This is a genomic window from Salinimicrobium sp. WS361 (assembly GCF_050750585.1).
Lineage (GTDB): Bacteria > Bacteroidota > Bacteroidia > Flavobacteriales > Flavobacteriaceae > Salinimicrobium.
The window spans coordinates 1-47412 of record NZ_JBOJLM010000022.1 but is presented as its reverse complement, the minus strand read 5'-3'; the positions used below and the strand labels follow the sequence as shown (position 1 = coordinate 47412).

Sequence of the window (47412 nt, the reverse complement as noted above, 5' to 3'; positions counted from 1 at the left end):
CTGTTTAAGATGAGACTGTCGCCCACAGCCAGGTTCCATTGGTCTGAAAGCCCTGCGTTGACTTCCAGAACGTATTGAGCCGGCTTTTCTGAAGGGATTGTCTCCAGGCTCTTTGGGTGGGCATTCTTCTGAATGCTTACAATCTTATTATTTGAACCAAGAAAGATGAGATCGAGGGGAATATTCGTGTTTTTCATGTAAAACCCACGTGGGGCTTCATCTTCAAAGATAAAGATCATTCCCTGATTATCTTCCATAGAGGAGCGGTACATGAGACCAGTTTCTCGCTGGTAATCGTCATCGGCGATTTCCAATTGCAGGTGCTGGATGGTGTCACCTGTTTCTTTTGTGAGATAAGCTTCGGCTTCTTTCGTAAAAGTAATAGGTTCAGCGATATCCTGCTGTACAGGTTCTTTGTTGTCCTTGCAGCTCAGCAGCACGCTTGCAGCCAGAAAAATGCTGTAAAAAGTGCTTTTCCTTATCATTTTACGCGACTTTTAGTCGAGGGCCTATACATGAAGTAGAAACCGGCAATTATAAACGGAACGCTCAGCCATTGACCTGTGTTTAATACCCAGTTGACCCTTTCGCCTACTTGTGGTTCTTTTACAAATTCTACAAAGAATCGTACAGACCATAGTAGTACTAAGAAAAGTCCAAAAATATAACCCAGTTTTTCCCTTTTTAAAGTTTTCCAGTAAGTGTACCAAAGAATGATAAACACCACGAGATAACATGCAGATTCATACAATTGAGCCGGGTGCCGGGCAAAATCCTCACCCAGTTTAGTGAAAACCACTCCAAAATCGCTGTTGGTAGGTTTTCCTATAATTTCAGAATTCATGAAGTTGCCAATCCGTACAAAAATACCTCCACAAGCTACGGGAATAACAATCCTGTCAAGGATCCAAAGAACCGGCTTATGCAGTATATTGCGGCAGTACAGGTACATGGCGGTGATAATACCTATTGCCGCCCCGTGACTTGCGAGACCTCTAAAACCGGTGAATTCAAACTCAGGTTCAAATCTTACGGGTAGGAATATTTCAAGAAGGTGGTTTTGAAAATAGTCCCAGTCATAGAAAATAACGTGTCCCAGCCTGGCGCCAATCAGCGTAGCAAGTACGGTGTAAATAAAAAGTGAATCCAGTTTTTCAATAGCAATTCCTTCTCTTTCGTAAATGCTCTTCATGAGGTACCAGCCTATGGTGAAGGCAACCACGAACATTAAACTGTAGTAGTGAATGACGAAAAATCCCAGATCAATTCCTTCGGAAGGATTCCAGTAGATTTTATTGAAAAGCATGAAATTGTTTTATTGTTGGAAGGTAAAGATACATATTTGGCGCCTTTCCTGATTATTTTTCCTCCTGAAGTTTCTTTGGAACAGGATCATATCCTTGTCCTCCCCACGGATTGCAACTGGCAATTCGTTTTATGGAGAGCCAGCTTCCCTTTAAAGCACCGTGCTGTTGCAGGGCTTCAACAGTGTACTGGGAACAGGTAGGTGTGTAGCGGCAACTTGCAGGCGTGAATGGCGAGATAAACCTTTGGTAGATCCTCACCAAGCCTATAAGCGGATATGTAAGCCACTTTTTCACAAGAAGGTTTTATTATTCTATGGCAAAGCTGGTGCCGTCTTTGCCATCCTTCAGCTGAATCCCAATCTCCAGGAGTTCATCCCTTATCTTATCGCTGGTAGCAAAATCTTTGTTAGCTCTGGCTTCTGCTCTTAATTTGATGAGCAGTTCTACCGTGCCCGAAAGTTTATTTCCGAAGTCATTATCGGCAGCTTCAGCAGTATCTATGAGTCCGAGAACGTCAAAAATGAAGTCGGATATTGTCTTTTTTAGCACCTCGAGGTCTTCAGCTGTAATCTTAGCTTTTCCGTCTTTAATGATATTGATCTGCTTTACAGCTTCAAAAAGTTGTGCGATGAGAATGGGGCTATTAAAATCGTCATTCATAGCGTCATAACACTTCTGTCTCCATTCAGCTACATCAAAATCGGAAGTTGCTGCGGTTTCAAGATGATCAAGTGCATGATACGCATCCATCAATCGCTGAAAACCTTTTTCGCTGGCCACAAGAGCTTCGTTTGAGAAATCGAGTATGCTGCGGTAGTTCGCCTGCAACATAAAGAACCGTGCTACTGTAGGTGCAAATCCTTTTTCGAGATTTGGATTGTCTCCTGTAAAGATCTCATTGGGAAGGATGTTATTACCGGTGCTTTTAGCCATTTTCTTCCCGTTAAGGGTAAGCATGTTGGCATGCATCCAGTAATTTACCGGAGTTTTTCCTGTAGCGGCTTCTCCCTGTGCAATTTCACATTCGTGATGCGGAAATTTTAGGTCCATTCCGCCGCCGTGAATGTCAAACTCCTCTCCCAGGTATTTTGAGCTCATCACGGTACATTCCAGGTGCCATCCTGGAAAACCATCGCTCCATGGCGAAGGCCAGCGCATAATGTGTTGAGGTTCGGCTTTTTTCCAGAGCGCAAAATCCTGCGGATTCCTTTTATCGCTTTGTGCAGCCAGCTCCCGGGTATTGGGAATCATGTCTTCCAGCTTTCTTCCGCTTAATTTGCCATAGTCATGAGATTCGTTGAATTTGATGACATCAAAGTAAACAGAACCGTTAGCTTCGTATGCATAGCCTTTTTCAAGGATCTCCTTGATAATCTCTATCTGCTCAACAATATGGCCGGTTGCGGTAGGCTCAATGCTGGGTGGGAGGTTGTTGAACTTCTGCAGAATATTGTGAAAATCTACAGTGTACCGCTGCACAACTTCCATAGGCTCAATTTGCTCAAGGCGTGCTTTTTTAGCGATCCTGTCTTCCCCTGAGTCGGCGTCATTTTCTAAATGCCCGGCATCGGTAATATTTCGTACATACCGCACTTTGTAACCCAGGTGTTTTAGGTATCTAAAAACAAGATCAAAGGAGATAAATGTGCGGCAATTGCCAAGGTGCACATTGCTGTAAACCGTAGGGCCGCAAACATACATGCCCACGGTACCTTCATTGATAGGTTTAAAAACTTCTTTTTCTCCCGATATTGAGTTGTAGATCTTTAATTCCTGCTGCTGGTAGAGTGCCATAAAAAATGTACAGATTTAGAATTCGGTTTCCAGATTGATGTAGTCTAAAAAGTCGCGTCTTGCTTCGGGATCTTTGAATCTTCCGCCGTATTCGCTGGTAACGGTACTGCTTTCGATATCCCTAATTCCGCGGCTGTTTACACAAAGGTGCTTGGCATCAATCACGCAGGCAACATCTTCGGTGCCCAATACTTCCTGGAGCTCCTTTACAATTTGCATGGTCAATCTCTCCTGTACCTGTGGGCGCTTGGCGTAATAATCTACAATGCGGTTCATTTTTGAAAGCCCTACAACGGTACCGTTGGAAATATATCCTACGTGTGCTCGTCCTACTATTGGCAGCAGGTGGTGCTCACAGGTAGAGTAGAGGGTGATGTTCTTTTCTACCAACATCTCCCCGTATTTATACTTGTTTTGAAAGGTTGAAGCCTTTGGTTTCAATTGAGGGTGCAACCCGCCAAATACTTCTTTAACAAACATCTTGGCTACCCTTTTTGGAGTTCCTTTAAGGCTATCATCGGTAAGATCAAGGCCCAGGGTGTCCAGGATGCTCTGTACGTCTTTTTGGATGCGTTCAATCTTTTCCTCATCACTTATTTCAAAGGCATCTTTACGCATAGGAGTGTCTGTATTGGGGCTTACAAAAGCATCTCCCATTTCATCAATAGCCTCGTCTATATTGTCTTTTTTCATAATTCTATATAAAGTAGCGTCTAAAACACTTGGTAAGTAAGCTTGCAAAGATACATATTTAAACCCTTTTTTGGAAGTCTGTTGCAGCAAGTTCAATGGCTGAAATAGGAGAAAAAATAAAAACAGCCCGAAGGCTGTTTTCTATATTAAAAAACTATGTGCTACAAGCCAAAACCTATGGTGAGCACATAATTTGAATTGTCTCTTGAAATTCCCATTCTGTCTGTTAATCCCGCCTGATATAATTGTGGGTTTGTTTCGCGTGAAGAATGATCGTAAGCAAAGTCAATTTTGATATTTCCAAAGCTGTATCCAATCCCGGCCGAATAACCTTCAAGGTCTCCCATGGGTAGTTCATTTGCATAAGGAGTTTCCTCAAACCTGTATCCACCTCTAAGGCTCCAATTCTGAATTCTGTACTCACCTCCAAGTCTAAATTTTGAAGCCCCTCCCAATTCATTGGAGATGATATTGTTTTGTTCCATAAAAGCAGGATCATCTGTAGGTTTGAATTTTGTAGTGGAGTAGTCTTTATAGGTGTAATCAAAACTAATAAGTGCCGATGCACCAAAGAGATATGCCAAACTTCCCGTGTAGCTGGCAGGAGTTTGCAGCTTATAATCGGGGTAAATGTTTACGATATTAGGTTCTACATAGTCAATGTCGGTCTCGATATACTGGCTTGTTTCTTCAGAAATTGTGTACCAGGTAGGAGATTCATAGGCTAATCCTGCTCTTAAATTTTGACCTACTTTGGCGATGGCCCCTAGTTGCAGGCTTAATCCAGATCCTAAAGTATTTAATTGATCTTCGAAATATACATACTCATCGGGTGCCTGTAGATTTTCCTCATCAATAGAAGTCATTCTTTCATAGTTGATGAAGTGTGAATTCAGGTTAATTCCCAGGTACAGGAAATCCTGGTATTGAGAAGCGAAATTGAAACTCAGTTTTCCATTTAGTCCCGTTGCGGTATAAGTGTAAATTTGATCGTATGTTCCCGGTGATAAGATACTGCTGTAAGAGTCAAGTTCCAGAAAACCAGGATCTGATTCTGGAAGGTTATTCGGGTTATCTACGCCAATCACTCCGCCCCAAAGGCCCAAATAAGCCTGTTGAGCTCCAAACCCCAAAGTCTCTCCCAGCCTGGCATAAGCCTCGCCGTCAGATTCATTTCTATAAGGGATAAGATATTCAACGGGAGTACCATTGGCATAAGCGAGAAAGTACTGGTCTATTGAATTGGGATTATTTCCCCTGGCCGAATAGGTGTTATTAAAACTTGAGGATTTATTGAAATTAAAACCGAGGGAAAACTTTTTCCAGTTTGCGTTCTCATTTCTATTGTTAAAGATAAAAACGGCTCCGGCCTGCCCAAGATCAACATTAGAGTCGGAACTGGAATTATAGCCGTTCATGAAGTTCAAGTCGTTGTTACTGTTCTCCACGTTGAGACTAAGCGAGGCGAAACTTGAAAGAAATACTGCTGAACCGGCAGGATTCACATTAAGTGAGGAAAGATCGCCTCCCAGGGCGCCAAAAGCACCACTCATAGCGCGATATCGTGCTGTTCCATTAAGATCTGTTGTCGAATATCTTACAGCATCTGTTATATTTTGAGCCTCCACAGTCATGGAGATCATGGCTGTGAAGGCAAAAATTAATCTTTTCATTTATGAAGTTGTTTTAGGGGGAATTTATCTACCGCCGCCACGTGACCTGGTTGATGATGAACTGGTTCGTGGTGCCGAAGAAGATCTTACTGTTGAAGAGGACCTTACTGATGGCGTAGAAGACCGGTAAGAACTGTTATTGCTTCTTGAAGAACGACTTGTTCTCACTGCAGGTCTTGAATCTGTTGAAGTGCTACTTCTTACGGCAGGTGTAGACCTACTACGTGAGGTTGTGCTTCTACTTCTATAAGTTTCATAAGAATCACTGCTACGACTTACTGTAGATCTTGTCCTGGTAGAACGGGTTTGATAGGTTCTGTCATTATTAGATCTTGTTGCGGCAGCTCTCACGTTACGGGTGTTAGAATATCCCTGTACTCTGGAAACACGGCTTTCTGAAGCTTCGGTATTCCGGTAGCGATTAGAATAGCTGTCTCTGCGTCCTGCATTATAAGCCACTTCACGTGTATTATAAGAACGGTAGTTGTTGTAGTATCCATAAGGGTTATAGGGGGAGTACCTGTGGCCGTAACCATAATATCCGCCCCAGCCATATCCCCAACCAATATTCCATCTCCAGGAAGGGTACGCATAGGTATGTCCGAAGTAAAAAGGATCGTAAAATCCGTAGCGATAATAATTTGCCCCCCAATACGGTCCATAAGCACCGGCATAGTAAGGGTTGCCAAATCCATACCCATAGTGGTATGGGCTGTAAAACGGATAGTTGTTATAAATATTTACTGCAATCTCATCGGGATCAGTTCCCCATGCGGCACGGCCGGGTTCATATTCCAAACCTTCGGCTCCAAACATATTTTCATCATATTGGCCAGATGAGTATGTTTCTACATCAGTAAATATGGCTCCATCTTCAGGAACAGCATCAAACTGTGCGGCTTTTTCTCCAAAGAGATTTTTATAATAAAGGGCGTCTTCATAAGATTCCTCGTAATCATTAGCAGTATACGCCTCTTCATTTTCTGAGGAGTTGTAAATACCGTCGTTGTCATAGCCGGCATACTGGTAAGAACTACAGGAAGCTAATAAAAACAGAGAGCTTAGTGCTGTAACCAGGCTTCTCACGTTTAAAAGCTTGTAGTATCGATTCATGACGTTGAATTATTTATTGAACAAAGATAAAAATAGTTAGTTTTGCGCTAACTTTATTTCACTAACAAGGTACAACATTTGTGCCAAAAGACTGGAGATGGCAAAGAACCTAACTACCCGAAAAGAAGATTACTCAAAATGGTATAACGAACTGGTTGTGAAGGCCGACCTGGCAGAAAATTCTGCTGTGAGAGGCTGTATGGTTATTAAACCTTACGGTTATGCAATTTGGGAAAAAATGCAGGCACAACTTGATAAAATGTTTAAAGAAACAGGACATCAAAATGCTTATTTCCCGCTCTTTGTTCCTAAAAGCCTGTTTGAAGCTGAAGAAAAGAATGCTGAAGGTTTTGCTAAAGAATGTGCTATAGTTACTCATTATCGATTGAAGAACGATCCCGATAATGCCGGAAAATTAATAGTAGATCCTGATGCAAAGCTGGAAGAAGAACTGGTGGTAAGGCCAACATCTGAAGCTATAATCTGGAATACTTATAAAGGCTGGATACAGTCGTACCGCGATTTGCCCATCCTGGTAAACCAATGGGCCAATGTAGTGCGCTGGGAGATGCGTACCAGGCTTTTTCTGCGCACAGCCGAATTTTTATGGCAGGAAGGTCACACCGCACACGCCACTAAGGCTGAGGCATTGGCCGAGACAGAACAAATGAATAATATCTATGCAGAATTTGCCGAAAATTTCATGGCAATGCCTGTAATAAAGGGAAGAAAAACAGAGAGTGAGCGTTTTGCCGGGGCTGTAGAAACTTACTGTATAGAAGCAATGATGCAGGATGGAAAAGCCTTACAAGCCGGGACTTCTCACTTCTTAGGGCAGAATTTCGCAAAAGCATTTGATGTGAAATTTGCTACAAAAGAAGGAGGACTGGAGCATGTTTGGGCTACTTCATGGGGAGTGTCTACAAGATTGATGGGGGCGTTGATTATGACGCATAGTGATGACAATGGGTTAGTGCTGCCTCCAAATCTGGCGCCAATACAGGTTGTAATTGTGCCAATCTACAAAGGACAGGAGCAATTAGATCAAATTTCGGAAGTTGCCAATAAGCTTACTGCCGATCTTCGGGCGCAGGGAATCTCGGTAAAATACGATGATCGCGATACTCAAAAGCCAGGTTGGAAATTTGCACAGTATGAACTGCAGGGAGTTCCTGTAAGAATAGCTATTGGTCCTAAAGATCTTGAAAAGGGTTCTGTGGAGTTAGCGAGAAGAGATACCCTGAGCAAAGAGTTTGTTCAGCAAAACGAGGTTGTGGAGCAGGTAAAAGGGCTTATGACCGAGATTCAGGAGAATCTTCACAATAAAGCGAAGGCTTTTCGTAACGAACATATTACGGAGGTTAACGATTTTGAAGAGTTCAAGAAAGTGCTTAAAGGAAAAGGAGGCTTTATTTCAGCACATTGGGATGGGACTGCAGAGACAGAAAATAGGATCAAAGAGCTTACAAAGGCTACTATCCGTTTAATCCCTTTTGATAATGAAAAAGAGGAAGGCGTTTGTGTTTTCACCGGGAAACCATCGGTGGGGAGGGTGCTATTTGCAAAGGCTTATTAATTTTTTTAAAAAAAATTCCTCAACATTTGCGGCATTCAAAAATAGTTGTATTTTTGCATCCGCATTTGAAAATAAATGGTCCGTTCGTCTAGGGGTTAGGACGCCAGGTTTTCATCCTGGTAACAGGGGTTCGATTCCCCTACGGACTACAAAGGTTTACAAGTCGTGTAAGCCATCTTTGAAATAGTAAATTGGTCCGTTCGTCTAGGGGTTAGGACGCCAGGTTTTCATCCTGGTAACAGGGGTTCGATTCCCCTACGGACTACAGAAAAAGAATTAATTTAATAAGAGTATAATGGCAAATCATAAGTCATCGTTAAAGAGGATCCGTAGCAACGAGACAAAACGTCTTAGAAACCGCTACCAGCATAAAACTACCAGGAATGCCATCAAAAAGTTACGTGAGGCAGGAAAAGAGGAAGCAGAGACTTTGTACCCTACTGTAGCTTCTATGATTGACAAATTAGCGAAGAAAAACATTATTCATGATAATAAAGCCTCTAATCTTAAATCAAGATTAGCTAAGCACGTAGCTGCGCTTTAATTAAGATAGTGTTCAATTTATATAGGAATGCCTTTCGTGTAAAACGAGAGGCATTTTTTATTCATAGGAGGGTAAATACCCCGAGGCTTGCCTCGTTAGTAAATGTTGTAAAGTTTGAAAACGTGTTCCACTAAAATGCTCCGTGGGCTTGCCCCGGAGAAATTTACTTTTAAAATTGAGAAAGACCCTGCAGGTGAAAACCTGTGGGGTTTCGTATGTTTAACCACCTCGTCCGCTACCGCGAACACCCCTCCTTAAAACAAGGAGGATGCTTTTTGAAGGTTGCCATCTTTCAGGTGGACGTACCCTGGTGGACAGTTCTTTCTTTCGTTTTTCTTCTTTTGAAATTTTAAATAGGTCCCCTCCTCCCTGAGGAGGGGTGTCCGCAGGACGGGGAGGTGCTCGACTCCCAAATCACTTTCAGGAACCACAAACAGCTCTCCTTTTCCCCGAGGAGGGGGCGCAGGACGAAGAGGTATAAAAAATCCGGAGCATCAAAAGATGTCCGGATTTTGTCATTTTAGGAAGGTATGATCCTTAGCCGTTCATGGAGATTAAAAACTCCTCGTTGTTCTTTGTCTGTGTAATACGGCCATTGATAAATTCCATGGCTTCCACTGGGTTCATGTCGGCCAGGTACTTACGCATTACCCACATTCTTTGAAGTGTGTTTTCGTCAAGCAGGATGTCATCTCTCCTTGTGCTGGAAGAGGTAAGGTCAATGGCTGGGAAAATTCTTCTATTGGCAATTTTCCTGTCTAATTGAAGTTCCATGTTACCGGTACCTTTAAATTCTTCAAAGATCACCTCGTCCATTTTAGAACCTGTTTCGGTAAGTGCTGTGGCAATTATTGAAAGAGATCCGCCTCCTTCAATATTTCGTGCTGCCCCAAAGAATCTCTTAGGCTTGTGAAGCGCATTTGCATCAACACCTCCAGAAAGGACTTTTCCGCTGGCAGGTTGTACTGTATTATATGCTCTGGCTAAACGGGTGATGGAATCCAGAAGGATCACTACATCATGACCACATTCTACCATTCTCTTGGCTTTTTCAAGCACAATGTTCGCAACACGTACGTGTTCGTGAGCTTCTTTGTCAAAAGTTGAAGCGATTACTTCTCCTTTTACATTACGCTGCATATCGGTTACCTCTTCAGGGCGTTCATCAATAAGCAGGATAATTTGATATACTTCAGGATGATTTGCAGCAATTGCATTTGCAATATCCTTTAGGAGCATAGTTTTACCTGTTTTTGGTTGGGAAACGATCATTCCTCTTTGTCCTTTTCCTATAGGAGAGAACATGTCAATAACCCTGGTAGAAACTGTGCTTTGTCTTTCGGCAATGTTGAATTTTTCCTGAGGGAAAAGTGGAGTAAGGTGTTCAAAAGAAACCCTGTCTCTCACTACTTGTGGATCAAGACCATTGATCTTGCTGATCTTGATAAGCGGAAAATATTTCTCTCCCTCTTTTGGAGGTCTTACCTGGCCAAGAACGGTATCACCGGTCTTAAGTCCAAATAGTCTTATCTGGGATTGAGATACGTAAATATCATCTGGAGAAGAAAGGTACATGTAGTCTGATGACCTAAGGAAGCCATATCCGTCCTGCATGATATCAAGTACTCCTTCACTTTCTATAATTGCATCAAATTCGTAATCGGGTTCTTTATAACGATTTCTGTTATCGCGGTTTCCAGTATCTCTGTTCCCGCTGTCGCGGTTGCCTGAGTTGTCTCTGTTCCCGTTGTTGTCGCGGTTATTATTGTCGCGGGAACTGTCACGATTCTGGTTGCGGTTATCCCGTGCATCTTTCTGCCTGGGATCTTTGCGGTCTTTTTGTTGGTTTCGCGAAGAAGAATCTTTAGAAGTTTGCGGGCGGGAAGAATCTTCTTTCTTTCCTTTCTGCTCATTCCTGTTGTCAGAAGAAGGTTTTGCTTCCTGTGACTTTTCTTTTTGTTCTCCTTTGTGATCTGCTTTTTTCTCAGAGACCGGTCGTTGGTCTGCAGGATTTTTTGCAGTACTGGATTTTTCTTTTCTGGGGCGGGTTTTTCGCTGTTTCCTGGCAGTATTTTGGTCTTCCTGGGATTGAGGTTTTCCCTCTTCATCTGTCAGTACCTCCTGAACTTTTTGCGGATTGGCCGCCTGATAATCAAGGATTTTGTATACCAGGTCAAGCTTTTTCTGCGTACGGTATTTTGGTACCTGTAGCGTTTTGGCTATTTCCTGAAGTTCAGGCAGCTTCTTAGCCTTTAATTCTGAAATTTCAAACATGAATGTTCTTAAATAAAATTGGTCTTTGGTTTAATTAACCTTCTCGAGGAAGAATCGAAAAAATTTTTGGAGTCTAAGTAACCTTTATTGAATTGGTTACGAATTGATACTGCAATTATACGATATTATTTTCAGATTATAAATATGGTTTCTAAAAAGAATCTTTTATTTTTGTGCCTCTATTGAAGATAAATGTTACAAAGAATTCAGACAGTTTATTTATTAATTGCCGCCCTTTTCAATGCAGGTTTTATTTTTATATTTGAACTGTGGAATGATTTGGCTGGAAATCCGGTATACATCGAGGATGTTTATTCGGCTTTAGGGTTAACACTCTTTTCGGCTTTACTTTCAATAATTACGATCTTTTTGTTTAGGAATAGAAAGCTTCAGTTTGTGCTGGGGCGTGTCAATATCTTATTAAACTTAATTTTACTAGGATTATTTGTCTATTGGTCTCTAACTGTATCTGGAGAAACTTCGGTTTCAGAGAAAGGTATTGGGATGCTGACTCCTGTATTTTCTATCGTTTTTTTAGTGCTGGCCAATAAGGCTATAAAAAAGGATGAAGATCTTGTAAAATCTGTAGACCGACTGCGATAAACCTTTCATCTTAGTAGTATTAGTGCGTAAAAACCCGGAGTGAAAGCTCCGGGTTTTTTGGTTTCTGGATTAAAGGATAAGGTTCCAAAAATGGCATTTTTGGGAGGTATTTCTGAAGCAGTATTTTCAATTAACAGAACTATCAACTACTGATCAATAGCTATTAGCTACTGATCACTGACTACTGATCACTGATCACTATTTTCCCAATCACTACTTTTTCCCCAGTTCAATCACCTCAAGATCTTTGATGTCCTTCCCGTCAATCTTGAATCTTAACATTGTTCTTACCTGGTGAAAACCCTGTTTTCCTGCTGCGCCGGGGTTCATGTGAAGTAAACCGAGCTTCTTGTCGTTCATCACTTTTAGAATATGGGAATGCCCGCTTATAAAGATCCGGGGTGGGTTGGTTTTGATCTCCTCTTTTACGGCAGGGGAGTAACGGCCGGGGTAGCCCCCAATATGTGTAATCCACACATCTACTTCTTCACACATAAACCGGTTGTTTAGGGGAAATTCCTTTCTTATGCCCCCGCCATCTATATTCCCGTATACGGCTTTTAATGGTTTTACTTCTTTTAGAGAATCGCTTACCTGCAGTGTGCCAATATCTCCTGCATGCCACAACTCATCAGCTTCAGCAGCATATTTCAGGATGCGGTCATCAAGATAACCATGGGTGTCACTTAGTAGTAAGATCTTTTTCATAGGGAATAATTATAACAAGATTAATAATCTACCGCCGGGAAGAATGAGCAGTTGCCTTTAATGGCTTATCTTTGTTTCTTTAATTTGCAAAAGTAAAAATTTAGGTTGAGATATTTTTTGGAGCTGGAATTCTTCGGAAAAGCCTACCACGGCTGGCAACGACAGCCTACGGCGATAACCGTGCAGGAGGTAATCGAAAATTCCTTAAGCACCTTGCTTCAGGAAAATATTGAAGTGCTGGGTGCCGGAAGAACAGATGCAGGAGTACATGCAAAGCAAATCTTTGCACATTTTGATACTGAAACTATCCTGGGGCAGGAATTCATCTTCAGGATAAATTCGCTGTTGCCAAACGATATTGCGGTTAGAGATCTCGTTGCTGTACGTCCCGATGCTCATGCGCGCTTTGATGCTGTAGCCCGTTCTTATGAATATCATGTTACAACCAAAAAGAATGTGTTTGAAAGAGAGACAGCGTATTTTTTACAGAAAGAACTTAATGTGGAAAATATGAATGCAGCTGCGCAGATATTATTGGAGTACACAAATTTCAAGTGTTTTTCCAGGTCCAGGACCGATGTCTTTACCTACAACTGCACAATAACAAGAGCAGAGTGGGAACAACGGGATAACCTGTTGATATTTCATATTACGGCAGATCGTTTTCTTCGGAATATGGTGAGGGCTATTGTAGGTACTCTGGTGGAGATAGGATTGGCCAAACGCGAAATAGAAGATATGCATCAGGTAATTAAAAGTGAAAACAGAAGTAAGGCCGGAGCTTCGGTGCCTGCGCACGGATTATATTTAACCAGGATCGTGTATCCTGAAAGTATTTTGATTTAATGGCAGCAACAACAGGAAATGCTTTCGATTTTAGATTATTTAAGCGATTGCTTAATTATGCCTTTGCTTACAAAGGCGCCTTCTATTTTGTAGCTATAGCCGCTATTTTGCTCTCCTTCCTGGGGGTGATGCGGCCTTATTTATTGCAACTTACTATAGATAATTCTATAGTGCCACAAGATAATGATCAGCTTTTCTTTTATATAAGTCTCATGCTGGGAGTGTTGGTGCTCGAGGTGCTTTTCCAGTTTTGTTTTATTTATTTCGCCAACTGGCTGGGGCAGGAGGTAATTCGCGATCTAAGGGTGAACCTCTTTAAACACATGCTTCAGTTTAAGATGAAGTATTTTGATAACTCTGCTGTGGGGCGCCTTGTAACCAGGGCGGTGAGCGATATCGAGACTATTGCAAGCATCTTCAGTGAAGGGCTTTTCATGATTATTAGTGACCTCTTAAAAATGACAGTTATCCTGGCTTTTATGTTCTATCAAAGCTGGAGGCTCACACTTTTGGTACTTGTGGTACTGCCATTTATCCTCTATGCGACAAGGGTTTTTCAAAAGAAGATGAAGCTGGCTTTTGAAGAAGTGCGTACGCAGGTAGCAAACCTTAACACTTTTGTGCAGGAGCGAATTACAGGAATGAAGATCGTGCAGCTCTTTACCCGGGAGGAAAAAGAATACGAGAATTTTAAAGAGATCAACGATAAACACCGTAAAGGCTGGGTTAAAACTGTGTGGTATAACTCCATATTCTTTCCCATTGCCGAAATGGCCACTTCTATCACCATAGGTTTAATTGTGTGGTATGGAGGGCTAAGAGTTGTTGAAGGCAGTGAAGCGATTACCCTGGGGGTAATAGTGGCCTTCGTTGAGTTAAGCCAAATGCTTTTTAGGCCTTTGAGACAAATTGCCGATAAGTTCAATACCCTTCAAATGGGAATGGTAGCCGCAAACAGGGTTTTTGGCGTGCTCGATACTCAATCTTCTATTCCCGATAATGGTAAAATTGCTGTAGATCATTTAAAAGGAGAAATTGAATTTAAAGATGTGAGATTTAGCTACGTGGGTGATGAAGAGGTGCTAAAGGGAGTCTCTTTTAAGGCAGAAACCGGAGAAACAGTTGCAATTGTAGGAGCTACAGGGGCTGGAAAATCTACCATAATTAACCTGCTGAATCGTTCCTACGAAATTTCCAGCGGGCACATTCTTATTGATGGTATAGATGTTAAGGATATGACCCTTAAATCCCTTAGAGGGGAAATCGCGATTGTGCTGCAGGATGTTTTTCTTTTTGCCGATACCATCCTTAACAATATCACACTAAACGATCCCAGTATTACAAAGGAAACGGTAATACAGGCAGCCAAAGATATTGGTGTCGACAATTTTATTGCCAGTCTTCCGGGGGGGTATGATTATAATGTGAAGGAGCGCGGGGTAATGCTCTCTTCAGGTCAACGTCAATTAATCGCATTTTTGAGAGCCTACGTGAGCAATCCAAGTATTCTGGTGCTGGATGAGGCTACTTCTTCAGTCGATTCTTATAGCGAACAACTCATACAGGACGCTACGTTAAAGATCACCCAGGGCCGCACTTCCATCGTGATTGCCCACAGGCTGGCTACAGTGAAAAAAGCTGATAAGATCCTGGTAATGGATGCCGGGAAAATAGTGGAGATGGGAACACATGCTCAACTGCTAAAGAAAGAGAATGGGTACTACAAGAATTTGTATGAGGTGCAATTTATGCAGGAAGAACAAAGCCTTTAAACAAGATCTGCCTTTAATTTCTGGATGAGGTCTTCGCGATCTTCGTACATCACAAACTCACCATCTTTGATATAAGAGATTTGTCCTGTTTCTTCACTTACCACCAGGGCCAGGGCATCTGTTTTTTCAGTAATACCAACAGCTGCTCTATGTCTTAATCCGAATCGTAGCGGTATGGTGCGGTCATTTGAAACGGGTAGAATCACCCTTGTAGCGGTAATGTAATTGTCTTCAATGACCAAAGCCCCGTCATGCAGAATACTATTCTTGTAAAAAATAGATTCAATTATGGGTTGGTTGACCAGGATCTTCATGGGGTCCCCGCTTTGTTTTATAAAGTCCAGGCTGGTATTTCTCTGTATCACAATTAGGGCACCGGTGTTTGTTTTGCCCATGTTTTCACAGGCTTTTACAATTGCCTCAACATCATTGGGGGTTTCAAGATCGTCCTTGATCAGCTTTAAAGTTTGTAAAAAGCGCCTTCTTCTGGCAAAGTTTGTAGAGCCAATCATGAGCAGGAATTTTCTGATCTCCTGCTGAAAAACCACGATAAGAGCAAACATTCCCACGCCAATAAATTCCCCCAGTACACTGCTAAGCATTTCCATGCGCAGCAATTGGGTGAGTTTACCAACAAAGTAAATAATCACAATTCCAATAAAAATATTGACGGCTACCGTGCCCTTAACCAACTTGTAGATGTAGTACAGCAAGGCTGCAATAAAAATGATATCAACAATATCGAGAATACGTAGATCGAGAAAGTCCAAGTGGGCGTGCTTTTTGGTAAATGTAAAAAATTATAAACTAGTTTTTCAGCCGCTCAATTAATTTCACACATTCTACCGCTTCTTTTACGTCATGCACCCTAAGAATGTGGGCTCCTTTCATCAAAGATACTGTGTTGAGAACAGTAGTTCCGTTAAGGGCTTCTTGGGGTGTGGTATTAAAAGTTTTGTAGATAAGTGATTTCCGGGAGAGGCCAGATAAAATTGGTAAATTCAGGTTTTCGAATAACTCCAGGTGAGACAGTAATTCAAAATTCTGTATTACATTCTTAGAAAATCCGAATCCCGGATCTATAATTAGATCATTGATGCCCAGCTGTCTCGTCAGGTCAATTTTCTCAGAAAAATACTGGAGTACGTCCTGGGTAAGATCTTCGTACTGGTTGAGGTCTTTCATGGTTTTAGGATTACCTCTCATGTGCATCATGATATAAGGTACCTGTAGTTGCGCTACCGTTTCCATCATTTTATCGTCAAGGTTTCCTGCGGAAATATCGTTGATAATGGCTGCTCCAGCTTCAACACTTTGTCGTGCCACTTCACTTCGGAAGGTATCTATAGAAATAAGAATGTCTGGAAATTTCTCGACCAGGGCTTCTACTACCGGAAGTATTCGCTGAAGTTCTTCTTCTTCCGAAATATCTTTGGCACCGGGCCTGCTGCTATAAGAACCTATATCTATGAAATCGGCACCCTCAAGCAGCATTCTTTCAGCCTGTGCCAGGTGTTCCTCAAGGCTTGTGCGGCGTCCTCCATCATAGAACGAATCGGGCGTAATGTTGAGAATTCCCATAATTTTTGGAACAGAGAGATCTATAAGGCGTCCTTTACAGTTGATATACATCTTAAAAATTGCTGTTTTTTGGTTGGAAAAATTAACTTTGACGAATAGAATAAAATCAGCGAAATTTACACAAATTACCCGTTTCTATGAAGGATACTTCCGCCCAATATGATGCTGTGATCGCCGAATGCCGCAGTCTCTTCCTTAAAAAAATGAAAGATTATGGTTGTGCATGGCGTATTTTAAGGCTTCCTTCCCTTACAGATCAAATTTTTATAAAAGCACAGCGAATTCGGGGGCTTCAGGAAAATGAAGTGCGTAAAGTAGATGAAGGTGAGGTGCCAGAGTTTATTGGCATCATCAATTATTCGGTGATGGCTTTGATTCAGCTTGAAAAAGGAGTCGCCCTCCAGCCCGATCTCTCAAATGAGGAGGTCGAGGAGCTTTATGTGCGCACTACCGCCCGTACAAAGCAACTCATGGAAAATAAAAATCACGATTATGGCGAAGCCTGGCGCGATATGAGGGTAAGTTCTTTTACCGATCTTATTCTTCAAAAAGTGCTTCGCATTAAACAAATTGAAGATAATAAAGGCAAAACCCTGGTGAGCGAAGGCATAGCAGCAAATTATGAAGACATGATCAACTATGCGGTTTTTGCCCTTATACACATTCATGAAAAAAGCGAATTAAGCCAAACTTAAGCAATATACTATGAAAATTCTGGTAGAGGTTTCCCGTTGGATAGTCGGACTCTTGTTCATTTTTTCCGGATTTGTAAAGCTGAATGACCCTATAGGTTTTTCATTCAAACTGGAAGAGTATTTTAGCCCTTCGGTACTCGATCTTGAATTTTTAGCGCCCTTTGCACTTATCATCGCCATCCTGGTGGTGGTCTTTGAACTTGTACTGGGAATCATGCTGCTCATTGGCTACCTGCCAAAATTTACTACCTGGGCACTACTGCTTATGGTGATCTTCTTTGGCTTTCTCACTTTTTACTCCGCCTACTACAATAAGGTGACCGATTGTGGTTGCTTTGGCGATGCAATTCCTCTCACGCCCTGGCAGTCATTTTATAAGGATATGATACTACTGGTGCTCATTCTTATCCTGTTTTTCAACAGGAAGTACCTTACACACTATTTTGCCCGGGCATCTCATAGATGGATCGTGTTTTTGAGTTTTATGCTGTGTTTTATTTTTGCCTATTATGTTTTGATGCACCTGCCGGTCTTCGACTTCAGGGCTTATAAAGAAGGTACAAATATTGCCCAGGCCATGACCGTACCTCAGGGTGCGCCCCAGGCGGTATACGATTACAACTGGAAGTTCCGCGTAAACGGCGAAGAAAAAGTTTATACCACCCAGGGGTCTTACCCCAATGTTGACGGGGAGTTTATCGAGGTAGAAACCCAGCTCGTGCAAAAAGGTTATGAGCCGCCAATTCACGAGTTTTCTATTGAAAAAGACGGCGAAAACCAAATTTCTTCTCTTCTGGCTGAAGATAAACTGCTCATGGTTGTGGCTTACAGTCTTAGGCGCAGCGAAGCGCCCGGTTTACAGCAGCTCGATGCAGTAATAAAGCGTGCCCGCAGCAATGGTTATAGGGTGATTGGCCTTTCGGCTTCAGGGGAAGAGCTCAAGGAGCAAATAAATGAGAAATACAATCTTGATCTCGACTGGTATTTCAGCGATGAAACCGCACTTAAAACAATAATCCGGAGCAATCCCGGCCTGGTGAAGCTTCACAAAGGAACTATTATAGAAAAGCTGCACTGGAGTGATGCTGAAAAACTTCAGTTTTAGAGGGTTCCAAAAATGGCATTTTTGAAGGGTATTTTCTGAAGTATTTATTTTCCGAAGTTAGTTCATTCGAAATATTCCGAATTTCTTCCGAAGAAAAAAGGGTACTAAAAAAAGGCATTTTTGACACCTTATTTTTGTGCTTTTTCTCGTTTTTCCGCAGGTTCTTAGCCGTGGCAATGTTATATTTGTAGTTCAGGCCGGGCAATGAGAAAAATTTCGGCCAATCTATTAATTACAAATACTTATTTACCCCTAAAACAACCATTATGAGAGACAAAATAGTTGCCGGAAACTGGAAAATGAACAATGATTTGGCACAAACCGAAGATTTGCTTTCAAACATCAAAAAATCATATAAAAAAGATCAGGACGTGCGCGTTATCGTGGCGCCTTCTTTCACAAATCTACACCACGCATTTGAATCTTTAAGAGATTCGTCTATAGATGTTGCTGCACAAAACATGAATGAGAATAGTGATGGGGCTTATACCGGCGAGGTATCTGCGTCTATGCTTACCAGCATTGGTGTGAAAACCGTTATTCTTGGTCATAGCGAGCGCCGTGCAATTTATAAAGAAACAGATGCACTGCTTGCAAAGAAAGTTGATGCCGCTCTTGAAAATGATATGGAAGTGATCTTTTGCTGCGGAGAGGAACTGAATGAACGTAAAGCTGAAAAACATTTTGACGTTGTGAAAAGTCAGTTGGAAAAAGGCATTTTTCATGTTTCTGAAGGGCAGTGGAACAAGATAGTGATCGCCTACGAACCTGTTTGGGCAATTGGAACCGGAGAAACTGCTTCTCCAGAACAAGCGCAGGAAATGCATGGTTTTATCAGAAAAACCATTGCTGAAAAGTTTGGAAGTGAACTGGCTAATAATGTTGCAATTCTTTATGGAGGCAGCGTAAAACCCGGAAATGCGCAGGAGATATTTGCTAAAGAAGATGTGGATGGTGGCCTAATTGGAGGTGCGAGCCTTAAAGCCGAAGACTTCTTAGCGATTGTAGAGGCTTTTTAATTAGAGAATAGTATGAATTATCTGGAGTTTAAATTTTTAATTGAACCTCTACAACCGGCATCAGAGATCCTTATTGCCGAACTGGGCATGGCAGGCTTTGAAAGCTTTGTAGAGAATGAAGACGGAATTACTGCTTACATTCCCAAAGAGGAATATGATGCAGAGTCAATGGCGGGAATACACATACTCCAGTCTAATGAATTTGATATTTCCTTTACCCAGACAGAAATTGAACAGGTAAACTGGAATATTGAGTGGGAAAAGAATTTTCACCCCATTGTTGTTAATGATCAATGTGGGGTAAGAGCTCCGTTTCACCCCAAGCCAGATGTGAAGTATGACATCGTGATTGAGCCTAAAATGTCATTTGGTACCGGGCATCATGCTACTACTCACATGATGATTGAGTTTCTTCTAGAGCAGGACCTGCAGGGAAAAAAAGTTTTGGATATGGGTTGCGGCACCGGAGTATTGGCTATTGTAGCCGAAAAACGGGGTGCCTCTCAGCTTGATGCCATTGATATAGACAACTGGTGTTACCAAAATACGCTGGAGAATGTGGAGCGTAATGACTGCCACAAAATCGAAACTTTTGAAGGCGGGGCAGAGCTACTGCAGGGTCGTCACTATGACGTGATCATTGCCAATATTAACAGGAATATTTTGCTTGAGGATATGGGAACCTACAATAATAGCCTTAATGAGGGCGGGGAACTCTATCTCAGCGGATTCTATTCAAAAGATATTCCTGTGATCAAAAAGGAATGTGAAAAGTACGGGATAGAATACAATGATTATAAAGAACGGGAAGACTGGGTCGCTTTAAAATTTACAAAGCATAAAAACTGAGAAGAAATTCTTATCTTTGATCCTGTTTTTTCAAATGAAAATGTCTGACTATGAGTACACAAGAAGAAGTTCTTGAAAAGAAGAAAGTTGAAACAAAAGAATCAAAACTTTATGAGATCGTCCTGTATAATGACGATTACAATACGTTTGATCATGTAATAGAAACGCTTATTGTTGTGTGCGAGCATACACCTGAGCAGGCCGAACAGTGTTCTCTCCTGGTGCATTACAAAGGTAAGTGTACTGTTAAAACCGGAACTTACAAAGATTTGGAGCCGCGCTGCGGAAAACTTCTAGAAGAAGGCCTGTCTGCAGAAATCGTATAGCAACTTCTTTTGAATTCAATAATAAAGGGTAAGATTTTTCAGAAATCTTACCCTTTATTATTTCTGGTAGTTCAAAAATAAGAGATTCTTTCTGCACCTTCCGAAACTTTCCAGTTCAACGGAAGCTGAGTTTAAGTGAATTTTTTAAATAGTAGGGTTAGGTCCTGGCTCAGAAATGCCTGCTCCAAAAACCATACTGCTGCTTTTTCTACAAGAGAAGTGAAGAATTATTTTTCCTCTTTAGACTCAGTTCTTTTTCGTGAGTCTCTTTGCATCATTCGGCGATATTGATCTGTATAGCCCCAGTCTCTTCTTCTTGATTCCTTAGTTGTCACTCCTGGTTTTTTTGGCAGGGTGGATGACTTCCCTGTTTCGAATTTTTTTTCTGTGTCCATGATCTTTATTTTAAAATTCTGCCCCTTGTTGAGTTTGGGCAGGAAGCTACATAACCCCCAGTAGCCGTAGCTTTAATTTAATAAACGTTTTGATTTAAAATCATAAATATCAGGTGTTTAACTTCTTCTTTAGAATGATTTATAGATGTCTGAATTTTTTGTGATTTCAGGTAAAAAAAGAGAAAGGTAAAGCTTGGTGCGGGAAAGTTTTTGAGAGGAGAAGCTAAATTGAAAACTTGTGTAAACTGTGGCAAATCAGATGAAATGGGTAAGATTGATATTCCAGTAGGATAAAGTTAATGGCCTGGTACAAATTTTCTTTTTTTAGAAAGTGTGATGAGGTTTTTCGGGTAAATCTTAAACTTCTGTTAATGCTTTTTACTATGTTTGTGTTATGAAAAAAGCGCAGATCTTCAGTCTCTTACTCATTCTTTGCTTCGCTGCCTTTAGTGGTTGTGGGGAGGAAGATAGGAAAGTGGAGGAGCCCGGGCCCGCACCGGGTAGCGCTGGCCATTTTTATCTAATGGGCCTGGATACTTCAGATCCTCATAAGAAGCTGGAATTCTACAATAAAGGCCTTGATGCCGTTACAGATAAAAAAGATACCTCACTGGTTGCGCTGCTGGATGGGAAGGTGTTTGCATTTCTTCGCCTTGGCGAAATGGATAGTGTCCCGCTATGGATAGATAGCCTTATCACAACGGCACGATTTCAGGGAGATTTGTTTTATGAAGCTAAAGGCTATTTCAGGAAATCCCAGATTTTCAGAAATAATAATCCTGAAGAACAATTCAGAAATGCCTTTTATTCCCGTAACCTGTACCTTAAATATGGCGATACAAGCATGGCAGGCAGGCGGTCTCTTGACATGGCTAATGCACAACTTGGTTTAGGAGATATTGTGGGAAGCCAGGAAACCGCTACCGAAGCTATAAAATATCTGGACCACACCAGGGATGCGAATTATGTGAGTTCTGCATATAATGTACTGGGGTTATCCTATGGTACTCAAAGGCTTTTTTCTGAAGCGCTTAAAGAATACAAACAGGCCTTAAGGTATGCTGTAGATAGGGAGGACAGTATCAGCTATCTTCACAATATTGCTCTCTTACATAAAGATCAACAAGACTATTCTGAAGCAATTGAGATTTTTGAAGAAATTCTAAAATCTGATGAGATTGACGAACTTTCCCGATTGAGATATCGTGAAAATCATGCGTATACAAAGTGGTTACAGGATTCTACCACCAACGCAGAGGCCGTTCTTACAGAGGTGATGCAGAAAAGGCTGGAAATAAATGACCATTCAGGTTTAATAGCAAGTTATTTTCACCTTTCAGATTACTTCAGGAATATTAACAGCGGCAAAGCAAAATATTATGCCGAAAAGTATTACGATAAGGCCATTCAGCTTTCGTATCCCACAGCGCAGGTTGATGCTCTAAAAAGGCTCATTCCGCTAACTGAAGGGAAAACCAGAGAAGCATATATTGACAGGTTCCTTTTTCTTAATGACAGTCTTGAAGAAGCTGATACCAGGTTGAGGTTCCAATTTGCAAAAATAAGATTTGACGAAGAGAAAAAGGAGCAACAAATACACCTTTTAAAAGCTGAAAACGTTACGCAGCACTTGCAAACAGAGAAAATGCGAACCCGCAATATCATTAGTTCTCTTGCTGCCCTTTTGATCTTAATAATTTCCGGAACATTTTTTTATAATGTGAGGCAGCGCGGAAAAAGGGAAAAAATAAAGCAAATATATCTTACCGAAAGCAGGATCTCAAAGAGAATCCATGATGAACTCGCAAATGACATCTACCATGTAATGAGTTCTATTGAGCCGGTGGCTCCTGCGGTGGTGGTAGACCGGCTGGAGGATATTTACCAGCGCACCCGCGATTTTTCCCGTGAAAACAGTGAGATTGCAACAGGAGAAGAATATTTATCGGGTCTGCTCAACATGCTCTCTGGTGCAGTACCAACCGGAACCCGTTTAATTGTACGTGGCGAGAACACCATCAACTGGCGCAACCTAAGCCGTGAAACGAAAATAGTAGTGTATCGCGTTCTTCAGGAAATGATGGTGAATATGAGAAAACACAGCAAAGCCAAACTCATAGCCCTTATTTTCTCTACGGAAGAAAAATGTCTTAAGATCAGTTATTCCGATAATGGAGTAGGGGTAGATGCATCAATCCTAGAAAACGGAAATGGCATTAAAAACCTGAAGGAACGGCTAAAAACCATTAAAGGAAATGCCATTTTTGACACTTCAGGAAAAGGGTTAAAGGCAGAGCTCTCTGTGCCCCTGGGTTCTTAAAATTTTAATTAAAAAATTCAGGAGCCGGGAAGCTCTAGTTTTGTGAATTATCTTTTGGAGGAGGAGTATATTTTAAGAAGTACATCTTATCTCCACTGGGGTGATCCCATTCATTGAATAATTCAAAGCCGTACCGGCGGTAAGCCAGGCTTATACGTTTTATTCTGGTTTCAGCATAAATAGGAAGTTGTAGTTCCTGCGCAATGGCATAAAATTTATTTTTCATGTCATACGCTATTTTTGCATCATCACTTCCACGGGCATCACTCAATATTCCCCAGAACCAGCAGTAGAGGTAATCTCCTTCTTTTGGCCGCTGAGATTTTACATACTTCTGCACCTTCATTGCGGCAAGTCCTTTTTTAATGCCGGTCACATTAATGGCCAGCTTGAGATCCATAATAAGATCTTTCCAGAAATTCTTGTCATTGCTGTTTGTCTTGAAAAGAATAGCTATGCCTTTTTCATCGGGAGAGGTAATAAGCGCATCTTTTTCAATGGCCTTTTCTACCATGTAAGTTGCCAGGTAGTGAAATCTCTTTTCCCGTTTGTTATCGTCTTTAACGATCTCCATTGAGGTAGGGACTTCCTGTAAAAGAGTAGAGACGTTGTCTATTATTTTCTGCTTGTTCAAGGACGTTAAATTTTTCCGAAAGATAGAAAAATGACCTGAGTTTGGCTTCTTCGGAAGAATAAAATTCAATCCCGAAGAAAACAGCTTCAGAGAATAATCTTAATTATTTTTTCATTTTGAAGCTGTTTTGGAATGGTTTTTTACATTTGTTTTTTGATCAGTAAAAATCTTATGAAAAAAATTCCGTTTTTCCTTATTCTACTTCTGGCTTTAAATGCAGGAGCGCAGTCCAATTCCGAAGCAGATTCTCTCAATATTCGCAAACTTTATGATGTGGCTCTACTTCAGGGACAGGGTTACGCATGGTTAGATCACCTGTCAAACAAGATTGGAGGCCGGTTATCGGGTTCTGTGAATGCACAGCGCGCTGTAGATTACACTAAAGCCGAACTTGAAAAGCTGGGACTTGACCGGGTGTGGTTACAGCCGGTGATGGTTCCTAAGTGGACGCGCGGTAATCCCGAATATGCCTATATCCAATCTCCCGGTTCTCCTTCAAATACTGTAAATATACTTGCCCTGGGCGGATCTGTCGCTACTCCCGATACAGGTCTTAGAGCTAAAGTGATTGAAGTGCAGGGCATTGAAGATTTGGCGAGATATGGAAAAGAACAGATTGAAGGAAAGATCGTTTTTTATAACCGGCCTATGCGAACCGATCTTATTCACACTTTTGAAGCCTACGGGGGTTGCGTAGATCAACGCTATTCTGGCGCGGCCGAGGCTGCAAAATATGGTGCTGTAGGAGTAATTGTGCGATCGCTCTCTCATAAAATAGATGATTATCCTCATACAGGCTCAATGAGTTATGGAGACCTGCCCAACAGTAAAAGGATTCCTGCAGCTGCAATTAGCACTAAAGATGCCGAATACCTTAGCAGTATGCTAAAGCTGAACAAAGATCTCGATTTCTACTATAAAATGAACTGCCGCAATTTTGAAGATGTAGAGTCTTACAATGTTATTGGTGAGATAAAAGGTAGTGAACGCCCAGATGAGTACATTGTAGTTGGCGGACATCTCGATTCATGGGATGTAGGCGACGGAGCTCATGATGATGGTGCCGGGGTGGTGCAGTCAATGGAAGTTTTAAGGCTCTTTAAGGAAGCAGGAGTCCGGCCTAAGAGAACTATTCGGGTGGTGCTTTTCATGAATGAAGAAAACGGACTAAGAGGTGGAAATAAGTATGCTGAAGTAGCCAAACAGAATGCCGAAAACCACATTTTTGCGCTTGAAAGTGATTCTGGCGGGTTTACGCCTCGTGGTTTTTCATTTGATGCACGAGATTCACAGTTTGAAAAAATTGAATCCTGGAAACCCCTTTTTGAACCTTATCTTATTCACTATTTTGCAAGAGGAGGCAGCGGGGCAGATATTGGCCCCCTTAGGAATGAAAGCACGGTGCTGGCAGGACTAAGACCCGATTCTCAGAGGTACTTTGATCACCATCATGCAGCTACCGATACTTTTGAATCGGTAAATAAACGCGAACTTGAACTTGGAGCGGCCACTATGGCTTCCCTGGTTTACCTTGTAGATAAATACGGATTTGACGATATTAAGAACGATCCCGAAATCCTTAAATAAAAGTATGGTCGGCTAACGCTGTCTGGTAACTAAACTTTCTATCTTTGCAGCCTTAAACTACAAAGGTGCAACTTACTGCCTACACAAAAGAATTTGGAAAGAATTTAAACATTGCCTATCCCGTAATGCTGGGCCAGTTGGGGCATGTGATGGTTGGGCTGGCCGATAATATTATGGTTGGCCGGCTGGGTGCTGCACCTCTCGCAGCGGTCTCCCTGGGCAACAGCCTAGTGTTTATTGCGCTTTCCCTGGGAATCGGGTTTTCTTTTGCCATCACGCCACTCATTGCTGAAGCTGATGGGGCCGGGGATATCGAAACCGGAAAAAGCTATTTTCACCACGGCATTATCATGTGTGGGATCAATGGGATCTTTCTTTTTCTCCTGCTCCTGCTGGCAAAACCAATACTTTATCATCTTGACCAGCCACCCGAAGTGGTAGACCTGGCAATACCATATCTCAAGATTGTGGCTTTTTCTATGATCCCGCTTATGCTGTTTCAGGCTTATAAGCAGTTTGCCGACGGCCTGTCTCAAACCCGTTATGCCATGTATGCTACCTTGATAGCCAATGTGGTGAATATTGTATTCAATTATTTGCTGATTTATGGAATCTGGATCTTTCCGCGCCTTGAACTTGAAGGTGCTGCCCTGGGAACTTTGATCTCCAGGTTTTTCATGATCTGGTTTATCTGGGAGATCTTAAGAAGAAAGAAAAAATTCCGGCAGTATTTTGTCTGGTCCCAGAAAGGCCTCCTCAAAATTGACATTTTTAAGAGGTTATTTGCCCTTGGTTTTCCCACGGCCCTGCAAATGCTCTTTGAGGTGGCTATTTTCACGGCAACAGTCTTTCTTGCCGGTACCCTGGGAACAAATCCTCAGGCGGCAAACCAGATTGCGCTCAACCTTGCCTCTATGACCTTTATGGTCGCAGTGGGTCTTGGGGTTACCGCCACAATCAGGGTGGGGAATCAAAAGGGAAAAGCAAATTATCACGACCTTCGTCGTATAGCATTATCCACATTTTTACTGGTCTTTTTCATTGAAGCAGTGTTTGCCGTAGGTTTTATACTTCTTAAAGATTGGCTGCCCACGCTGTACATAGATAATGCAGAAGTGATTTTACTGGCAGCACAACTTTTAGTCGTAGCCGCACTATTTCAGTTAAGCGATGGTTTGCAGGTGGTGATCCTGGGCGCTTTAAGAGGCTTGCAGGATGTCAAATTTCCCACCGTAATTTGCTTCATTGCTTATTGGATCATCGGTTTCCCCGTGTCCTGGTATTTGGGAAAGGAAACCAGCCTTGGCAGTATGGGAATTTGGTTCGGATTACTCGCCGGGCTTAGCGCATCTGCTTTTATGTTGTATCTTCGATTTAATTCTTTGAGCAAAAAATTACTTTTATCGGCTGTTGCCAACCAGCCGGAGAAACAAAAAATATCTGAATAACTATGGATTTTCCAAAATTCCTCTTAGGTGATAATACCGATTATCCCGACGCTATTTTTATAATTCATACTGAATTTCCGCGTTTTATATTAAATCTTGAAGACGATGAAGTAGAGTGGCTGGAAGATTTTGATGCCTCCGATGAAAAGGAACTCGCTTCTGAAGCCGAAGGCCTCATTCAACAGGCTAACGACTTTTATGATCGCGAAATTTCGAGATATGATGAATAGCCTATGGAGCAATTGGTAGAACTAGATCACGAACTTTTCCTATTTCTCAACAATCTTGGCGATCCTGCCTGGGATAATTTCTGGAATTTTATTACCAATAAATGGGCTTCCATTCCATTTTACGCACTGCTGGTGTTTTTCCTTTATAGGGCTTTAGGGTGGAAGAAAACTTTGCTTTCCCTGGTGCTTGTCGCATTAGTGATCACCTGTACTGATCAACTTGCAAACCTTTTTAAACACTATTTTGAACGCCCCCGGCCTTGCAGGCAGGCAGGTATTATGGAATATTCCCGCTTTGTTGCTGTGAGATGTGGCAGGTTTGGGTATTTTTCTGCGCATGCGGCAAGTTCGGCAGCCCTGGTGGTTTATTTAGGGATGATCCTTAAAAATTACTGGAAGCACATTTTTCCGGTACTTATTTTCTGGGGTTTACTGGTTTCCTACAGCCGCATTTATCTTGGGGTGCATTATCCCGGCGATGTGCTTACCGGCTGGTTCTTTGGGATCGTAATTGGATATGCCTTCTATCGTTTGTTCCTGTTCCTGTTGCGCAGGTTTTTCACTCCCGGCGACGCTCCAGCAGGTAGAACATCCTGATAAGCCTGCTTTTGTATGTAGAGGCTTCGGGGCTTACATAGTTGAGGTCATATCTCCTGGAAGACAGCACTCTAAAATCCCTTTTTAGAGTATCTATAAAAGCCGAATCTTTTTCCTGAAGTATAACGCCAAATCTGTCTGCTTCGGGTAAACGTAGCTCGTCAGCGTGTAACTTCGGAATTGGTTCTCCATATTCCCATATAATTTCGGGTGTTTCTGAAACATATTCATACACCTGAAATTCTTCAGCTGCAGCATACTTCTGAAGTTCATCAAAATTTCTGAAGTTGGGGTTTTTCAGAAAAGCATCTGAAAGCGGAAAGGCGAAGCTCATAATTCCGCACATAAAGGCTATTGTTAGAAAAAAGACTTTAGGATATTTCCTCTTTTTCAGGAAGTACAATAAAGCTACGGCCACCCCAACCAGTATCACCGAAGCCGAAATATACCAGAACCAATGCCCTTCAAGCTCCAGCATAAAATATCCTGCAATAGGGAAAGCCAGTCCAATTACAGCGATGAGTCCGTGATTAAAGTACACAACATAGCCCTCCTTTTTTGAAAGGTCTTTAAACTTTCGGAAAAGATATTCTATATAAAAACTGGTATTGAGGGCCATGGGGATAAGCACCGGCAGGAGGTATCGGGACTTCTTTTCGGGGATAATTGACAACAAGACAACGGCTGCAAGGGTCCAGAAAAGGGCAAATTTGTAAGCTTTTTTATTTGCGACTCTGTTCTTTAAGTATGGGTATAACAAGGCAACAAAGGCAGGGATGGTCCAAATGCCACTTTGAACAACAAAGCTCCAGTAATAATAAAAAGGCCGCACATTGTAATTCGTCCAGCGGGTGGCTTCCCGGGAGGTAATTTCTATAAAAGCAACAGGATCAGCCAGCCTTACGTAAATAAACCACCAGCCGCCAATTCCCAGGGCCAAAACCAGGAGAATTAAGAAAGATTTCCACTTCTTTTTAAAACCTTTAAATTTATAGACACTTGCATAGGCAATTAGAAATGGCAGGAGCAGCGCGTAAAGGGAAACGGGGCCTTTGCTCATTATGGAGAAGCCCAGAAATATCCCTCCAAAAATGGCATTTTTGAAAAGGTTTTTTTCACTGCCGAAAAAATTCCATAGAAAGTATATGGCTACCAGCATAAAAGAGTGGGTGAAAATATCCCATTGCCCGTTGCGGCCCATAAATATTATGTAGAATGAGCTGGCGAGAATCAAAGTAGCTAAAAAGGATTGTTTTAGGCTAATTTCCAGTTTTGGCAAGAACCTGTAGAAGGTGTACAGCAGCAGCAAGGTGACCAGTGCCGCCGGCAGGCGCAGGCCAAATACACTGGTAAAGCCAAAGAGTATTCCACTTATGGCCGTAAGCCAAGTGGGTAAAGGGGGTTTTTCATATCGGGCTTCTGCATTGAGCGTAGTGAGAATCCAGTTATCGTTGGTCACCATTTCGCGGGCAGTAATAAAATTGCGGGCTTCCATGATATTAATGTAGATTACATCAAGGTGCACCACGAAGATTAATGCCCATACAAGCAGGATGTAAAGCAGGTATTGCTGATTTTTAGTCATGTTCTCTCCTTATTAAAACCATATTTCTAACATAGATTACGCTGCCCACTATATGGCCCACAAAAAGTACGGGATCTTTTCGAAGAACCGCATAGATAAGGATAAGGACTGAACCCGAAAAGCTGAGCAGCCAAAATCCCAAAGGCAAAACAGATTCTTTGACCTTTTCAGAATAAACCCATTGATATACAAATCTAAATGTAAAGATTACCTGTGCCGAAGATCCCAGCACCAGTAGCCATAGCGGGATATTTTCGTTGTAGAGCAACTTCTCTATATCATAAGTGTTGTTGTTGTATGAATACATAAACAATAAAACCGGAAAGAAGTAGAGGAAAAGGCGTAACCATTTTGCCATTTTTTTCCATTCTCCCTGCAGCTGCATGTTTCTTATATAGATAAAATAGGTAAGTGCCTGCCCCAGCATAATTGAGAAATCACTTCGGAGGTAGCCATAAACAAAAAGCAAAAAAGAGGCAAAGAGTGAAACCTTCCAGAAACGGGCAGGGGTAAGCACCTTTTTTTGCTTTTCAGAAGCAATCCACTGTAGCAGGAGCCGGGTTGAGAATAGGATCTGCGCTGTAAACCCAATGCTGTAGACTAGCCAGCTATTCATTTTTTTCGGCTACTTTGTAGTTGATGTAACTTCTTTTCATCCACAAAAAAGCAAAGCAATCTACAAGTGGGCCTGCCAACCGGTTAAGAAGGTGGAATTTTGCTTTTCCGGCTATACGTGCATAGTGCCTTACAGGAACCTGTTTCACCCTGCCATTTTGCAGTAAAACCATGGCAGGCAAAAATCGGTGCAACCCTTTGAACATAGGGATTCGCTTTGCATAATCGGCCTTGATCACTTTGAGGGGGCAGCCGGTGTCATCCATCCCATCCTGGGTGAAACTGCGTCTTATGCCGTTAGCGATCAGGGAAGACAGGTTCTTTTTTACCGAATCTTTTCTATTGGTGCGCATCCCCGTCACCAGGTCATATTCACCAATGTGCTTCAGGAGCAGGTTAAAATCATCGGGATCTGTTTGCAGGTCAGAATCTATATAACCTATGAGAGGAGTATCTGCATGATCAAACCCTGCTTTGATAGCCGAACTCAATCCGTAGTTGCGATCAAAAGAAATAAATTTAAAGGCTTCATTTCTGCGGGAAATCTCCTGTACAAGCTGCAGACTATTGTCTGTAGAGCCGTCGTTGATAAAAAGCACGCAGGTCTTAACCGGTGCCTTTTTAATATAGAGATCCAGTTCCTGCTCTACTCTAAGCAAATTTGGCTCTTCGTTGTACAGAGGGACCAGAATGGTAAATTCGTATTTCATTAAATATGAGGTATGCGGCGCAAAGGTAATAATATTACATTTCCCGTGAGGTAGATGGGGAAGAAGTCTCTTTGAAATAATATTTGTTTCTTTGCAGAGGTAAAATACCTGGAATAATTAGGGAGAAAATTTTTTTGAGAATGAAAATACTGGTAACGGGTGCTGCAGGTTTTATAGGATCTCACACTGCAGAACGTTTACAACAAGAAGGTTATGAGGTCATTGGAGTGGATAATTTTTCTGATTACTACGATGTCTCCCTGAAAAAAATTAATACGGAATCCCTCCATGAAAGAGGTATTGAGGTGATAAAAATGGATCTTCGGGAGGCCGGTGATTATAAGCTTTTGCCTTCAGATTTTGATTTCATACTACACTTCGCAGCCCAGCCCGGTATTTCTTCTGAAAGTACTTTTGATGAATATTTTAGCAATAATGTGATCGCTACACAGCATTTGCTCGAATTTGCAGAACACAATCCAAACCTGAAGCATTTTTTTAATATCTCAACTTCTTCAGTTTATGGCCTGGAGGCAACTTTCCCTGAAACTGTCGCTCCAAAGCCGGCTTCCTGGTATGGAGTTTCAAAACTTGCAGCAGAACAACTGGTACTGGCAAAGAGCCGCGCTAAAGAATTAAAGGCTTCTTCCCTTAGGTTGTTCTCGGTTTACGGCCCGCGTGAAAGACCCGAAAAGCTTTATACCAAGCTTATCGCCTGCGGAATGAACGATGAGGTTTTTCCTATTTTTGAAGGGAGTGAAAAGCATCTTCGCAGTTTTACTTACGTGGGGGATATTGTAGAAGGCATACTTAAAGCAATTCAAAAACATGAAATTCTGGATGGGGAGATCATCAACCTGGGTGCGGTAGATGAGCACAAAACCCAGCAGGGAATTGAAATGGTTGAGCAGCTCCTGGGGAAAAAGATTAAGCTTGAGGTAAAGCCAAAAAGGCAGGGAGACCAGTCAAGGACTTTGGCCAATATTCAAAAAGCGAAAAAAATGCTCGCGTATGAACCCAAAACTACTTTAAAAGAAGGCTTGCGCCAGCAGGTGGAGTGGTATAAAAAATTTATTCATAATTCCCTGTAACGCTGTAGCAGAAAAGCTGCCGCTTCAAAAGGCGTAGTTTCATTATTTTCAAGCGCTTCTAACTGTTGCTTAAGCAGAATTTTGATTTCGGGTTCATTGTAGAACCTGCTTTTAAGGTGCTCATTAATGGTTTGTAGCAGCCAGAACTTATTCTGTTCATGTCGCTTTTTGCTGAAGTTTCCATTTTCTTTTAGCTTCTGCTCATAGTCTGCAATGAGTTCCCACACTTCAGAAATACCTTCCTTATAATAGGCACTACAGAGCAATACCTTGGGTTGCCATCCCGTTTCTTTGGCTGGATAGAGGTGAAGCGCTCTCCTGAATTCTGCACGGGCTCTTTCGGCAGGTTTCCTGTTCTCGCCATCGGCTTTATTGATCACAATAGCATCGGCCATTTCCATGATTCCGCGTTTAATACCCTGTAGCTCATCTCCGGCTCCGGCAAGCTTCAGTAGTAAAAAGAAATCGGTCATACTGTGAACGGTGGTTTCACTTTGTCCAACCCCCACGGTTTCTATAAGCAGCGTATCAAAGCCTGCTGCTTCGCATAAAATGATGGTCTCCCGTGTTTTTTTTGCCACCCCTCCAAGGGAATCTCCCGATGGCGAAGGCCTTATAAAAGCATTTTCATGATTTACCAGCGTCTCCATACGGGTTTTATCACCCAGAATACTTCCGCCCGAAATGCTGCTGCTGGGATCTACAGCAAGCACAGCAACTTTTTTTCCGGCATCGGCCAGGTGAACCCCAAAGGCTTCTATAAAAGTGCTTTTTCCAACTCCCGGCACACCGGTGATCCCAATCCTTATAGAATTGTTGGCGTATGGAAGGCATTTTTCGATAAGCTGTGCAGCCTTTTCCTGTTGCTTTGGCTGGTTGGTCTCCACCAGCGTAATTCCCTGGCTTAAAGCCGATTTGTCGCCTGCCCTAAGGCGGGTGAAGATTTCATCTATAGAGGTTTCCTTTCTCCTAGAATCCCTTATCTTTTTTGCCATTACAGCATTAACTTCTGAAGAGGGATGAGTGCCCTCAGATTCGTGTAGAGCAGATTTATTTTTCAAACCGGGATTAGTTTTTAGGTGGAGATCTTATTTGTATATTGAACTACTAAAATAACAAAATAAAAGATCATTATGAAGACATTGTATACTGGTGTTGCCACCACAACAGGCGGAAGAGAAGGAAATGTGAGAAGTGACGACGGAATTCTTGATCTGGACCTAAGTATGCCTAAATCTATGGGCGGAAAAGGTGCCGAAAAGACAAACCCTGAACAACTTTTTGCAGCCGGATATTCTGCATGTTATGGCAGTGCACTTCAGGTTGTGGCAAAAAAACATAAGGTAGATCTCGGCGATTTTTCAGTTACCGCTTCAGTAGAACTGGGTACAACCGAAGAAGGTGACCTTGAACTTTCAGTAGTTCTCGATTCCTATATTCCGGGGGTGGATGTTGAAACAGGAGAGAAACTGGTAAACGAAGCGCATGAGATTTGTGCTTATTCAAGAGCTACGAGAGATAACATTGATGTTACTCTTAACCTTATGCTAGACGACGAAGAAGAAGAATAAGTCATTACTTCATACCATTCAAAAAGGGCATTTTTAGGTGCTCTTTTTTTATGCCCGGGTGGGAATGGATGTTACAAATTGTTTTCATCTTCTGTCTCAGGATCATAGGTTAGGTGCAGGCTGTTGTAAACCGCTTCTATGTTGCGTTGATTTTCCATGAGCACAATAAGCGTATCGTCTTCTTCTATTTGAGTTGCCCCGTTTGGGGTAAGGAATTTTCCGTTGCGGGAAATCATGGCAATAATGGCATTTCGGGGGAAATGAAGATCTACTATTCTCTTCCCGACAGAAAAATTTTCTGAAGGAATGGTGATCTCTCTAATTAGAGATTTTGTGCCATCAGCAAGGAATGCATCAACAGGAGAGATCTTTTTTGCCTTTTTTGGAAGGGCAACATGTAGCCAGTGCGCTACTTTTGAAAGGGTTGTTCCCTGTACCAGAACTGAGGTGAGGGAAACGAAAAATACAATATTAAAGATCATGTGCGCCTTTTCAATTCCGGCTAAAAGCGGGTAAGTAGCAAAAACAATGGGAACTGCACCTCTTAGCCCCACCCATGAAATATACCAGCGGCGGCGCATTTTCATCTTAAAAGGTGCAAGGCTAAGCATCACTCCAATGGGCCGTGCTATAAAAATGAGAAATACCGAAATCAAAATTCCCAGGCCAACAATAGGCACGATATCACTTGGATAAACAAGTAACCCCAGGGTAAGGAAAAGCACAATCTGCATAAGCCAGGCTACCCCATCAAAGAAGCGCATAATGGTTCTTTTGTGGATGAGATCCTGATTTCCCAAATAAACCCCGGCCAGGTAAACGGCAAGGAATCCGTTCCCTCCCAGCCTGTCTGTAGCCGAAAATACCAGGAACATAAGTGCAACTGCCAGCACAGGATAAAGCCCTTCAAAATCGAGCGTGATCTTGTTGATGATGATCTTGCTAAGTTTTCCGAAGAGAAAACCGAGCGCAGCACCTATAAGGATTTGCTGAAGGAAAAGTGGAATTATAGAAAGCAGGCTTTGATCCTGGTTTACTACCAGCCCTAAAAAGGCTATAGTAAGAAAATAGGCCATAGGGTCGTTACTGCCACTTTCAAGCTCCAGCGTGGGCCTTATATTTGCTTTTAAGGCCATGTTTTTAGATCGCAGTATAGAGAAAACGGCTGCGGCATCTGTTGATGATACAATGGCTCCTAACAGCAGGCCTTCATAAATAGTAAAATCTGTTATTGCCCAGACAAAGGTTCCAAGGGAGAGTGCTGTAAATAGTACTCCAAGGGTAGAGAGTGAGATACCGTGCCAGAGAATGGGCTTAATACTGCGCCAGTTGGTGTCAAGCCCCCCCGAAAAGAGTATGAAATTCAACGAAACTATACCAATGAACTGGGCCAGTTGAGGATCGTCAAATTCAATTTTCCCAATGCCTTCTGAACCTGCGAGAATACCTACCGAGAGGAAAAGTATAAGCGTGGGGACGCCAAACTTATATGAAGTTTTTCCCGCCAGGATGCTTATAAGAAGTAAAAGTGAACCAATTAATAGTACATTCTCTGTGGTAATATCCATTTATTGAAGGCTTGTTCCGATGGCGTAAAGAAAAGCAAAATTTAGCTTTTTTAAAGGCTTAGTCAGGTTGGTTCTCCTTGAGGAGCTGCGGAAATTTCTTTTTAAACCTGTTCATCCTTGGTACCGAAACATTTCGGATATATGGATCGTTGGGGTTGTACTTCTTGTAATTCTGATGGTAATCTTCAGCTTTCCAGAACTTTTGGAAAGGCAAGACCTCTACAGCAATCGCTTTTTTATATTGTTCTGCCAGTTCTTTTAATTTCTGTTCAATGATCTTTTTTTGTTGCGCATTTTGGTAAAAGATGATCGAACGGTATTGCGAACCCATATCGGGTCCCTGTCCATTTTTTTGAGTAGGATCCATAGATCCAAAATACACATCGGCAAGGGTTTCAAAGTCAATGATTTCGGGGTCGTAGATTACTTCTACGGCTTCGGCATGGCCTGTACGGCCTGTATTGCTCTCTTCATAGGTCGGATTCTCAGTATGACCACCCGAATATCCCGAAATGGCTTCTTTTACACCCACCACGCTTTCAAACACAGCTTCAACACACCAGAAACAACCACTTGCAAAATAGGCTTTTTTGAGACCGTTCTGGACAGGAGCTTCCACGGGTTCGGCATTGGCAATTTCGGGCAGGGTCACTGTTTCTCCCGAAGAATTTCCGCAGGCAGTGAGACTAAAAATAAGAGTGAGAAGCAGGTATTTCATAATATTCTATTCTTTTGTGTAGGTTCCTTCTAGTGATTTTTTTCCGTAGAGGGCATATTCTGTGATGATTTCCCCATCTTTAGAAAAACCAAGCCAGTCCAGCTCAGTGCTGCCATCGGGTTGAAAGGTGAGGGTAGCAACGGGAGTATTGGTGTCAAATTCGTCCCAGGGCAAAGGTTTGTCGGGGGAACTTTCTCTTGATGCCGCAACAAAATAGACGTTTGCAGTATTTTCTCCAGTTTTTTCGCACCTGGCGCTTATATACATTTTATCTTTATCTATACACCATTCTGTAGACCTATCATAAGATACCTCTATGCAGCTGCAGTTGCAATCTGTGCCCTTATTGCTGTCTGACTTTCGATATTTTCCTGAAAATCCTGTGGCAGGTAAAGCCGATGCCTGTGCTGTTTCTTTTTCTGTTTGCAGGGCATCCCGTTCCTTCTGAAGATTTTCGGGCGGCAGAGTGTCGGCAGAAATTGTTTCGGTATCTATTCTTTCTGAAGTTTCCGAAGTAGCGTTGTTTCTGTCTTTACAGGAAAAAAGAACCACCGCAATAAGCATGAAAAGTAACTTTTTCATAGTTGTAGGTTTGGTCTTTAAAGATAAGCCATCCAAAATAGATTTCTGTGAAACAGATGTTAACGGAAAAGAACCAGGAACCGAGACTTTTTTCCACTATTGATTAACAATGACTTTCTATGCTCTTTATTACTATTTACTTCCTTAGCTCCTGTAAATTGGCAGCACTGATTTAAAATTCAATTTTTTACATTCTTAAAAGAAGGCGGGATGTCTATGAACTACCGTCTACGGTCTACAAACTACCGACTCCCAGCTACAGTCCAATAAAAAACCCCTCACTTTCGTGAAGGGTTTTTAAAATTGATATGATGAAATTTAGAAGCTTTGAAAAAGCTCATTCATCTTTTGTCTTTCTTCCTGTGCCAGTTCTTCGTCTACAAGAATACGGCCACTGTGCTCATCGGTGATGATCTTTCTGCGTCCTGCAATTTCCATGATCACCTGCGGTGGGATGGTAAAGAAAGAACCTCCAGAGGCTCCTCTTTCAACAGGAACAACTGCAAGACCGTTCTTCACGCTGCTGCGGATTCTCTTGTAAGCATTTACCAGGCGCTCTTCGATTTGCTCTTCAAACTCTTTCGATTTATCGATAAGAGCTCTTTCTTCCTTCTCGGTTTCAGCAAGTATTTCATCCAGTTCCCCTTTTTTGTGATCAAGGTGCTTCTGGCGCTCTGCTAATCGCTCTTTGGTTTGCTCAATAACGTCTTTCTTCTGGTCTATTTGAGCACGATACTCTTTGATTTGCTTTTCGGCAAGTTCTATTTCCAGTTCCTGAAATTCAACTTCTTTAGAAAGGGCGTTGAATTCCCGGTTGTTACGTACATTCTTTTGCTGCTCGTTATATTTTTTGATCAATGCCTGCGCATTTTCTATCAAAACTTTTTTGGTATTGATCCCCTGATCGATCACTTCAAGGTCGGCATCCATTTTTTCCAAACGGGTATTAAGGCCTGCTACTTCATCTTCTAAATCTTCTACCTCAAGCGGAAGTTCACCTCGTACATTTCTTATTTCATCCACCCTGGAATCTATAAGTTGAAGATCGTATAATGCTCTTAACTTCTCTTCTACAGTAACATCGGTTTTTTTTGCCATAGTTAAAAATACTTGATAGGATTGGTTTCTGTGTTTGATAAAACGACTGCAAAATTAGCAAATTTTTTCTTAAGATAAGTAGTCAAAAGAGTTTTTGTGTACTGTTCGCTTTCGTAATGCCCAACATCAGCCAATACCAGTCTTTGCTCAGCTTTATAGAAGTCGTGGTACTTGAGATCGGCAGTGATAAAAATATCTGCCCCGGCCGCGATGGCCTGGTTAATAGCAAAGCTTCCGCTACCACCCAGCACAGCAACTTTTTTAATGGGTTTTCCAAGTAATGCCGAATGGCGGATACACCCGCTGCCAAAGGTCTTTTTTACCTGTTCCAAAAATGCCTTTTCTTCCATTTCTTCCTGAAGTATCCCCGTCATTCCCATCCCAATGTGCTGATTTGGATTTTCGAGGGTAGTCACTTCATACGCCACTTCTTCATAAGGATGATTGTCAAAAAGAGCATTTAGAATGTTCTTTTCCAGATGCCTCGAGAAGGTCACTCCAATCTGCATTTCTTCCTCGTAATGGGTTTCGCCTTTTCTCCCTATCACGGGATTGGATTCTTCATTTCCCCGGAAAGATCCGCTGCCGGCTACATTAAAACTGCAGTGGTCATAATTTCCTATTGTACCAGCGCCTGCGGCAAATAATGCCTCTCTTACTTCTGCAGCGTTCTTTTTGGGTGCAAACGTGACGAGCTTTTTAATGGTTCCGGGCTGGGGGATGAGAATTGCCCTCTCAGTTAATCCCAGTTGTTCACAAATCATATCATTAACTCCCTTGAAACTGTTGTCCAGCGCGGTGTGGATGGCATAGATAGCAATATCATTTTTAATAGCCTTTAGAATAGTCCGCTCAACATAATTGCTGCCGGTAAGCTTTTTAAGTCCCGAAAATATTATCGGGTGAAAAGCGACAATAAGATTGCAGTTCTTTTCTATGGCTTCGTCTACCACGGTTTCCAGCGTATCAAGCGTTACAAGAATTCCTGAAACCTCGCTGCCGGGAGAACCGGTGAGCAGACCTACATTGTCAAAATCTTCGGCATAAGCGGTAGGAGCAAATTTTTCTAACTCCTTAATTATTTCCTTAACTAACATTTTTCCTTTTTTGCTGAGTTTGTCAAAGATAAAAATTATCTGGCCAGGCTACCTTATTCAGTCTTCCTCTTCAGATTAAATTTATTTTGATTTCAGCAGGGGCAAAGTCGGTTGCACCAGGGTGTCAAAAATGGCAAATTTTAACTATCTTTTTTTTCTGAAGTGGCTGAAAATGATCTTTTACGTTTCAGGAAAAAAATTACCTTCGCATTCATGTCGGCAAGAAAATTTCTTTATCCTTTTTCTATTCTTTACGGTACTGTGATGCGGGTTCGAAACCAGCTGTACGACCGTGAAATCTTACCTGTTCACAGTTTTGATCTGCCTGTTATTGCGGTGGGGAACCTAAGTATGGGCGGTACCGGTAAATCTCCCATGGTAGAATATTTGACCCAGCTGCTGAAGGCAAATCACAGGGTGGCCACCCTTAGCCGCGGATACAGAAGAAAAACCAGCGGTTATATCCTGCTTACCGGCACCGAAACAGCTTCGGAAGTTGGAGATGAACCCCTGCAGTTTAAATACAAATTTCCTGAAGTAACGGTTGCTGTAGATGAGAACCGAAGTCATGGAATAGAAGAACTTTTGAATGTAAAACCAAAGCCTGAAGTAGTGCTGCTCGATGATGCTTTTCAACACCGAAGGGTAAAGGCCGGTTTCTATATTCTATTAACCTCATATTCGAAATTATACCGGAATGAACTTGTACTTCCGGCAGGTGACCTGAGAGAACCTGCATCGGGTGCAAAAAGGGCCAGGGTTATTGTGGTAACCAAATGCCCTGCTAACCTCTCTGTGGAAGAGCAAATGGAGATCGTAAAAAAACTGAAACCCACAGCGGGGCAGGAAGTTTTCTTTACGACTATTGCATACAGTGAAAAAGTGATGGGCAGAAACGGATCTTATGCTTTAAAGGATCTTCAAAAAACCCCTTTTACACTGGTAACCGGTATTGCAAATCCGCAGCCTATGGTTGAACACCTGGAAGAGTTGGGGCTGAAATTTGAACATAAGAAGTTTAAAGATCATCACAATTTTACTGAAGCCGAACTGCGGGAGCTGCAACATGAGGAATTTATACTCACTACCGAAAAGGATTATATGCGGCTCAAAAATGAGATTTCAAGGGAGAAAATTTTCTATCTGCCTATTCAAAGCCGTTTCCTTCAAAGGAAAGAGGAGTTTGACGAACTTATTTTGGAGTATGTGAAAAAAAAGTGAGACCTGGTAAGGTCTCACTTTTATCTTTTTTTGGCTAATTCAAACTATCATCTTAATAACTTGAATCTACCTGTACTCAAACCCTGTGCCACATTTTTAAATTGTGGCTTTTTGCTGACTTAAATATTTGTTTATTTTCTGAAAGAATTCTTCAGTTTTGTAAGGTTTGGGTATAATGTCATTGAAGCCGTTGAGGTAGAATTCATCAAGGCTCTCTTCTAAAGTTACCGCTGTAAGAGCAATAATAGGAATGCTTTCGTTGAACTTTCGTATTTCTCTGGTCGCTTCAATCCCGCTAATACCAGGCATGTGGATGTCCATTAAAATTAGATCGAATTCATTGTCCTTTACTTTTGTAATGGCAGTGGTTCCATTGTCGGCAACATCACAAATCACCTTATTCTTTTCCAGGATCTTTCGGGTGATCATTTGGTTGATCTTGTTGTCTTCAACAATAAGTATCTTTTTATCGTGCATAATGTCGTTCGATAGCGGCTCGGGAATCTCGTCGTTACTCTTTTGATCCTGAGGGCTGGCTGGTTCCATCGCCTCGAAGTTAAGTTCAAAATGGAAGAGAGAACCTTCTCCCAGTTCACTCTCCAGGTGAATTTCACTATCCATTAAATTGAGCAGGTTTTTCACTATTGAAAGCCCCAGTCCGGTGCCTCCAAACTTCCGGTTTATTTGTAGTGAGCCCTGTGTGAAGTTCTCAAAAATGGCTTTTTGTTTCTCCTTGCTAATTCCTTCGCCGGTGTCCTGTACTTCAAATCTTAGCAGTACCTTATTGTCCTTTTGGCTTAAGCGTTTAACCCGCACCCAAATATCACCATCTTCGGTAAACTTGATAGAATTACCTATAAGGTTGATAAGGATCTGAGAGATCTTAAGCGGATCGCCCTTCAATTTCTTCGGAATTTCGGGATCAAACTCGAGGTGAAGTTTGGTCTTTTTGTCTTCGGCCGAATTTTTTAAGGCAATTAAAACATCTGTAATCCTCTTTTTCAGATTAAAAGAACTTTCAAGCATTTCCACTTTTTTAGCTTCCAGCTTGTTGAGGTCAAGAATGTTGTTGATAAGGGAAAGCAGGTATTCCCCTGAAAATTTGAGGGAATTGAGGTGTTCCTTTTGATTTTCTGTAGGGCTTTCTTCCAGTAGTAAATGAGTAAGGCCTGTTACAGCATAAAGAGGAGTCCTTAGTTCATGGGTGATGGTTGAGAGGAACTGGGCTTTGGCCAGTGATGCTTTCTCGGCGTTTTCTTTGGCGGTAATTAACTCAGAATTCTTTTTTTGCAATAGATCGTTCGCCCGGGCCCTAAGATTGTTATTCTTATATAGAGAGAGCGTTAAAAGAGAGAGGATGGTGATCAAAGCCACACTAAGAATGGTGGTGAGTTTGTTGACCTTAAGGGTGCGTTCAGCTTCTTCTTTTTTACGGGTCAACTCGCTCATGGTACTCTTCATAGAATCTACTCCATACCGGGCACTGGCATCTACGGCAAGGGCTTCAGCATTTAAATTGTATAAAGAATCCTGTATTTTGTTGTTCTCACGAAGCAGCGTTAAAGCCTCCTGGTAATTTCCCATTTCCTCCTGGAGCTGGCTCTGTACCAGTCTGGTATGCTGAATCATACCGGCAAAATTATTGTGTTGGGCAGTCTCCAAACTTTTTTCAGCTTCCTCCATGGCTTCAGCCAGTTGTCCTGAAGCCTGGTAGGCACGTGCTTTGTAGTAGTGAACCCTGGTACGTTCGTACTCGTTGTTTTGGATTCGCAATTTTTTTTCGGCTGAATTTAGCAGAGAGAGGGCCGCATGTGGTCTTTCGGCGGTATTGAGGTAGAGAATACCACGGTTGAGCTCTACAGCTCCAATTCCTTCGGTGTCTTCCTGTTTTTTATAGAGGGCTTCAGCAAGGTCAAAATATTCGGTGGCACGATCAAAAATTTTCTTCGCAGTAAAGATCTTTCCGAAGTTAAGATAGCTATAAGCCAGGCCTTCTTCGTCTTCTATTTCCCGCTGTATGGAAATAGCCCGTTGCAGCTCGGTTGCTGCACGGTCATGTTCATGACGTACATAATAGAGCTGGGCCAGAATACTGCTGGAAAGGGCAATTAACCTTGGGTGATCTATAGATCTTGAAAGTTCAAGTGCCGTGTTTAATTCGCGTAGAGCCTGATCAAAATGTATACTGTTAATTGACTCTTCTGCGTTTTCCAGCAGTTGTTCAATAGTGGTATTTATTTCATCTACTTCCTGTAGGCTTTTTCCCTGGGAATAGGAAAAGGAAAAGTAAAGAAATGCCACCATTAAAAGAGTAAAGTTCTTCATTGGGACAAAATAACTGTGGATAAATATAACTATTTAATTGATACATGGGAAATTAAATCAATGAGCCGGCTGGAATAACCAATCTCGTTGTCATACCATCCTATGATCTTTACAAAGGTATCTCCCACTACCGAAGTCATTTGTGCATCAAATATACAGGAGTGAGGATTGCCTTTAATATCTATAGACACTATAGGATCTTCGGTGTATTCCAGAATATTATGAAGACTTCCTGCGGCAGCTTTTTTAAAGGCTGCGTTTATTTCTTCGATACTTGTGTTCTTTTCTACATGAAGCGTCATATCGGTAAGGCTGCCGTTGGCTACCGGTACTCTTATCCCGCATCCGCCAATAACATCACTCAGCCCGGGGAATATCCTGGTAAGGGCTTTTGCAGCTCCCGTGGTGGTAGGTACGATGGACTGGCCGGCGGCGCGGGCACGACGCAGATCTTTATGAGGCTGGTCATGCAGGCTTTGATCGGTGGTGTAAGAATGCACTGTAGTGATATAGGCTTTTTTTACTACCGCGAGTTCGTTTACGATCTTCAACATAGGCGCGGCATTATTTGTAGTGCAGGAAGCATTTGAAATAATGTCTTCTGTGCCGTCAATTATGTGCTCATTGACTCCCAAAACCACCATTTTTATGGAATCATCTTCGGGAGGCACGCTCAAGATCACCTTTTTAACACCTTGCTGAAGATGCGGCTCCAGGTCACTCCTTTTCTTGAACTTCCCGGTGCTCTCTACTACCACGTCAACCCGGTTCAGGCTCCAGTTAATGTCGGCCGTGTGGGCATGATTATACACGGGCACCTCTTTTCCGTCTATTACTACGGAAGCTTCTTTGGAAGAAACCTCTTTTTTGAGTACTCCGTGGATGCTGTCATACTTAAGCAGGTGAGCCAGGGTGGCGGCAGGGGCCAGGTCGTTAATTGCCACTACTTCCAGGTCTTCACGATCTAAGAGCAGCCTGAAAAGATTTCGGCCTATGCGTCCAAACCCGTTGATCCCAATCCGGATCTTTTCTTTTGATGCGGTTGAAGGTCTTGCGCCCTCCATTATGTAAGATGTTTTTGAGCTTTGTACGAAGATCTTACCAAAGCACCACTCTCTACATGCCTAAAGCCCATTTCAAGCCCAATAGTCTCGTACTTTTTAAACTGCTCTGGAGTCACAAATTCGTGTACCGGAAGGTGCTGTTTTGTAGGTTGCAGGTACTGGCCAATAGTGACAATGTCAAGGTCAACTTCCCGCAGGTCTTTCAGCGTTTGTATCACTTCATCTTCTTTCTCACCCAGACCAAGCATGATGCCCGACTTTGTTCTGTTTACTCCCTGCTCTTTCAAATATTTCAACACCTGAAGGCTGCGTTCATATTTTGCCTGTATACGTACTTCGCGGGTGAGTCTTTTTACGGTCTCCATGTTGTGCGAAACAATCTCGGGGTTTACTTTGATGATACGGTCAATATTTCTCTCTACTCCCTGAAAATCGGGGATTAGGGTTTCAAGCGTCGTGTCGGGGTTCATGCGGCGAATCGCGCTTACGGTCTCTGCCCACATAATAGAACCCATATCCTTAAGGTCGTCACGGTCTACACTGGTGATCACGGCATGTTTGATTTTCATCAGCTTTATGGAACGGGCAACTTTTTCGGGTTCATCCCAGTCAAGAGTTTCGGGTCTTCCGGTTTTTACGCCGCAAAATCCGCAGGAACGGGTACAGATGTTTCCGAGGATCATAAAGGTCGCCGTGCCTTCGCCCCAACATTCTCCCATGTTTGGGCAACTTCCGGAGGTGCAAATCGTGTGAAGGTTATACTTATCTACCACACTTCTAAGCTCGGTGTATTTTTTTCCGGTAGGTAATTTTACCCTTAACCACTTCGGTTTAGGCGTTCTTTGTATAGGGAGTTGCTGTGTTTCCATAGGTGGGCAAAGGTACAACTAGAATGCCTAAAAACAAACGTTAAAAACGGGCTGAGTTTTGCCTCCTTCAGCAGAAAATCTTCCAAAGAAAATGGCATATTTGGCGGCTTAATTTCTCAAAAATGGCGTTTAGGAAGTTCCTTTTTCTATGACTTCGGCCAGCAGCTTTTTTGCCCGCAACAACTTTACTTTTACGTTGTTGATTGGCTCCTGAAGATGGGCTGCAATTTCTTTATAGCTCTTTTCCTGAAAATAACGCAGATGGATCACTTCCTGGTAGTGCGGTTTCAGCTTTTTAATATCTATGAGCAGCTGGGCCAGGTTTTGTTCGGTAATTATGGTGTCCTCAATACTTGGCGTTTCATCGGGAATGCGGTGCACCCGGTCATCTTCTTCATCGGTAGTGCGGGCGCGTATTGAAGCATTCTTTTTTCTTACCAGGTCTACGTGAATATTTTTAGAAATGGTAATGATCCAGGTCTTAAAAGTGTATTTGGGGTCAAAAGTGTCAATTTTATCGAAGGCTCTTGAGAAAGCCTGGATGGTGATATCTTCGGCATCATACTCGTTTTGGGTACGCTTAAGCTGAAAGCCGTAAACATCGTTCCAAAACCTGTCTAAGAGATAATTAAAGGCGGCTTGTTTCCCTTTTTTTGCCTTTTCAATTTGTTGCTGAAGGAGGTCTGGCTCTATTTCCAATTAGTGGGTTTTGAAAAAATATTAGATATAAATATAGCTAATTGCGCCGAAACCAGGAACAATTCTAGAAACGGAAAAAGCCAGAAAAGATCGGTTTCTCCAAACTTCTTGCCCGAGTTGTAAAATACCACTCCCTGTACAATCCATCTTACCGCCAGTAAGAATAAAGCTACCTGCCAAAAAGGGCTTTTTAAGAGGATGAAAAAGAAGATCCAGAACAACAGCTGGGAAGTGTAGAAGAGACCCAGCATTAACCGGTGTTCTTTTTTGTAATGGGAAGCGGCCGAAACGTGCCTCCTTTTTTGGGTAAACCACGCCTTGAGCGTAGATTTTGGAACACTGCGGGTAATTCCCACAGGCGAAAAACAAAGGGCGGTGTTGGTTTTAGTAGCGGCGCCGTTCACAAAAAGATCGTCATCTCCCGATTTTATGTGCAAATGCGTGGCAAAACCATTCTGGGCAAAGAATTCTTCGGAAGTATAGGCGAGATTGCGGCCTACCCCCATGTAAGGTTTGCCCCAACTGGCATAAGAGAAATACTGAATTGCCGTAAAAAGCGTCTCGAACCTGATAAGTTTATTGAGCAGGGAGCGGGATTCAATAAAATACCCGCCATAGCCAAGCACAATGCTTTTTTGGTCTTCAAAGTGGGCGCTCATCTCCTTTAGCCATTCACTGGTTTCGGGTCGGCAGTCGGCATCAGTAAATAAGAGATAAGGTTTTTTGGCCTTTTTGATGCCTAAGGTAATTGCGTATTTTTTGTTGGCCCAAAAGGCTTCGTTGTTTTGAACGTCAACTATTTTTACCCTGTCGTCACTTTGCTGAAACTCTTCAAGCACCTCGAGTGTCTCGTCTACAGAGGCGTCGTTGATCACCACCACCTCAAAATCGGGATGGTCTTGCGACAGGATCGCCGGGAGAAAATTCCGCAGGTTTTCGGCTTCATTTTTGGCGCAAATAATTACCGAAACCGGGAGGTCCTTATAAGCCGGCTGACTTTCATTTTTGGCAAGGGCAAACCTGAAAAATCCCAGGTAATAGCATAGGTTGATTAGGCCAATGACAACAAAGGCAATAAGGATGGTTAGCATTTATGTGGTGGGAATTATTTTACCGGTTGAGGTTGATCACAATCTTTTGCTTCATCGGGAAGTTTTCCGCAGTAACTGCAGGCTTCTCCTTCCTTGTTAAGAAAAGGGCTTTGACTGGCACAGGTCCCACTAAATTTTCCATCTTTCTTTCCCCAAATCTTAATGGCAATCCCGGCAACAGCCAGTCCTAAAAGTACTATGGTGATTAATATGAGTTCCATAAATAGAATTTTGTGCAAAAATAACGAATAATGACCACTATAAGAAAGGAATAGGATTTTTTTCTTAAGGCTTCATTACCACAATTTTAACTAAAATTTAGTGCCCCGGGAGAGGTAATGGATTTTTAAGGTAATAAATTGCAGGTAAAGCTTAAAAAACAACACGATATGCGATACAAATTACCAAAAATTCTGATCATTTTTCTTTTTGCCGGACTTATATCCTGTCAGGATAAAGAAAATAAAAGGGATTCAGAAGTTGATATTATCCCTGCGGAAGAAAAAAAAGATGAATTAAGCAGCTCAGACCGGCCAATGCCGAGAAGTTACATGTTGGCTAAAATGCGCGAGAATGATGAACTGTCTGCTTTTACTGAAGAATTTCAGAGATCTGGCCTTGAAGAAGAATTTGAAGGAAAGGAAGATATTTATACCATTTTTGCCCCTTCAAACGCCGCATATGACCGTATCCCTGCCAGGCAAATGAATCCCGATACCGACAGTCTCACGTCTAACGCCGATCTTATGCGTTATTACATGGTAGAAGGTGAGATGACCGTAGATTATCTTCGGGAAAGGATCAGGGCTTCAGAAAATGACAGGTACGAGTTTAGAACCGCTTTGGGTGAAAAGCTCTGGGCTACCCTTGAAGGTGACAAAATTGTACTGACCGATGTGTTGGGCAATAAAGCTTCTATTGTGACTTCAAATATGGACGAGTACTACGGAGTTTACCACATCATCGATAATGTGTTACAACCCGGTGAAAAACGTCAGGATAACGGTGAAAGTGAAACTGAAGGTTAAAAATTCTTGCTTCGGAAGAAAACATTTTTAACTCAGGATTATAATTTTATTGTTCGGCCCTCCATTGCTTTTTTATTAAATTAAATAGAACCTGAAAATATTGATACTATGAAGATTAGGAATATAATGATGTTAAGCGGAATTTTGATGATGCTGTTTGGCGCATGTAAGAACAATGAAACCAAGACAGATGATGCAACCCTTGAGGTGCAGGAAGAAAATTTTGAAGAAGGTGTCGAAGACTTACGCCAAAGGAACGCAACAGTAGATGCTATTGAAGGAAACCCCGAGCTAAGTACATTTGCCACCGGTCTCAACACCTGGAATGTGGAAGATACTTTAGACCTGGTAACCGAGCCATACATGGTGTTTGCTCCAAGTAACAGGGCTTACAGCAGGGTTTACAGGCAACAGGGCTATGACATTTTAGAAACCACGCCAGAATCTGTGATCCCATACCACATAGTAAAAGGTAATTTTACACGGGAAGAACTGAAACAGGAAATTGAAAATGTGAATGGCACTCTCATACTTTCAACTTTGGAAGGAGAAAACATCACCTTTAGCCTTGATGGCGATAACATTGTGCTAACCGGTGCTACAGGGGAAAAAGCTAACATAACCGAAAGCTTTGAAATTGAAAACGGTACTGGCTATATCATAGATAAAGTATTACTTCCTGAAGGAATTGACACAGTGACTATAACTCCAGAAGAGTAGGGGGTGTAGTTACCAGAAAAGCAAAAGGGTTCCAAAAATGTCATTTTTGGAACCCTTTTTTGATGCTTTTT

Annotated in this window: 48 protein-coding genes and 2 tRNA genes; 22 read left to right on the top strand and 28 right to left on the bottom strand. The window is 42.1% G+C overall.

Annotation, left to right across the window (positions count from 1 at the left end; translation table 11 throughout):
- The 7 genes from ACQ93I_RS15960 to ACQ93I_RS15930 form a co-directional block, all read right to left on the bottom strand.
- Positions 1 to 485 (bottom strand): DUF192 domain-containing protein (locus ACQ93I_RS15960; protein ID WP_431699389.1); only part of this gene is annotated, 485 nt, incomplete at its 3' end.
- Positions 482 to 1306 (bottom strand): prolipoprotein diacylglyceryl transferase, encoded by an 825-nt coding sequence (gene lgt / locus ACQ93I_RS15955; protein WP_423818207.1) that lies wholly within the window; start codon positions 1304 to 1306, stop codon positions 482 to 484. The genes ACQ93I_RS15960 and lgt, both read right to left, overlap by 4 nt.
- A gap of 52 nt (positions 1307 to 1358) precedes the next feature.
- On the bottom strand, positions 1359 to 1601 hold the full coding sequence (yidD, locus tag ACQ93I_RS15950; RefSeq protein WP_431699388.1) for a membrane protein insertion efficiency factor YidD: 243 nt from the start codon (positions 1599 to 1601) through the stop codon (positions 1359 to 1361).
- A gap of 12 nt (positions 1602 to 1613) precedes the next feature.
- Positions 1614 to 3101: a cysteine--tRNA ligase gene (gene cysS / locus ACQ93I_RS15945; protein ID WP_431699387.1), complete on the bottom strand. Its 1488-nt coding sequence runs from the start codon at positions 3099 to 3101 to the stop codon at positions 1614 to 1616.
- Positions 3102 to 3116: 15 nt separating this feature from the next.
- Positions 3117 to 3794, bottom strand: a complete 678-nt coding sequence (folE, locus tag ACQ93I_RS15940) for a GTP cyclohydrolase I FolE (protein WP_266071069.1) — start codon at positions 3792 to 3794, stop codon at positions 3117 to 3119.
- Between the two features lie 161 nt (positions 3795 to 3955).
- Complete coding sequence (locus ACQ93I_RS15935; RefSeq protein ID WP_431699386.1) at positions 3956 to 5467, bottom strand: OmpP1/FadL family transporter; 1512 nt, start codon at positions 5465 to 5467, stop codon at positions 3956 to 3958.
- Between the two features lie 24 nt (positions 5468 to 5491).
- A complete protein-coding gene (locus ACQ93I_RS15930; protein ID WP_431699385.1) occupies positions 5492 to 6580 on the bottom strand; it encodes a hypothetical protein in 1089 nt (362 codons plus the stop codon).
- 97 nt (positions 6581 to 6677) lie between these two features.
- Between ACQ93I_RS15930 and proS the strand changes: the two genes are divergently transcribed.
- The 4 genes from proS to rpsT all read left to right on the top strand — a co-directional run bounded on the left by proS (position 6678) and on the right by rpsT (position 8700).
- Positions 6678 to 8156: a proline--tRNA ligase gene (gene proS / locus ACQ93I_RS15925; RefSeq protein WP_431699384.1), complete on the top strand. Its 1479-nt coding sequence runs from the start codon at positions 6678 to 6680 to the stop codon at positions 8154 to 8156.
- 77 nt (positions 8157 to 8233) lie between these two features.
- A tRNA-Glu gene (locus ACQ93I_RS15920) sits at positions 8234 to 8305 on the top strand.
- Positions 8306 to 8349: 44 nt separating this feature from the next.
- Positions 8350 to 8421 (top strand) — tRNA-Glu (locus ACQ93I_RS15915).
- Positions 8422 to 8451: 30 nt separating this feature from the next.
- Complete coding sequence (gene rpsT, locus ACQ93I_RS15910) at positions 8452 to 8700, top strand: 30S ribosomal protein S20 (protein WP_266071065.1); 249 nt, start codon at positions 8452 to 8454, stop codon at positions 8698 to 8700.
- Between the two features lie 537 nt (positions 8701 to 9237).
- On the opposite strand, the gene rho is transcribed toward rpsT, so the two are convergent.
- Entirely contained in the window at positions 9238 to 10974 is a 1737-nt protein-coding gene (gene rho, locus ACQ93I_RS15905; protein WP_431699382.1) for a transcription termination factor Rho, read from the bottom strand.
- A 192-nt stretch (positions 10975 to 11166) separates the two neighbouring features.
- On the opposite strand from rho, the gene ACQ93I_RS15900 reads away from it, so the two are divergent.
- On the top strand, positions 11167 to 11577 hold the full coding sequence (locus tag ACQ93I_RS15900; RefSeq protein WP_431699381.1) for a DUF4293 domain-containing protein: 411 nt from the start codon (positions 11167 to 11169) through the stop codon (positions 11575 to 11577).
- 213 nt (positions 11578 to 11790) lie between these two features.
- Here the strand turns inward: ACQ93I_RS15900 and ACQ93I_RS15895 are convergent, their stop codons facing one another.
- The gene (locus tag ACQ93I_RS15895) at positions 11791 to 12285 is read right to left on the bottom strand and encodes a metallophosphoesterase family protein (RefSeq protein ID WP_431699380.1); all 495 of its coding nucleotides are present in this window, start codon (positions 12283 to 12285) and stop codon (positions 11791 to 11793) included.
- A gap of 105 nt (positions 12286 to 12390) precedes the next feature.
- On the opposite strand from ACQ93I_RS15895, the gene truA reads away from it, so the two are divergent.
- The gene (truA, locus tag ACQ93I_RS15890; protein ID WP_431699379.1) at positions 12391 to 13131 is read left to right on the top strand and encodes a tRNA pseudouridine(38-40) synthase TruA; all 741 of its coding nucleotides are present in this window, start codon (positions 12391 to 12393) and stop codon (positions 13129 to 13131) included.
- Positions 13131 to 14903, top strand: coding sequence for an ABC transporter ATP-binding protein (locus ACQ93I_RS15885; protein WP_431699378.1), 1773 nt, complete (start codon positions 13131 to 13133; stop codon positions 14901 to 14903). The genes truA and ACQ93I_RS15885 overlap by 1 nt, the downstream gene beginning before the upstream one ends.
- Here the strand turns inward: ACQ93I_RS15885 and cdaA are convergent.
- Positions 14900 to 15673 carry a diadenylate cyclase CdaA gene (gene cdaA / locus ACQ93I_RS15880; RefSeq protein ID WP_266071059.1) on the bottom strand — a complete coding sequence of 258 codons (774 nt, stop codon included), beginning with the start codon at positions 15671 to 15673 and terminating at the stop codon, positions 14900 to 14902. The genes ACQ93I_RS15885 and cdaA overlap by 4 nt on opposite strands.
- A 37-nt stretch (positions 15674 to 15710) precedes the next feature.
- The gene (gene folP, locus ACQ93I_RS15875; protein ID WP_431699377.1) at positions 15711 to 16535 is read right to left on the bottom strand and encodes a dihydropteroate synthase; all 825 of its coding nucleotides are present in this window, start codon (positions 16533 to 16535) and stop codon (positions 15711 to 15713) included.
- An 86-nt stretch (positions 16536 to 16621) separates the two neighbouring features.
- Here folP and ACQ93I_RS15870 point away from each other — a divergent pair, with 86 nt between their 5' ends.
- The 5 genes from ACQ93I_RS15870 (at position 16622) to ACQ93I_RS15850 (ending at position 20478) form a co-directional block, all read left to right on the top strand.
- Positions 16622 to 17179, top strand: a complete 558-nt coding sequence (locus ACQ93I_RS15870) for a DUF1599 domain-containing protein (RefSeq protein WP_266071056.1) — start codon at positions 16622 to 16624, stop codon at positions 17177 to 17179.
- A gap of 10 nt (positions 17180 to 17189) precedes the next feature.
- Positions 17190 to 18284 (top strand): BT_3928 family protein, encoded by a 1095-nt coding sequence (locus ACQ93I_RS15865; RefSeq protein WP_431699376.1) that lies wholly within the window; start codon positions 17190 to 17192, stop codon positions 18282 to 18284.
- 266 nt (positions 18285 to 18550) lie between these two features.
- Positions 18551 to 19303, top strand: coding sequence for a triose-phosphate isomerase (tpiA, locus tag ACQ93I_RS15860; protein WP_431699375.1), 753 nt, complete (start codon positions 18551 to 18553; stop codon positions 19301 to 19303).
- 12 nt (positions 19304 to 19315) lie between these two features.
- Positions 19316 to 20152, top strand: a complete 837-nt coding sequence (gene prmA, locus ACQ93I_RS15855; RefSeq protein ID WP_431699374.1) for a 50S ribosomal protein L11 methyltransferase — start codon at positions 19316 to 19318, stop codon at positions 20150 to 20152.
- Between the two features lie 50 nt (positions 20153 to 20202).
- Positions 20203 to 20478, top strand: a complete 276-nt coding sequence (locus ACQ93I_RS15850; RefSeq protein WP_423818218.1) for an ATP-dependent Clp protease adaptor ClpS — start codon at positions 20203 to 20205, stop codon at positions 20476 to 20478.
- A 227-nt stretch (positions 20479 to 20705) separates the two neighbouring features.
- On the opposite strand, the gene ACQ93I_RS15845 is transcribed toward ACQ93I_RS15850, so the two are convergent.
- Positions 20706 to 20873: a hypothetical protein gene (locus ACQ93I_RS15845; RefSeq protein WP_266067914.1), complete on the bottom strand. Its 168-nt coding sequence runs from the start codon at positions 20871 to 20873 to the stop codon at positions 20706 to 20708.
- 394 nt (positions 20874 to 21267) lie between these two features.
- Between ACQ93I_RS15845 and ACQ93I_RS15840 the strand changes: the two genes are divergently transcribed.
- A complete protein-coding gene (locus ACQ93I_RS15840) occupies positions 21268 to 23193 on the top strand; it encodes a tetratricopeptide repeat-containing sensor histidine kinase (protein ID WP_431699373.1) in 1926 nt (641 codons plus the stop codon).
- Positions 23194 to 23227: 34 nt separating this feature from the next.
- Here ACQ93I_RS15840 and ACQ93I_RS15835 read toward each other — a convergent pair whose 3' ends face one another.
- A complete protein-coding gene (locus ACQ93I_RS15835; protein ID WP_431699372.1) occupies positions 23228 to 23827 on the bottom strand; it encodes a hypothetical protein in 600 nt (199 codons plus the stop codon).
- Between the two features lie 171 nt (positions 23828 to 23998).
- Between ACQ93I_RS15835 and ACQ93I_RS15830 the strand changes: the two genes are divergently transcribed.
- The 4 genes from ACQ93I_RS15830 (at position 23999) to ACQ93I_RS15815 (ending at position 27689) form a co-directional block, all read left to right on the top strand.
- Positions 23999 to 25414, top strand: a complete 1416-nt coding sequence (locus ACQ93I_RS15830) for a M20/M25/M40 family metallo-hydrolase (RefSeq protein ID WP_431699371.1) — start codon at positions 23999 to 24001, stop codon at positions 25412 to 25414.
- 65 nt (positions 25415 to 25479) lie between these two features.
- Positions 25480 to 26862, top strand: a complete 1383-nt coding sequence (locus tag ACQ93I_RS15825; protein ID WP_431699370.1) for an MATE family efflux transporter — start codon at positions 25480 to 25482, stop codon at positions 26860 to 26862.
- Positions 26863 to 26864: 2 nt separating this feature from the next.
- Complete coding sequence (locus tag ACQ93I_RS15820) at positions 26865 to 27092, top strand: hypothetical protein (RefSeq protein WP_266067909.1); 228 nt, start codon at positions 26865 to 26867, stop codon at positions 27090 to 27092.
- A 3-nt stretch (positions 27093 to 27095) separates the two neighbouring features.
- Positions 27096 to 27689, top strand: a complete 594-nt coding sequence (locus ACQ93I_RS15815) for a phosphatase PAP2 family protein (RefSeq protein ID WP_431699369.1) — start codon at positions 27096 to 27098, stop codon at positions 27687 to 27689.
- Here ACQ93I_RS15815 and ACQ93I_RS15810 read toward each other — a convergent pair.
- From ACQ93I_RS15810 to ACQ93I_RS15800, 3 genes are read right to left on the bottom strand one after another with little or no spacing between them, the layout of a single operon-like run.
- Positions 27652 to 29274, bottom strand: coding sequence for an ArnT family glycosyltransferase (locus ACQ93I_RS15810; RefSeq protein WP_431699368.1), 1623 nt, complete (start codon positions 29272 to 29274; stop codon positions 27652 to 27654). The two genes, ACQ93I_RS15815 and ACQ93I_RS15810, sit on opposite strands and share 38 nt — an antisense overlap.
- On the bottom strand, positions 29267 to 29890 hold the full coding sequence (locus tag ACQ93I_RS15805) for a lipid-A-disaccharide synthase N-terminal domain-containing protein (protein ID WP_431699367.1): 624 nt from the start codon (positions 29888 to 29890) through the stop codon (positions 29267 to 29269). Before ACQ93I_RS15805 ends, ACQ93I_RS15810 begins: the two co-directional genes overlap by 8 nt.
- Positions 29883 to 30599 carry a glycosyltransferase gene (locus ACQ93I_RS15800; RefSeq protein ID WP_431699366.1) on the bottom strand — a complete coding sequence of 239 codons (717 nt, stop codon included), beginning with the start codon at positions 30597 to 30599 and terminating at the stop codon, positions 29883 to 29885. Before ACQ93I_RS15800 ends, ACQ93I_RS15805 begins: the two co-directional genes overlap by 8 nt.
- Positions 30600 to 30739: 140 nt before the next feature.
- On the opposite strand from ACQ93I_RS15800, the gene ACQ93I_RS15795 reads away from it, so the two are divergent.
- Positions 30740 to 31690, top strand: coding sequence for an NAD-dependent epimerase/dehydratase family protein (locus tag ACQ93I_RS15795; protein WP_431699365.1), 951 nt, complete (start codon positions 30740 to 30742; stop codon positions 31688 to 31690).
- On the opposite strand, the gene meaB is transcribed toward ACQ93I_RS15795, so the two are convergent.
- A complete protein-coding gene (gene meaB, locus ACQ93I_RS15790) occupies positions 31675 to 32751 on the bottom strand; it encodes a methylmalonyl Co-A mutase-associated GTPase MeaB (protein ID WP_431699364.1) in 1077 nt (358 codons plus the stop codon). The two genes, ACQ93I_RS15795 and meaB, sit on opposite strands and share 16 nt — an antisense overlap.
- Positions 32752 to 32823: 72 nt before the next feature.
- Between meaB and ACQ93I_RS15785 the strand changes: the two genes are divergently transcribed.
- On the top strand, positions 32824 to 33261 hold the full coding sequence (locus tag ACQ93I_RS15785; RefSeq protein WP_431699363.1) for an organic hydroperoxide resistance protein: 438 nt from the start codon (positions 32824 to 32826) through the stop codon (positions 33259 to 33261).
- Positions 33262 to 33332: 71 nt separating this feature from the next.
- Here the strand turns inward: ACQ93I_RS15785 and ACQ93I_RS15780 are convergent, their stop codons facing one another.
- The 5 genes from ACQ93I_RS15780 to ACQ93I_RS15760 all read right to left on the bottom strand — a co-directional run bounded on the left by ACQ93I_RS15780 (position 33333) and on the right by ACQ93I_RS15760 (position 38324).
- Positions 33333 to 34829 carry a potassium/proton antiporter gene (locus ACQ93I_RS15780; RefSeq protein WP_431699362.1) on the bottom strand — a complete coding sequence of 499 codons (1497 nt, stop codon included), beginning with the start codon at positions 34827 to 34829 and terminating at the stop codon, positions 33333 to 33335.
- A gap of 58 nt (positions 34830 to 34887) precedes the next feature.
- The gene (msrA, locus tag ACQ93I_RS15775; RefSeq protein ID WP_431699361.1) at positions 34888 to 35547 is read right to left on the bottom strand and encodes a peptide-methionine (S)-S-oxide reductase MsrA; all 660 of its coding nucleotides are present in this window, start codon (positions 35545 to 35547) and stop codon (positions 34888 to 34890) included.
- 6 nt (positions 35548 to 35553) lie between these two features.
- Positions 35554 to 36129 carry a hypothetical protein gene (locus ACQ93I_RS15770; RefSeq protein WP_431699359.1) on the bottom strand — a complete coding sequence of 192 codons (576 nt, stop codon included), beginning with the start codon at positions 36127 to 36129 and terminating at the stop codon, positions 35554 to 35556.
- Positions 36130 to 36447: 318 nt separating this feature from the next.
- Positions 36448 to 37227 carry a zinc ribbon domain-containing protein gene (locus tag ACQ93I_RS15765; protein ID WP_431699358.1) on the bottom strand — a complete coding sequence of 260 codons (780 nt, stop codon included), beginning with the start codon at positions 37225 to 37227 and terminating at the stop codon, positions 36448 to 36450.
- A 2-nt stretch (positions 37228 to 37229) separates the two neighbouring features.
- Complete coding sequence (locus tag ACQ93I_RS15760) at positions 37230 to 38324, bottom strand: Nif3-like dinuclear metal center hexameric protein (protein WP_431699357.1); 1095 nt, start codon at positions 38322 to 38324, stop codon at positions 37230 to 37232.
- A 213-nt stretch (positions 38325 to 38537) separates the two neighbouring features.
- On the opposite strand from ACQ93I_RS15760, the gene lpxK reads away from it, so the two are divergent.
- Positions 38538 to 39545: a tetraacyldisaccharide 4'-kinase gene (gene lpxK / locus ACQ93I_RS15755; RefSeq protein ID WP_431699356.1), complete on the top strand. Its 1008-nt coding sequence runs from the start codon at positions 38538 to 38540 to the stop codon at positions 39543 to 39545.
- Between the two features lie 96 nt (positions 39546 to 39641).
- Here lpxK and ACQ93I_RS15750 read toward each other — a convergent pair whose 3' ends face one another.
- From ACQ93I_RS15750 to ACQ93I_RS15725, 6 genes are all read right to left on the bottom strand, one after another.
- On the bottom strand, positions 39642 to 41870 hold the full coding sequence (locus ACQ93I_RS15750) for a response regulator (RefSeq protein ID WP_431699355.1): 2229 nt from the start codon (positions 41868 to 41870) through the stop codon (positions 39642 to 39644).
- Positions 41871 to 41899: 29 nt separating this feature from the next.
- Positions 41900 to 42934, bottom strand: coding sequence for a type I glyceraldehyde-3-phosphate dehydrogenase (gap, locus tag ACQ93I_RS15745; RefSeq protein WP_431699354.1), 1035 nt, complete (start codon positions 42932 to 42934; stop codon positions 41900 to 41902).
- Positions 42934 to 43803, bottom strand: coding sequence for a lipoyl synthase (lipA, locus tag ACQ93I_RS15740; RefSeq protein WP_431699353.1), 870 nt, complete (start codon positions 43801 to 43803; stop codon positions 42934 to 42936). Before lipA ends, gap begins: the two co-directional genes overlap by 1 nt.
- Before the next feature lie 129 nt (positions 43804 to 43932).
- A complete protein-coding gene (locus ACQ93I_RS15735; protein WP_431699352.1) occupies positions 43933 to 44502 on the bottom strand; it encodes an RNA polymerase sigma factor in 570 nt (189 codons plus the stop codon).
- Positions 44493 to 45593: a glycosyltransferase gene (locus ACQ93I_RS15730; protein ID WP_431699351.1), complete on the bottom strand. Its 1101-nt coding sequence runs from the start codon at positions 45591 to 45593 to the stop codon at positions 44493 to 44495. Before ACQ93I_RS15730 ends, ACQ93I_RS15735 begins: the two co-directional genes overlap by 10 nt.
- Positions 45594 to 45607: 14 nt before the next feature.
- Entirely contained in the window at positions 45608 to 45814 is a 207-nt protein-coding gene (locus ACQ93I_RS15725) for a membrane or secreted protein (protein WP_266067889.1), read from the bottom strand.
- A gap of 168 nt (positions 45815 to 45982) precedes the next feature.
- On the opposite strand from ACQ93I_RS15725, the gene ACQ93I_RS15720 reads away from it, so the two are divergent.
- Positions 45983 to 46621, top strand: a complete 639-nt coding sequence (locus ACQ93I_RS15720) for a fasciclin domain-containing protein (protein ID WP_431699350.1) — start codon at positions 45983 to 45985, stop codon at positions 46619 to 46621.
- A 108-nt stretch (positions 46622 to 46729) separates the two neighbouring features.
- The gene (locus ACQ93I_RS15715) at positions 46730 to 47341 is read left to right on the top strand and encodes a fasciclin domain-containing protein (protein ID WP_431699349.1); all 612 of its coding nucleotides are present in this window, start codon (positions 46730 to 46732) and stop codon (positions 47339 to 47341) included.
- Positions 47342 to 47412: the final 71 nt, after the last annotated feature.

Excerpts from the sequence above, each read along its gene's own strand:
- ACQ93I_RS15715 (WP_431699349.1), top strand. The coding sequence starts at position 46,730 with ATGAAGATTAGGAATATAATGATGTTAAGCGGAATTTTGATGATGCTG.
- gap (WP_431699354.1), bottom strand. The coding sequence starts at position 42,934 with ATGGAGGGCGCAAGACCTTCAACCGCATCAAAAGAAAAGATCCGGATT.
- ACQ93I_RS15935 (WP_431699386.1), bottom strand. The coding sequence starts at position 5,467 with ATGAAAAGATTAATTTTTGCCTTCACAGCCATGATCTCCATGACTGTG.
- ACQ93I_RS15895 (WP_431699380.1), bottom strand. The coding sequence starts at position 12,285 with ATGAAAAAGATCTTACTACTAAGTGACACCCATGGTTATCTTGATGAC.
- ACQ93I_RS15930 (WP_431699385.1), bottom strand. The coding sequence starts at position 6,580 with ATGAATCGATACTACAAGCTTTTAAACGTGAGAAGCCTGGTTACAGCA.
- ACQ93I_RS15720 (WP_431699350.1), top strand. The coding sequence starts at position 45,983 with ATGCGATACAAATTACCAAAAATTCTGATCATTTTTCTTTTTGCCGGA.
- proS (WP_431699384.1), top strand. The coding sequence starts at position 6,678 with ATGGCAAAGAACCTAACTACCCGAAAAGAAGATTACTCAAAATGGTAT.
- ACQ93I_RS15770 (WP_431699359.1), bottom strand. The coding sequence starts at position 36,129 with ATGAAAAAGTTACTTTTCATGCTTATTGCGGTGGTTCTTTTTTCCTGT.
- cysS (WP_431699387.1), bottom strand. The coding sequence starts at position 3,101 with ATGGCACTCTACCAGCAGCAGGAATTAAAGATCTACAACTCAATATCG.
- lgt (WP_423818207.1), bottom strand. The coding sequence starts at position 1,306 with ATGCTTTTCAATAAAATCTACTGGAATCCTTCCGAAGGAATTGATCTG.
- ACQ93I_RS15850 (WP_423818218.1), top strand. The coding sequence starts at position 20,203 with ATGAGTACACAAGAAGAAGTTCTTGAAAAGAAGAAAGTTGAAACAAAA.
- ACQ93I_RS15760 (WP_431699357.1), bottom strand. The coding sequence starts at position 38,324 with ATGTTAGTTAAGGAAATAATTAAGGAGTTAGAAAAATTTGCTCCTACC.
- ACQ93I_RS15800 (WP_431699366.1), bottom strand. The coding sequence starts at position 30,599 with ATGAAATACGAATTTACCATTCTGGTCCCTCTGTACAACGAAGAGCCA.
- ACQ93I_RS15725 (WP_266067889.1), bottom strand. The coding sequence starts at position 45,814 with ATGGAACTCATATTAATCACCATAGTACTTTTAGGACTGGCTGTTGCC.
- ACQ93I_RS15820 (WP_266067909.1), top strand. The coding sequence starts at position 26,865 with ATGGATTTTCCAAAATTCCTCTTAGGTGATAATACCGATTATCCCGAC.
- ACQ93I_RS15815 (WP_431699369.1), top strand. The coding sequence starts at position 27,096 with ATGGAGCAATTGGTAGAACTAGATCACGAACTTTTCCTATTTCTCAAC.
- ACQ93I_RS15845 (WP_266067914.1), bottom strand. The coding sequence starts at position 20,873 with ATGGACACAGAAAAAAAATTCGAAACAGGGAAGTCATCCACCCTGCCA.
- ACQ93I_RS15765 (WP_431699358.1), bottom strand. The coding sequence starts at position 37,227 with ATGGCAAAAAAAACCGATGTTACTGTAGAAGAGAAGTTAAGAGCATTA.
- ACQ93I_RS15830 (WP_431699371.1), top strand. The coding sequence starts at position 23,999 with ATGAAAAAAATTCCGTTTTTCCTTATTCTACTTCTGGCTTTAAATGCA.
- ACQ93I_RS15805 (WP_431699367.1), bottom strand. The coding sequence starts at position 29,890 with ATGAATAGCTGGCTAGTCTACAGCATTGGGTTTACAGCGCAGATCCTA.
- ACQ93I_RS15840 (WP_431699373.1), top strand. The coding sequence starts at position 21,268 with ATGAAAAAAGCGCAGATCTTCAGTCTCTTACTCATTCTTTGCTTCGCT.
- lipA (WP_431699353.1), bottom strand. The coding sequence starts at position 43,803 with ATGGAAACACAGCAACTCCCTATACAAAGAACGCCTAAACCGAAGTGG.
- lpxK (WP_431699356.1), top strand. The coding sequence starts at position 38,538 with ATGTCGGCAAGAAAATTTCTTTATCCTTTTTCTATTCTTTACGGTACT.
- ACQ93I_RS15780 (WP_431699362.1), bottom strand. The coding sequence starts at position 34,829 with ATGGATATTACCACAGAGAATGTACTATTAATTGGTTCACTTTTACTT.
- msrA (WP_431699361.1), bottom strand. The coding sequence starts at position 35,547 with ATGAAATACCTGCTTCTCACTCTTATTTTTAGTCTCACTGCCTGCGGA.
- ACQ93I_RS15795 (WP_431699365.1), top strand. The coding sequence starts at position 30,740 with ATGAAAATACTGGTAACGGGTGCTGCAGGTTTTATAGGATCTCACACT.
- ACQ93I_RS15900 (WP_431699381.1), top strand. The coding sequence starts at position 11,167 with ATGTTACAAAGAATTCAGACAGTTTATTTATTAATTGCCGCCCTTTTC.
- ACQ93I_RS15750 (WP_431699355.1), bottom strand. The coding sequence starts at position 41,870 with ATGAAGAACTTTACTCTTTTAATGGTGGCATTTCTTTACTTTTCCTTT.
- prmA (WP_431699374.1), top strand. The coding sequence starts at position 19,316 with ATGAATTATCTGGAGTTTAAATTTTTAATTGAACCTCTACAACCGGCA.
- ACQ93I_RS15870 (WP_266071056.1), top strand. The coding sequence starts at position 16,622 with ATGAAGGATACTTCCGCCCAATATGATGCTGTGATCGCCGAATGCCGC.
- ACQ93I_RS15730 (WP_431699351.1), bottom strand. The coding sequence starts at position 45,593 with ATGCTAACCATCCTTATTGCCTTTGTTGTCATTGGCCTAATCAACCTA.
- rho (WP_431699382.1), bottom strand. The coding sequence starts at position 10,974 with ATGTTTGAAATTTCAGAATTAAAGGCTAAGAAGCTGCCTGAACTTCAG.
- ACQ93I_RS15810 (WP_431699368.1), bottom strand. The coding sequence starts at position 29,274 with ATGACTAAAAATCAGCAATACCTGCTTTACATCCTGCTTGTATGGGCA.
- ACQ93I_RS15865 (WP_431699376.1), top strand. The coding sequence starts at position 17,190 with ATGAAAATTCTGGTAGAGGTTTCCCGTTGGATAGTCGGACTCTTGTTC.
- ACQ93I_RS15785 (WP_431699363.1), top strand. The coding sequence starts at position 32,824 with ATGAAGACATTGTATACTGGTGTTGCCACCACAACAGGCGGAAGAGAA.
- ACQ93I_RS15885 (WP_431699378.1), top strand. The coding sequence starts at position 13,131 with ATGGCAGCAACAACAGGAAATGCTTTCGATTTTAGATTATTTAAGCGA.
- folE (WP_266071069.1), bottom strand. The coding sequence starts at position 3,794 with ATGAAAAAAGACAATATAGACGAGGCTATTGATGAAATGGGAGATGCT.
- folP (WP_431699377.1), bottom strand. The coding sequence starts at position 16,535 with ATGTATATCAACTGTAAAGGACGCCTTATAGATCTCTCTGTTCCAAAA.
- rpsT (WP_266071065.1), top strand. The coding sequence starts at position 8,452 with ATGGCAAATCATAAGTCATCGTTAAAGAGGATCCGTAGCAACGAGACA.
- tpiA (WP_431699375.1), top strand. The coding sequence starts at position 18,551 with ATGAGAGACAAAATAGTTGCCGGAAACTGGAAAATGAACAATGATTTG.